General features: G+C 60.0%; 52 protein-coding genes and 2 riboswitches (2 of these 54 only partly in view). Of the genes, 33 read left to right on the top strand and 19 right to left on the bottom strand.

What is annotated here, in order from left to right:
* Both CIC07_RS19395 and sda read left to right on the top strand, forming a co-directional pair.
* Positions 1-437, top strand: the 3' portion of a protein-coding gene (locus CIC07_RS19395) for a YheC/YheD family protein (RefSeq protein ID WP_076356756.1). It extends 214 nt beyond the left edge of the window; 437 of the gene's 651 nt are visible here — the last part of the coding sequence; the start codon falls outside the window, past its left edge; it ends in the stop codon at positions 435-437.
* Between the two features lie 301 nt (positions 438-738).
* The gene (sda, locus tag CIC07_RS19390; RefSeq protein WP_076353749.1) at positions 739-882 is read left to right on the top strand and encodes a sporulation histidine kinase inhibitor Sda; all 144 of its coding nucleotides are present in this window, start codon (positions 739-741) and stop codon (positions 880-882) included.
* 60 nt (positions 883-942) lie between these two features.
* Here the strand turns inward: sda and CIC07_RS19385 are convergent, their stop codons facing one another.
* Positions 943-1,173, bottom strand: a complete 231-nt coding sequence (locus tag CIC07_RS19385) for a hypothetical protein (RefSeq protein WP_076353751.1) — start codon at positions 1,171-1,173, stop codon at positions 943-945.
* A gap of 145 nt (positions 1,174-1,318) precedes the next feature.
* A complete protein-coding gene (locus CIC07_RS19380; RefSeq protein WP_076353753.1) occupies positions 1,319-2,320 on the bottom strand; it encodes an NAD(P)/FAD-dependent oxidoreductase in 1,002 nt (333 codons plus the stop codon).
* 203 nt (positions 2,321-2,523) lie between these two features.
* On the opposite strand from CIC07_RS19380, the gene CIC07_RS19375 reads away from it, so the two are divergent.
* A complete protein-coding gene (locus CIC07_RS19375) occupies positions 2,524-3,717 on the top strand; it encodes an NAD(P)/FAD-dependent oxidoreductase (protein ID WP_076353755.1) in 1,194 nt (397 codons plus the stop codon).
* A complete protein-coding gene (locus CIC07_RS19370; RefSeq protein WP_076353757.1) occupies positions 3,717-3,986 on the top strand; it encodes a hypothetical protein in 270 nt (89 codons plus the stop codon). The genes CIC07_RS19375 and CIC07_RS19370 overlap by 1 nt, the downstream gene beginning before the upstream one ends.
* A gap of 111 nt (positions 3,987-4,097) precedes the next feature.
* Here the strand turns inward: CIC07_RS19370 and hemQ are convergent, their stop codons facing one another.
* Positions 4,098-4,844: a hydrogen peroxide-dependent heme synthase gene (gene hemQ / locus CIC07_RS19365; protein ID WP_076353759.1), complete on the bottom strand. Its 747-nt coding sequence runs from the start codon at positions 4,842-4,844 to the stop codon at positions 4,098-4,100.
* A 186-nt stretch (positions 4,845-5,030) separates the two neighbouring features.
* Here hemQ and CIC07_RS19360 point away from each other — a divergent pair, with 186 nt between their 5' ends.
* The 10 genes from CIC07_RS19360 to CIC07_RS19315 all read left to right on the top strand — a co-directional run bounded on the left by CIC07_RS19360 (position 5,031) and on the right by CIC07_RS19315 (position 14,961).
* Entirely contained in the window at positions 5,031-5,318 is a 288-nt protein-coding gene (locus tag CIC07_RS19360) for a YuiB family protein (protein WP_083436575.1), read from the top strand.
* 267 nt (positions 5,319-5,585) lie between these two features.
* Entirely contained in the window at positions 5,586-7,106 is a 1,521-nt protein-coding gene (locus CIC07_RS19355) for a replication initiation and membrane attachment family protein (protein ID WP_076353761.1), read from the top strand.
* Between the two features lie 64 nt (positions 7,107-7,170).
* The gene (gene dnaI, locus CIC07_RS19350; RefSeq protein ID WP_076353763.1) at positions 7,171-8,151 is read left to right on the top strand and encodes a primosomal protein DnaI; all 981 of its coding nucleotides are present in this window, start codon (positions 7,171-7,173) and stop codon (positions 8,149-8,151) included.
* A gap of 162 nt (positions 8,152-8,313) precedes the next feature.
* Complete coding sequence (locus CIC07_RS19345; RefSeq protein ID WP_076353765.1) at positions 8,314-8,643, top strand: ArsR/SmtB family transcription factor; 330 nt, start codon at positions 8,314-8,316, stop codon at positions 8,641-8,643.
* Positions 8,640-9,062 carry an SRPBCC family protein gene (locus CIC07_RS19340; protein WP_076353767.1) on the top strand — a complete coding sequence of 141 codons (423 nt, stop codon included), beginning with the start codon at positions 8,640-8,642 and terminating at the stop codon, positions 9,060-9,062. Before CIC07_RS19345 ends, CIC07_RS19340 begins: the two co-directional genes overlap by 4 nt.
* Before the next feature lie 233 nt (positions 9,063-9,295).
* Positions 9,296-11,551 carry an ATP-binding cassette domain-containing protein gene (locus tag CIC07_RS19335; protein ID WP_076353769.1) on the top strand — a complete coding sequence of 752 codons (2,256 nt, stop codon included), beginning with the start codon at positions 9,296-9,298 and terminating at the stop codon, positions 11,549-11,551.
* 339 nt (positions 11,552-11,890) lie between these two features.
* Complete coding sequence (locus CIC07_RS19330) at positions 11,891-13,006, top strand: sulfate ABC transporter substrate-binding protein (protein WP_076353771.1); 1,116 nt, start codon at positions 11,891-11,893, stop codon at positions 13,004-13,006.
* A 32-nt stretch (positions 13,007-13,038) separates the two neighbouring features.
* Positions 13,039-13,872 (top strand): sulfate ABC transporter permease subunit CysT, encoded by an 834-nt coding sequence (gene cysT / locus CIC07_RS19325; protein WP_076353773.1) that lies wholly within the window; start codon positions 13,039-13,041, stop codon positions 13,870-13,872.
* Between the two features lie 12 nt (positions 13,873-13,884).
* Positions 13,885-14,769: a sulfate ABC transporter permease subunit CysW gene (cysW, locus tag CIC07_RS19320; protein WP_076353775.1), complete on the top strand. Its 885-nt coding sequence runs from the start codon at positions 13,885-13,887 to the stop codon at positions 14,767-14,769.
* Between the two features lie 3 nt (positions 14,770-14,772).
* Positions 14,773-14,961 (top strand): YezD family protein, encoded by a 189-nt coding sequence (locus CIC07_RS19315; protein WP_021878062.1) that lies wholly within the window; start codon positions 14,773-14,775, stop codon positions 14,959-14,961.
* A 130-nt stretch (positions 14,962-15,091) separates the two neighbouring features.
* Here the strand turns inward: CIC07_RS19315 and CIC07_RS19310 are convergent, their stop codons facing one another.
* From CIC07_RS19310 to CIC07_RS19300, 3 genes are all read right to left on the bottom strand, one after another.
* Positions 15,092-16,324, bottom strand: coding sequence for an MFS transporter (locus tag CIC07_RS19310; protein WP_076353777.1), 1,233 nt, complete (start codon positions 16,322-16,324; stop codon positions 15,092-15,094).
* Between the two features lie 376 nt (positions 16,325-16,700).
* Positions 16,701-16,982, bottom strand: coding sequence for an ArsR/SmtB family transcription factor (locus tag CIC07_RS19305; RefSeq protein WP_076353779.1), 282 nt, complete (start codon positions 16,980-16,982; stop codon positions 16,701-16,703).
* 145 nt (positions 16,983-17,127) lie between these two features.
* A complete protein-coding gene (locus CIC07_RS19300) occupies positions 17,128-17,280 on the bottom strand; it encodes a hypothetical protein (protein WP_021878061.1) in 153 nt (50 codons plus the stop codon).
* A 256-nt stretch (positions 17,281-17,536) separates the two neighbouring features.
* On the opposite strand from CIC07_RS19300, the gene uvrC reads away from it, so the two are divergent.
* Together uvrC and CIC07_RS19290 are read left to right on the top strand one after the other, a co-directional pair.
* A complete protein-coding gene (gene uvrC, locus CIC07_RS19295; RefSeq protein WP_076353781.1) occupies positions 17,537-19,489 on the top strand; it encodes an excinuclease ABC subunit UvrC in 1,953 nt (650 codons plus the stop codon).
* A 247-nt stretch (positions 19,490-19,736) separates the two neighbouring features.
* Positions 19,737-20,255, top strand: coding sequence for a VanZ family protein (locus CIC07_RS19290; RefSeq protein ID WP_076353783.1), 519 nt, complete (start codon positions 19,737-19,739; stop codon positions 20,253-20,255).
* Positions 20,256-20,323: 68 nt separating this feature from the next.
* On the opposite strand, the gene CIC07_RS19285 is transcribed toward CIC07_RS19290, so the two are convergent.
* Entirely contained in the window at positions 20,324-21,961 is a 1,638-nt protein-coding gene (locus CIC07_RS19285; RefSeq protein WP_076353785.1) for a CPBP family intramembrane glutamic endopeptidase, read from the bottom strand.
* A gap of 237 nt (positions 21,962-22,198) precedes the next feature.
* Positions 22,199-22,366, top strand: a riboswitch (cyclic di-AMP (ydaO/yuaA leader).
* Between the two features lie 118 nt (positions 22,367-22,484).
* On the opposite strand from CIC07_RS19285, the gene CIC07_RS19280 reads away from it, so the two are divergent.
* The gene (locus CIC07_RS19280) at positions 22,485-23,837 is read left to right on the top strand and encodes a TrkH family potassium uptake protein (RefSeq protein ID WP_076353787.1); all 1,353 of its coding nucleotides are present in this window, start codon (positions 22,485-22,487) and stop codon (positions 23,835-23,837) included.
* 21 nt (positions 23,838-23,858) lie between these two features.
* Positions 23,859-24,536, top strand: a complete 678-nt coding sequence (locus CIC07_RS19275) for a potassium channel family protein (RefSeq protein WP_076353789.1) — start codon at positions 23,859-23,861, stop codon at positions 24,534-24,536.
* Between the two features lie 87 nt (positions 24,537-24,623).
* Here the strand turns inward: CIC07_RS19275 and CIC07_RS19270 are convergent, their stop codons facing one another.
* The gene (locus tag CIC07_RS19270) at positions 24,624-25,598 is read right to left on the bottom strand and encodes a LysR family transcriptional regulator (RefSeq protein WP_076353791.1); all 975 of its coding nucleotides are present in this window, start codon (positions 25,596-25,598) and stop codon (positions 24,624-24,626) included.
* Between the two features lie 336 nt (positions 25,599-25,934).
* Here CIC07_RS19270 and CIC07_RS19265 point away from each other — a divergent pair, with 336 nt between their 5' ends.
* Genes CIC07_RS19265 through sdhB form a run of 3 tightly spaced genes read left to right on the top strand, consistent with a single transcriptional unit; the run spans position 25,935 to position 29,166 of the window.
* Positions 25,935-26,600, top strand: a complete 666-nt coding sequence (locus tag CIC07_RS19265) for a succinate dehydrogenase cytochrome b558 subunit (RefSeq protein WP_076353793.1) — start codon at positions 25,935-25,937, stop codon at positions 26,598-26,600.
* Positions 26,601-26,628: 28 nt separating this feature from the next.
* Positions 26,629-28,377, top strand: a complete 1,749-nt coding sequence (sdhA, locus tag CIC07_RS19260; protein WP_048744685.1) for a succinate dehydrogenase flavoprotein subunit — start codon at positions 26,629-26,631, stop codon at positions 28,375-28,377.
* A gap of 18 nt (positions 28,378-28,395) precedes the next feature.
* A complete protein-coding gene (gene sdhB / locus CIC07_RS19255) occupies positions 28,396-29,166 on the top strand; it encodes a succinate dehydrogenase iron-sulfur subunit (protein WP_076353795.1) in 771 nt (256 codons plus the stop codon).
* 135 nt (positions 29,167-29,301) lie between these two features.
* Here the strand turns inward: sdhB and CIC07_RS19250 are convergent, their stop codons facing one another.
* From CIC07_RS19250 to CIC07_RS19240, 3 genes are all read right to left on the bottom strand, one after another.
* Positions 29,302-29,796, bottom strand: coding sequence for a glutathione peroxidase (locus tag CIC07_RS19250; protein WP_076353797.1), 495 nt, complete (start codon positions 29,794-29,796; stop codon positions 29,302-29,304).
* Positions 29,797-29,965: 169 nt separating this feature from the next.
* Complete coding sequence (locus CIC07_RS19245) at positions 29,966-30,877, bottom strand: hypothetical protein (protein ID WP_076353799.1); 912 nt, start codon at positions 30,875-30,877, stop codon at positions 29,966-29,968.
* A 150-nt stretch (positions 30,878-31,027) separates the two neighbouring features.
* Positions 31,028-31,336, bottom strand: coding sequence for a winged helix-turn-helix transcriptional regulator (locus CIC07_RS19240; RefSeq protein WP_048744678.1), 309 nt, complete (start codon positions 31,334-31,336; stop codon positions 31,028-31,030).
* Between the two features lie 172 nt (positions 31,337-31,508).
* Here CIC07_RS19240 and CIC07_RS19235 point away from each other — a divergent pair, with 172 nt between their 5' ends.
* Positions 31,509-31,907 (top strand): DoxX family protein, encoded by a 399-nt coding sequence (locus CIC07_RS19235; RefSeq protein WP_076353801.1) that lies wholly within the window; start codon positions 31,509-31,511, stop codon positions 31,905-31,907.
* A gap of 221 nt (positions 31,908-32,128) precedes the next feature.
* Positions 32,129-32,950: a DUF695 domain-containing protein gene (locus tag CIC07_RS19230; RefSeq protein WP_076353803.1), complete on the top strand. Its 822-nt coding sequence runs from the start codon at positions 32,129-32,131 to the stop codon at positions 32,948-32,950.
* A 73-nt stretch (positions 32,951-33,023) separates the two neighbouring features.
* Here CIC07_RS19230 and CIC07_RS19225 read toward each other — a convergent pair whose 3' ends face one another.
* The 3 genes from CIC07_RS19225 to CIC07_RS19215 form a co-directional block, all read right to left on the bottom strand.
* Positions 33,024-33,920 (bottom strand): EamA family transporter, encoded by an 897-nt coding sequence (locus tag CIC07_RS19225; protein WP_076353805.1) that lies wholly within the window; start codon positions 33,918-33,920, stop codon positions 33,024-33,026.
* Between the two features lie 409 nt (positions 33,921-34,329).
* The gene (locus CIC07_RS19220) at positions 34,330-35,139 is read right to left on the bottom strand and encodes a histidinol-phosphatase (RefSeq protein WP_076353809.1); all 810 of its coding nucleotides are present in this window, start codon (positions 35,137-35,139) and stop codon (positions 34,330-34,332) included.
* 63 nt (positions 35,140-35,202) lie between these two features.
* A complete protein-coding gene (locus tag CIC07_RS19215) occupies positions 35,203-36,105 on the bottom strand; it encodes a LysR family transcriptional regulator (RefSeq protein WP_076353811.1) in 903 nt (300 codons plus the stop codon).
* 200 nt (positions 36,106-36,305) lie between these two features.
* Between CIC07_RS19215 and CIC07_RS19210 the strand changes: the two genes are divergently transcribed.
* Positions 36,306-37,625, top strand: coding sequence for an MFS transporter (locus CIC07_RS19210; RefSeq protein ID WP_076353813.1), 1,320 nt, complete (start codon positions 36,306-36,308; stop codon positions 37,623-37,625).
* A gap of 123 nt (positions 37,626-37,748) precedes the next feature.
* Here the strand turns inward: CIC07_RS19210 and corA are convergent, their stop codons facing one another.
* From corA to uraA, 3 genes are all read right to left on the bottom strand, one after another.
* Positions 37,749-38,684, bottom strand: coding sequence for a magnesium/cobalt transporter CorA (gene corA, locus CIC07_RS19205; protein ID WP_076353815.1), 936 nt, complete (start codon positions 38,682-38,684; stop codon positions 37,749-37,751).
* A gap of 551 nt (positions 38,685-39,235) precedes the next feature.
* Positions 39,236-42,409, bottom strand: a complete 3,174-nt coding sequence (locus tag CIC07_RS19200; protein ID WP_076353817.1) for an S-layer homology domain-containing protein — start codon at positions 42,407-42,409, stop codon at positions 39,236-39,238.
* 198 nt (positions 42,410-42,607) lie between these two features.
* The gene (gene uraA / locus CIC07_RS19195) at positions 42,608-43,915 is read right to left on the bottom strand and encodes a uracil permease (protein WP_076356758.1); all 1,308 of its coding nucleotides are present in this window, start codon (positions 43,913-43,915) and stop codon (positions 42,608-42,610) included.
* 280 nt (positions 43,916-44,195) lie between these two features.
* Positions 44,196-44,313: riboswitch (SAM riboswitch) on the top strand.
* 133 nt (positions 44,314-44,446) lie between these two features.
* Here uraA and metA point away from each other — a divergent pair.
* The 4 genes from metA to mqnC all read left to right on the top strand — a co-directional run bounded on the left by metA (position 44,447) and on the right by mqnC (position 49,263).
* Positions 44,447-45,364, top strand: coding sequence for a homoserine O-acetyltransferase MetA (gene metA, locus CIC07_RS19190; RefSeq protein WP_076353819.1), 918 nt, complete (start codon positions 44,447-44,449; stop codon positions 45,362-45,364).
* Positions 45,365-45,427: 63 nt separating this feature from the next.
* Positions 45,428-46,597 (top strand): aminotransferase class I/II-fold pyridoxal phosphate-dependent enzyme, encoded by a 1,170-nt coding sequence (locus CIC07_RS19185; RefSeq protein WP_076353821.1) that lies wholly within the window; start codon positions 45,428-45,430, stop codon positions 46,595-46,597.
* Positions 46,594-47,781: a trans-sulfuration enzyme family protein gene (locus tag CIC07_RS19180; protein WP_076353823.1), complete on the top strand. Its 1,188-nt coding sequence runs from the start codon at positions 46,594-46,596 to the stop codon at positions 47,779-47,781. Before CIC07_RS19185 ends, CIC07_RS19180 begins: the two co-directional genes overlap by 4 nt.
* Positions 47,782-48,129: 348 nt before the next feature.
* Entirely contained in the window at positions 48,130-49,263 is a 1,134-nt protein-coding gene (gene mqnC, locus CIC07_RS19175; RefSeq protein WP_076353825.1) for a cyclic dehypoxanthinyl futalosine synthase, read from the top strand.
* Between the two features lie 212 nt (positions 49,264-49,475).
* On the opposite strand, the gene CIC07_RS19170 is transcribed toward mqnC, so the two are convergent.
* Entirely contained in the window at positions 49,476-50,585 is a 1,110-nt protein-coding gene (locus tag CIC07_RS19170; protein WP_094248194.1) for a GGDEF domain-containing protein, read from the bottom strand.
* Positions 50,586-50,799: 214 nt separating this feature from the next.
* On the opposite strand from CIC07_RS19170, the gene ytxC reads away from it, so the two are divergent.
* From ytxC to CIC07_RS19155, 3 genes are all read left to right on the top strand, one after another.
* Positions 50,800-51,741, top strand: a complete 942-nt coding sequence (gene ytxC, locus CIC07_RS19165) for a putative sporulation protein YtxC (RefSeq protein ID WP_076353829.1) — start codon at positions 50,800-50,802, stop codon at positions 51,739-51,741.
* A gap of 330 nt (positions 51,742-52,071) precedes the next feature.
* A complete protein-coding gene (gene thrS, locus CIC07_RS19160; RefSeq protein WP_076353831.1) occupies positions 52,072-54,009 on the top strand; it encodes a threonine--tRNA ligase in 1,938 nt (645 codons plus the stop codon).
* A 77-nt stretch (positions 54,010-54,086) separates the two neighbouring features.
* On the top strand, positions 54,087-54,809 hold the full coding sequence (locus tag CIC07_RS19155; RefSeq protein ID WP_076353833.1) for a 3D domain-containing protein: 723 nt from the start codon (positions 54,087-54,089) through the stop codon (positions 54,807-54,809).
* Positions 54,810-54,826: 17 nt separating this feature from the next.
* Here CIC07_RS19155 and CIC07_RS19150 read toward each other — a convergent pair whose 3' ends face one another.
* Entirely contained in the window at positions 54,827-55,285 is a 459-nt protein-coding gene (locus CIC07_RS19150; RefSeq protein ID WP_048748710.1) for an Lrp/AsnC family transcriptional regulator, read from the bottom strand.
* Between the two features lie 427 nt (positions 55,286-55,712).
* Between CIC07_RS19150 and liaF the strand changes: the two genes are divergently transcribed.
* Both liaF and CIC07_RS19140 read left to right on the top strand, forming a co-directional pair.
* Positions 55,713-56,825, top strand: a complete 1,113-nt coding sequence (liaF, locus tag CIC07_RS19145) for a cell wall-active antibiotics response protein LiaF (protein WP_076353835.1) — start codon at positions 55,713-55,715, stop codon at positions 56,823-56,825.
* A gap of 9 nt (positions 56,826-56,834) precedes the next feature.
* Positions 56,835-57,154 carry the 5' end (the start) of a sensor histidine kinase gene (locus tag CIC07_RS19140; RefSeq protein WP_076353837.1) on the top strand. It continues 718 nt past the right edge of the window, so the window shows 320 of its 1,038 coding nt (coding positions 1-320); it begins with the start codon at positions 56,835-56,837; its stop codon lies off the right edge, out of view.

Below are 57,154 nucleotides of genomic sequence, written 5' to 3'. Positions count from 1 at the left end.
CGAAGATCCGCTCGGCCGCGTCGGTCCAATCCCTCCACAGGGCTGTCAAGCCGCTGCAGAAAGGGCGCGCCTACATGATCCAGAAAGGCATCCATCTGGCGACTGTAGGAGGAAGGCCGATCGACTATCGGGTCAAATACGTGAAGAACGGAAGCCGCTGGGAATTCCGCTCGATGGTCGGCCGCGTCGCCAGGCCGGGCTTGTTCGTCACGAACCTGTGCCGGGGCGGCAGCCAGCTGACGGCGGCCCAAGGGATCAGCCGCTCGCTGTCCACGAAGCTGGTGAAGAGCAAGAAGCAGGAAATGCGCAGCCTGACCCGAATTTCAGCGGCTGCGCTGGAAGCCCGCTTTCCCGGCATCGGCCAGCTCGGCTTTGATTACGGACTTGATCGAAGCGGGAAGATATGGATTTTCGAGGTCAATACCCGTCCTAAATAAGCCTGCATTCGAGCCTTATCATTACCCCCCTCATCTTCCGCTCAACCTGGATGGAGCCTGCAAATCCTTTATCGGAAATTGGGTATTCATCAAACTTTTTTATCGAAATTCCTCCCCCTCAGGTTGTGTATAACTCTGTCCACAGTAAGCACGAAGAGTTTCCTCAGGATTTTCCAAATACCCACAATTTGTGCACATCTTGTACACCGTTCCATGTGGATAACGGAACGCTTGTTCCTTGAAAACAGCCCATGCTAAGATTGGGAAGAAATAGAAATTCAATCCGAAAGGAGGCTGAAATATGGAGTTGTTGTCTGATGAGCTGCTGATCGAGACTTACTTCAGCGCGGTCCAGTTCAACCTGGATTACGATTTCATCAAGCTTTTGAAGGGTGAGCTGAAGCGCAGACAACTGAGTCCCGAATCCATACGTTTAGGCGCTTGATGACTTCTTGGCCGCGCTTTTTGTTCCACGGCCATCCGGACGGCAATCTTGGATGGACGATCACAGCTCAATGCGGACGCTGACTCCGCAGCTGCTGGAGCAGGCGGGACAATACACCATATGATAACAAGCCTGTTCCAATCCGCTGGACAGATCTTCGGTCTGCACCGGCGAGTACGGCGAATACGGGCCTGCATAATCCGCCGCGGGACCGCAGTCTTCGGCCGGTCCCGCGCAGAGCGGGCATGCCGCATCGAGAAGCCGGATTCCATTGCATACGGGACACAACATAAAATAGGGTACCCTCCCAAGACATCATTTGCTGCCGCTCCATCGGAAGCATGGCGCATGTCGAGGTAGGATACCCTTATTTTTTCGGTTCCAACGGGTCTGATTTGAGGATGATAAGGTTGGGATATGCTAAGTTATGGCGGCGTTACAGCTTGAGATTGCTGCTATGTCCAGGCGAGAGCTTGGCGGAAGGATCGATATAGACTTTGGCGTTGTTGACGGCCGTCGGCGCCTCGCCGAAACCGACGGCGATCAGCTTCAGCTTGCCCGGATAGGTCGTGATGTCGCCGGCAGCGAAGATGCCGGGCACGCTCGTCTCCATCCGGGTGTCGACGACGATGCTGCTTCCCTCGATATCGAGGCCCCACTCGGCGATCGGGCCGAGTGACGATACGAAGCCGAAGTTGACGATGACCGTATCCGCATCCAGCACGGTCTCCTCGCCGGTCTTCACATTGCGCAGCGTGACCCGCTCGATGTAGACCTCGCCCTCCAGCTTGGCGATCTCGGTCGGGACAAGCACGCGGACGGTGGATGCCTGCAGCTTGGCTACGCTGTGTTCGTGTGCGCGGAATTTGTCCCTTCTGTGGATCAGGGTGACGCTCTCGGCGATCGGCTCGAGCATGAGCGCCCAGTCGACGGCGGAATCGCCGCCTCCGCTGATCAGCACCTTCTGGCCCTTGAACTGATGCAGATCGCTGACGAAGTAATGCAGGTTTTTCTTCTCGTACAGCGCCGCCTCCGGCAGCTCGAGCCTGCGGGGCTCGAAGGCGCCGACGCCTGCCGTGACGATGACGGCGCGGGCCCAATGGACGGCTTTGTCGGTACGGATCTCGAACAGCCGCTCCTCGTGTTTGACGAGAGAGGCCACCTTCTCCTCGAGGCACACTTCCGGCGCGAAATGATCCAGCTGCCTCCGCAGCGAATCGACGAGCTCCTGAGCGGTCACTTTGGGAAAGCCGGCTACATCGTAGATGTACTTCTCGGGATACAGGGCGGCGAGCTGGCCGCCCAACTGCGGCATGCTTTCGATGATCTTGACGGATGCCTGGCGCATGCCGCCGTAAAAGGCGGCGAACATGCCCGCCGGCCCGCCTCCGATAATGGCGATGTCGACCGGTTCCGCATTGGATTCCAATCCTGTCATTTCCGCACCTCCAGAACATGGGCTACAGGACCATTATACGCCTGCCCGGGCGTCCAATGGAAACGGCGCAATTGTACGTTCTTCTAATTATTTTCGTAGGAAATGACCTTGATGTGCCAATCCTTATTTTGATATCATGGCAGGAGTATCTTTAGATCATTAGATAGCAGGATGTCAAGAGATGGATTGGAAGGGAACGCCATATGAGCAATATACCGAAGATCGTCATACTGGGAGCAGGCTACGGAGGCATTCTGACCGCGCTGAAGCTCCAGAAGCAGCTGAACTACAACGAAGCGGACGTCACGCTCGTCAACAAGCACGACTACCATTACATTACGACCCATTTGCATATGCCGGCAGCGGGAACGGACAATCCCGAGAATGCCCGCGTCAATATCTCCAAGCTGATCGATGAATTCAAGATCGACTTCGTGAAGTCCACGGTCGTGCAGATCCGGACGCAGGACAAGAAGGTCATTCTGGAGGACGGTACGCTGTCCTACGACTACCTGGTCGTCGGACTCGGAGGAGAGCCGGAAACGTTCGGCATCCCGGGCCTCGCCGAGCATGCGATGAACATCCGCAGCATCAACTCGGTCCGCCTCATCCGCGAGCATATTGAATACCAGTTCGCGAGATACAAGCGGGAGCCGCACCGCACCGATTACCTGACGTTCGTCGTCGGGGGAGCGGGCTTCACCGGCATCGAGTTCGTCGGCGAGCTGGCCGACCGCATCCCGCAGCTATGCCGCGCGTTCGACGTGGACCGCTCGCTCGTGAAGCTCTACAACATCGAGGCGGCGCCGTCCGCGCTGCCGGGCTTCGATCCGGAGCTGGTGAAGTACGGCATGGACGTGCTGGCCAAGAAAGGCGTCATCTTCCGCATCGGGACCGCGATCAAGGAATGCTCGCCCGACGGCGTCATCGTCGGCGACGGCGAGGAGATCCGCTCCAAGACCGTCATCTGGACCGGGGGCATCCGCGGCAACCGGCTGATCGACGAGGCCGGCTTCGAGACGATGCGCGGCCGCGTCAAGGTCGACGACTACCTGCGGGCTCCGAACCAGGAGAACATCTACATCATCGGGGACAACTCCCTGATGTTCAACGAAGAGGGCCGTCCGTATCCGCCGACCGCTCAGATCGCCATGCAGCAGGGCGTCACCTGCGCCCATAACCTGGTCGCGGCGATCCGCAGCCAGCCGCTGAAGACATTCGCCTTCAGCAACAAGGGCACGGTCGCCTCGCTCGGCAAGGGCGAGGGCATCGGCGTCGCCTTCGGCAAGAAATACCAAGGCCGCAAGGCCGCCTGGCTGAAGAAGATGATCGACCTGCGCTACCTGTTCATCATCGGAGGCATCCCGCTCGTCCTGCGCAAAGGAAAGTTCTTCTAATGCGCCACTGCAGCGTGCAGGTGCGCGGCCTGCTGACGAGAGACGAGCTCGACCGGTACAACGCGCTGATGGAAGTGGGCTCCTACCTGGAGTCCCAGAACCGCCACGACTTGGCCTACGCCGTCCAGAAGGAAGTGGACCGGCTGATCGAGCCGGGCATCGAGCGGCTCAAGGAGAAGGGCCGGCAGCGCGACCGGGACACCGAGGAATATCTGAATGCCAAGAGGCTGGCCGCCGAGGCCGGTCTTGAGGATGACGAAGACGATTGAATAGAAAAAGCCGCAGGCTGATGGGGAACCCTTCAGCCTGCGGCTTTGTTTTATGCCGCCCTGCGCCGGTGCGCAGGGCTTGCCTTGAACGGGAAGATCCCGGTCAGGGCATCAAACGGACAGCAGCCGCTCCAGCTTGGCGCCGTCGAGCAGATTGCCGATGAAGAACTCGCCGAAGTCGCCGTAGCGAGCGCTCACCTCGTCGAACCGCATCTCGTAGACGAGCTTCTTGAATTGGAGGGCGTCCTCCGCGAACAGCGTCACGCCCCATTCCCAGTTGTCGAAGCCGACGGAGCCGCTGATGATCTGCTTGACCTTGCCGGCGTACTGGCGGCCGATCATGCCGTGGCTGCGCATCATCGCGCGCCGCTCGTCCATGCCGAGCATATACCAGTTGTCGCCGCCGTCGCGGCGCTTGTTCATCGGATAGAAGCAGATGTGGCGGGCTTTCGGAAGCGTCGGCTTGAGGCGGGCCATGATGTCCGGGTTCTGCATCGGATCCTCGCCCGGCTTGCTCATGTAGTTGCTGAGCTCCACGATGCTGACGTAGGAGTAGGCGGGCTTCGCATAGTCGCCGAGCGGACTCTTGTTGAAGCTCGTCTCCAGCTCGTTCAGCTCTTCGAGCGTCTCGCGAAGATGCATGATGACGAAGTCGGCTTTCTGGCCGACGACGGAATAGAACGCCGTGCTGCCCTTGCGGTCCTGCTCGTCGCGCGTCCATTCGGCCAGCATGGATTGGATGGAGTCCAGCGCGGAAGCGCGGTCTCCGGCGCCTGCCGCTTTCCAGGCCTGCCAGTCGATCGTGCGGAAATCATGGAGAACGTACCAGCCCTCCAGCGTTTGTGCTGCGTCACTCATTTCCGTTGTTTCTCCTTCCTAATGAAGGGGCATGCCTGCACCCCTCCTGCCATGTCTCCCATTGTATCGAATCGCCTCAGGCAGAGCAACCGGAGCGGGAAGCTGCAAATTGACTTGCGGGCAGGCTTGGCATAAACTTAGAAGGAACCGCGTTTGGTATGCGAGAACGGAAGGATGATAGGCGGCATGCTTCAAATCATAATTGCGACGGTGCTCTTTTTTGTGATGATGTTTGGAATCGGATTCATCCTGAACATGCTCATGAAGACGACCTGGTTTCCGATTTATCTGTTCCTGATCGTACTGGTGCCGATCTACATATGGTCCACCTGGGACCACAGCGTCTCGGTGGCCGATAATATAGGAGAGTTCACGTTCATCGATTGGATGCCGGTCATCGGCGCCCTTGTCGGAGCCTACGTAAGCGGGTATGCCATCCGCAAGCTCCGCATCGGCGGCTTCAAGATGTTCTAGGCGTTTTGCCGGGATTTCAAAAAAAGGAAAGCGGCCGACATGCGGCGCTTTCGCGGCCTGCTCGATCCATAGGCTGCGGGCGCTGCCATGTCTTTTTTTTCTCTCCCGCCCAAGGCGATCCCGTCTTGGCTCCTCACGGGACGAGCCGGGAGGGCGGCGCCATAAAATGGTCGGGCAAGAAGGCGGGATCAAGCTTCTCGAATGGTGTCGGATAGGCTCGATTCTATGATACACTAGTAGGACGAAGAAGAAGGAGTGGAAGAAACGATGCGCATAGACAGCCGGCTGCAATTCACCGAACATCACCGGTTCTGTGTGTACCGGAGCTTCTCGCTGAGTCCGCTCGACCAGCGGATGCTGACGCTTATATACCAGCCGATGACGGGAGCGGCCGCCGCTTCCCTCTATCAGTTCCTTTATTATCAGGTCGCGGAGGGATACAGCGGGTATTCCTCTCTCGACAGCCAGCGCAAGCTGTTCCTCGGTCTCGGCCTCGACATGAACGACGCCGGCCGCCGGGAGCTGGCCGCATGCGCCTCCGTCCTGGAGGCGCTCGGCTTGCTGACGACCTGCCGGCTGTTCCTGCCGGGCCAGGAAGACGTCATGTACGAATACGAGCTGACCGCGCCGCTGTCGCCGTCCGAGTTTTTCCAGAACCAGCATCTGAGCATGCTGCTGCGGGACAAGGTCGGCAAGTACGGCGTCGTGAGCCTTCAGGAGTCGCTGTTCCAGCGGGAGCCGGACGAGCTCGCCCAGCATGAGCTGGTCAAGGAGAACATCTCGATGCCGTTCTACGAGCTGTTCCGACTGAACGCCGCCGTCGATCTGGAGCTGGAGCAGGCTCTCGAGGAAACGTCGCCGGTCCGCAAGGCTCCGGTCCAGCCGGAGCAGCCGAGCGCCGGAATCCAGTACGGCGACCTCATCTACCGGTTTCCGCGGGGATCGGCGAACCGCCCTTATGTGGAGAGGCTGCGGGGAGACCAGGACCGGATGGCCCAGTTGAATTACGTCGCCTACAAATACGGTCTCGGGGCTGCCGACCTCAGCAGGCTGCTGGACGAAGAGGATGTATTCGACGGACGCGGCGAGCTGCAGCTCGACGACCTGCAGCTCAAGGCCGCCCAGATGTACCGGCAGGACCGCAAGCGCGAGAGCGACCGGGCGCGCCAGACCTCGCGGATGCAGGAGGAGACGGAAGCCGAGCAGCCGGAGCACGGCGTGCTCGCGGAGCATTATTTGCCGGTTCCGTCCCAGCTGTCCGGGCGATGCGACATCCAGCAGTACAACATGCTGATGCGCAACGAGCCGCACACCCGCTTCCTGCGCAGGTTTTTCCCCGGCGCCGTGCCGGACTGGATCGAGCGGCAATTCGAGAGGATCGACCTTCACTACAAGCTGCCGGGACCGGTCATCAACGTGCTCGTCCATTATGTCTTCGGGATGAAGGGATCCTCGCGCGTCACGAAAACGTTCATCGAAGCGGTCGCTTCCAACATGCTCGTGCAGCAGGTGGACGAATTCGAGAAGGCGGTCGGCTATGTGAGGGAGCAGATCGAAGTGGAGCGCTCCCGCGAAGCCCAGCAGGCCGGCGCCCCGGGCAGGGGACAGGCTGCTTCCCAGCCGCGGAGCGCCCCGGCTGCCGGAGGCAGAGGCGGATACCGCCGGACCGGGGTCTCGCGCAAGCCGGTGCTGCCGGTCGCGGGGGATGACGCCGCCTCCGCTCCGGAGGTATCGCCGGAGGAGCTGGAAGAGATTTTGCAGCTTGCGCGCAAGCTGGACGGCAAGTAGGCTATGGAGCCCATCGGGCTTTTACGATAAGCGGCAAGCATGAGAGAGAAAGGAGGAGACCGACATGGAATCCCTGAAGGATTTGCTCAAAACGATGCCGGGAGGAGCCCAGATCCGCGCCCGGGCCCAAAAGCAGCTGCAGGAGCTGCTTGACGATCCCGGCGTCCGCAAGCTGAGGGAACAGCATCCCGACATCGACGAAGGCGTGGTGAGGCGCAATTCCAACCTCGTCTACCAATACGTCAAGGAGCATCGCAACTGCTCGGCCTGCCCGGGTCTGGATGAGTGTCCCAACGACTTCCAGGGCCATTATACGCTGCTGTCCGCCGACGGCTCCAGCGGCGAAACCCGACTGATCGACCGGAAGACAGCCTGCCGCAAGTTCATTGCCCGCCGCAACGAGGAGCTGATCCGCAGCCGCATCCGCAGCTTCTATGTCAGCGACAAGGTGCTCGCCAAAGCGTATTCCTTCGAAGACATCGCGAGGAAGGACTCGGCCCGCCTGCCGGCGGTCAAGCAAATTCTTCAATATATCGACCGGACCAAAGAGCAGGGCCTGCAGACGGACGGCCTGTACTTGACCGGCCAGTTCGGAACGGGCAAGACGTTCCTGATGGGCTATATGATGGGAGAGCTGGCGAAGCTCGGCTACTCGGGCGTCATTGTCTACATGCCGGATTTCGTCGAGGATCTCAAGGCCATGTTCGGCGAGCCGGGACGTCTCAAGGAGACGATCGATCTCATGAAGGAAGCCGATATTCTGATCTTCGACGATATCGGCGCCGAGAACTTGAGCCCGTGGGTTCGGGACCATGTCATGGGCTCGATCCTGAACTACCGAATGGAGCGCAAGCCGACCTTCTATACCTCGAACCACGCCCTTGACGATTTGGAGCAGCATTTCAGCTTCACGAGCAAGGACGGGGAGGAATACCACAAGGGCCGCCGGATCATGGACCGGATCCGCCCGTTCGTGGAAGTCATCATGGTCAAGGGAACGAACAAGCGCGGCTCCCGCGGCGCCGCTCCCGGAGCGGAAGCCTGACCACTCTCAGGCCGCAGTGTCCCGATCGAGACATCCGTCTCGCATCGGGACTTTTTTTGTGGAAGCGGATCGTTTGACAGACACCTAATGGTGTCGTATGATCGAAAGGCCACCAAAAGGTGTCCGGTTATCGGTTCAATTGAATGCGTAGGAGAGGGTGTTGTGAGCGAGAACAGCCCGCTGCGGGATGTATATGATGCGATTGCGGACCCGACCAGGCGCAGGCTGATCTCTCTGCTGGCAGAGGCGGAGGAGATGCCGCTTCATGAATTGACGGCTCCGTTCGAGATGGGCCGCACAGCCGTATCCAAGCATTTGGGCATTCTCAAGGAAGCTGGACTCGTGCGCGACCGCAAAGTCGGCAGAGAGACGCGGTTCAGGCTGAATGCCGCTCCGCTGCGAGAGATTCAAGACTGGGTCGCTTTCTACAGCAAGTTCTGGAGTTCGAATATGTCGCGCCTGAGCCGACTATTAGAGGAGGAAGAAGAATGAGCCTAACGTTATCCTTGGATTTTCAGTATACGGCGTCGATCGAGAAGCTTTGGTCCGCCATAACCGATTCCAGCAAGCTTGCCAAGTGGGTCGTCGATATCCACAACGGCCAGCCGATGGAAAATGATTTCAAGCCCGTCGTAGGACATCGGTTCCAGTTCCGCACCCAGCCGTCCGAATGGTGGGATGGAATCATCGAGGGCGAAGTGCTTGTCGTGGACGAACCCGGCATACTGTCCTATACTTGGGCAAGCGGCGGAGAGAAGCACACGGTTACGTGGACACTGCAGGATCTAGGGGACGGAAAGGTCAATCTGCATCTCGAGCAAGTCGGATTCACAAATGCCCAAGGACTCGAAGGCGCTAAATACGGCTGGAGCAAATGGTGCGGAGAGCTCGAGAAGGTATTGGCGCCATAAGCAGTCTCATTTCAAACGGCGAGAGCTTATCGGTCCTGAAGGCTGTATGATCGGGTTCGGCAGCGAAACCTGCTCAACCCGGACCGGGCATAAACCGGCTGCATGCAACCTGCGGCCGGTTTATGTCTGCTTCGGTTCATCGGACAAGCTCCTGCCGTTTCTTGTCATGTACGCATGAATTCGTCTGGTAACGCCGGAAGGAAAGAAAAGAACCATTTGGGAGGGTGTCAACCATGAGCGGATCGAATCAGGAGCACATCGTCATTTCGGGTGCGAGGGAGAACAATCTCAAGGGCGTATCCTTGCGCATTCCCAAGCGGAAGATCACGATCTTCACGGGGGTGTCCGGATCCGGCAAGTCCTCGATCGTTTTCGATACCATCGCCGCAGAATCCCAGCGTCTGCTGAATGAGAACTTCAGCATGTTCGTCCGCAACTTCCTGCCGCGGTTTCCGCAGCCGGACGCAGATGCGATCGAGAACCTCAGCATGGCCGTCATCGTGGATCAGAAGCGGCTCGGCGGCGGCTCCCATTCCACGATGGGCACGATTACCGATATCTCTCCCATTCTCCGTCTTCTCTTCTCCCGAGTGGGACAGCCCTATGTTGGAAAAGCGAACATGTTCTCCTTCAACGATCCGCAAGGCATGTGTCCCGAGTGCAGCGGGCTCGGCCGCAGCCTGTGCGTCGACCTGAGCAAGGCGCTGGACAAGTCGAAGTCGCTGAATGAAGGGGCCATCATGCTGCCCGGCTATGCGGTGAACAGCTGGGATTGGAACATGGTCGTCCAGTCGTGGCCCTTCGACACCGACAAGAAGCTGAGCGATTATTCGGATGAGGACCTGGAGCAGCTGCTGTACGGCAAAGCCAGGAAAGTGAAGATGGATTTCGCGGGCAAGGCGACGAACATTACGGTGGAAGGCGTCATCGAGAAGTTCACGAACAAATACATCAAGCAGGATGTGAAGACGAAGTCGGAGCGCACCCAGCAGGCTGTCGCGCCTTACATCACCGAGGGCGCCTGCTCCAGCTGCCACGGCGCGAGGCTCAGCCAAGCCGCGCTCAACTGCAGGATCAACGGGTACAACATCGCGGAGCTGTCTTCCATAGAGGTCGGCCGTCTCATCGCCGTCATCCGGGAGATCGACGATCCTGCCGCCGCGCCGGTAATCAAATCGCTGTCGGACCGGCTGCAGCATCTGGCCGATATCGGGCTCGACTATTTGACGCTGGACCGGGAGACCGATACGTTGTCCGGCGGCGAGTCGCAGCGCGTCAAGATGGTGAAGCATCTGAGCGGCAGCCTGGTGGATGTCACCTACATCTTCGACGAGCCCAGCGTCGGCTTGCATCCCCGTGACGTGCACCGGCTGAACGGGCTGCTCCAGAAGCTTCGCGACAAGGGCAACACCGTGCTTGTCGTCGAGCATGATCCCGATGTGATCAAGGTCGCGGATCATATTGTCGACGTCGGTCCTCACGCCGGCAGCCGCGGCGGCTCCATCGTGTACGAAGGAAGCTTCCAGAAGCTGCTGGAGTCCGGCACGCTGACCGGCACCCATATGAAGCGGCCGCTCCAGCTGAAGCGCGAATGCAGGCAGCCGTCCGGCAAGCTCCCTATCAAGGAAGCCGCGCTGCACAATCTGCGGAACGTGAGCGTGGATATTCCAACCGGGGTGCTGACCGTCGTTGCGGGTGTCGCCGGCTCGGGCAAGAGCACGCTGATCAACGAGGTGTTCCTCGGCCAGCACCCGGATGCGATCGTCATCGACCAATCGGCGATAGGGGTGTCGACGCGCTCGAATCCCGCGACCTATACAGGCATCATGGACGATGTGCGCAAGGCGTTCGCTACCGCGAACAAGGTGAGCCCAAGCCTGTTCAGCTTCAACTCCAAGGGAGCCTGCGAGAACTGCCAAGGGCTCGGAGTCGTGTACACCGACCTCGGCTACCTCGACGGCGTGAAGCTGCCCTGCGAAGTCTGCGGAGGCGGAAGGTTCAAGGAAGAGGTGCTGACCTACAAGCTGAACGGCAAGTCGATCGCAGAGGTTCTGGAGATGACGGTGGAGCAAGCGCTGGATTTCTTTAAGCTGAAGGAAGTTGTTCGCAAGCTCCAGGCGATGAGCGATGTAGGGCTGAACTATGTTACGCTCGGCCAGCCGCTCAGCACGCTCTCGGGCGGAGAATGCCAGCGCATCAAGCTCGCAAGCGAGCTGCACAAGCAGGGCAGCATCTACGTGATGGACGAGCCGACGACCGGGCTTCATATGTCCGATATCGGACATCTACTGGAGATCATGAACCGTCTCGTGGATGCCGGCAATACCGTCATCGTCATCGAGCACAACCTCGAAGTGATCAGCCAAGCGGATTGGATCATCGATATGGGACCGGACGGCGGCAGCAAGGGCGGCCAGGTCGTGTTCGAGGGCACTCCGGCGCAGATCGTCCAGGCGGAGCAGTCGATCACGGGGAAATACTTGAGGTAAGGAAGCAGGGCAGAGCTTGTGCAGCGGAGTTGAGCCAGCCAACGAGGGAGAGCTGGACGGGCGGGGTATACTCGTCGGAATCGCGAACGAAACGGATGCGGTAAAGGCAAGGACAGCAGAGAGCTGATCTCAGCTGTCCTTTTCCGCATGCGGACCCGATCGGAAGGGTATCAGCGGCAGTTATGGACGCCATAAGGGTTGTTGAAAAATCCGTTGACACCAATGGGAATAGGCTGGTATTATTTGATCCATAAACCAACTAAACAACTAGGAATTATCTCACTTGTTACCGGACGACCGGAACAGGCGGACTTATCTTCCATGAAGGGGTGCTCGTCCATGACAAAGAAAAAGCTTCGCACGCTGCCTGTCCTGTTGCTCTCGGCTTCTCTCGCCTTCACCCTTACCGCCTGCGGCTCCGGCAACAACAGCAAGAATGGAAATGCGGCGTCCGGCAATACCGGCGGCGCGGCCAACGCCGCAGCCAACGACGGCGGCGCCAAGGCAGAGCCCAAAGGGCCTGTCGAGCTGCTCAACGTATCCTACGATCCTACCCGCGAGCTCTATGTGGCGTACAATGCGGCGTTCGCGAAATACTGGAAAGACAAGACAGGCCAGGAAGTCACGGTGAAGCAGTCGCATGGCGGCTCCGGCAAGCAGTCGCTCTCCGTCATCGGCGGCCTCAAGGCCGACGTCGTCACCTTGGCTCTCGGCTACGATATCGACGCCATTGCCGACAAAGGGCTGATCAACAAGGATTGGAGCTCGAAGTACGAGGACAACAGCGCTCCATACACGTCCACGATCGTCTTCCTCGTCCGCAAGGGCAATCCGAAGGGCATCAAGGACTGGAACGATCTCGTGAAGCCGGGCGTGGAGGTCATTACGCCGAATCCGAAAACATCCGGCGGCGCGCGCTGGAACTATTTGGCGGCATGGGGCTACGCCTCCAAGCAGGACGGCGGCGACGAAGCCAAGACGAAGGATTTCATGAAGCAGCTGTTCAAGAACGTTCCGGTGCTCGACTCCGGCGCGCGCGGCGCGACGACGACGTTCACGGAGCGCGGCATCGGCGACGTCCTGCTCGCATGGGAGAACGAGGCCTTCCTGTCCCAGAAGGAGCTGGGGGACAAGTTCGAAATCGTCTATCCTTCGCTCAGCGTGCTTGCGGAGCCTCCGGTAGCCGTCGTCGACAAGGTCGTGGACCAGAAGGGCACCCGCGAGGTCGCCGAGGAATATCTGAAGTATCTGTACAGCGACGAAGGCCAGAAGATCGCCGCCGACAATTTCTACCGTCCGATCAACAAGACGATCGCGGAGCAGTACAAGGACAAATTCAAGGAGCTTGACCTGCTCCAGATCGACAAGGACTTCGGCGGCTGGGCCGAAGCGCAGAAGAAGCATTTCGCCGACGGCGGAACGTTTGACGAAATCTACACGCCGGGATCCAAGTAAAAGGTTCTGGACGATACAGGAGCTGACTTCACATGAAAGGTTCCCGCACTCGGAGCATTTTACCCGGATTCGGATTGTCGATGGGCATCACCGTCTTTTACCTGTGCATCATCGTGCTGATTCCGCTGTCTTGCGTCCTGCTCAAGACGGCGGAGCTCAGCTGGGGGGAATTCTGGTCGACGGTGACCGCTCCCCGCGTCATGGCTTCCTACCGCATCAGCCTGCTGACTTCGCTGGCGGCGGCGGTCATCAACGTCGTGTTCGGCTTCATCGTCGCATGGGTGCTGGTACGCTACTCGTTTCCGGGCCGGAAGTTCCTGGACAGCCTCGTCGACCTGCCGTTCGCGCTTCCGACCGCAGTCGCCGGCATCGCCCTGACGGCCATCTACGCGCCTAACGGCTGGGTCGGCAAATGGCTGGAGCCGCTTGGAATCAAGGTGGCCTTCACGCCTCTGGGCATCACGATCGCCTTGATCTTCATCGGCTTGCCGTTCATCGTCCGCACCGTCCAGCCCGTACTGGAGGATCTCGACGCCGAGGTCGAAGAGGCCGCCGTCATGCTGGGAGCCGGAAGATGGCGCACGATCCTGCGCATCGTGCTGCCGGAGCTGACGCCGGCGCTCCTGACCGGCTTCGCGCTTGCGTTCGCCCGGGGCATCGGCGAATACGGCTCCGTCGTCTTCATCTCCGGCAACATGCCGATGCGCACGGAGATCACTCCGCTGCTGATCATGACGAAGCTGGAGTCGTTCGAGCTGGAGCAGGCAACGGCGATCGCGCTCGTGCTGCTCGTCATCTCGTTCGCCATGCTGCTCGTCATCAATTACATCCAGTGGCGGGCCGGCAGGCGCGCGCTGTCGCGATAGGAGGAATGCCCTGTGGCCGGTACCGTAACTTCCCGATCGTCCGCCAAGGCCGTTGTCCGGGCGAAGCCCGTAAGCGAGCCGAGAGCCGTCAAATGGCTGCTCATCGGCATCGCCTTCGTCTTCCTCGCGCTGATCGTCCTGCTGCCGCTTCTCACCGTCTTCATCGAAGGCATGAAGCGGGGCTGGGATGTGTATATCAGCGCCCTGACTGATCCCGACGCCGTGGCTGCCCTCAAGCTGACGCTGCTCGTAGCCGTCATCGCGGTGCCCTTGAACGCGGTCTTCGGCGTTGCGGCCGCCTGGCTCGTAACCAAGTTCAGCTTCCGCGGCAAAAACCTGCTCGTGACGCTGATCGACCTGCCGTTCTCGGTGTCGCCCGTCATCGCGGGCTTCATCTTCCTGCTGCTCTTCGGCGCCCAAGGTTATCTCGGCCCATGGCTGGATGAGCATAATCTGCAAATCGTATTTGCGACTCCAGGCATCGTGCTCGCGACGATGTTCGTGACCTTTCCTTTTGTGGCCAGAGAGCTGATCCCCCTCATGCAGGCCCAGGGCACGCAGGAGGAGGAAGCGGCCGCCACGCTTGGGGCGAAGGGATTCCGCATCTTCTGGAACGTTACGCTTCCCAACATCAAATGGGGCCTTCTGTACGGCATCGTGCTCTGCAACGCGAGGGCCATGGGAGAGTTCGGCGCCGTATCGGTCGTATCCGGACATATCCGCGGGGAAACGAACACCCTGCCTCTGCATGTGGAAATACTATACAACGAGTATCAGTTCTCGGCATCCTTTGCCGTGGCTTCGCTGCTGATGATGCTGGCGCTGGTGACGCTTGGCGCGAAAAGTCTCGTGGAATGGAAAACCGCGCAGCGGAATAAAGAAACCGTGGAGGGATAACGGATGGCGAAACCTGTGGAATTGGATGAAGCCTGGCTGGAGCGCATCGCCGACCAGGTCAACGGGCTGGAGTACGGAGCGGTGGTCATTACGGTGCATGACGGCCGCATCGTGCAGATCGACCGTACGGAGCGCAAGCGGTTCGATGCCGCCGCCCTTCGGCAGCAGGGTGCCGCCGCGGCTCAGGGGTGAATCCGAGGCAAGACCAATAGGGAACCTGTGAAAAGGACGGGATAGGGGCTGCCCCTATCCCGTCCTTTTTGGTTCACCGGCCGGCTTTGCGCTCGGAGTCTTGCGCGGCAAGCCAGGCGATCGATGCGGATCAGTCGGCGTCATCCCATCCGAGATCCTTCATGCCGGCGCCTGCAGCCAGCATGGCTGCCTTCTTGCGCCTAGAGGCCGCCGGGCTGAGGAAGCCGAACGATGCGGCCGCGATCAGCGCCGCAACCGCGACGGCTCCGGCGCCGATCCAGCTGGTGGCGGCCAGAGAGGAACGCTCGACGATCAAGCCGCCGATGCCCGCTCCTGCAGCCATGGCGAGCTGGAGCACAGAGCTGTTGAGGCTCAGCATCATGCTCGTGGCTCCGGGTGCGAGCGTGATGAGGTGGTACTGCTGGGTCGGTCCCGACGACCAGGCGGACAACGACCACAGCATGAGGAGGGGCAAGATGAGAGCCGCCGAATGGGCGAACAGGGAGATGAGCAGGAGGAAGATCGAGTGGAGGATCATGCCTCCGACCAGCGTGCGGGAGAAGCCCCATCGGTCCGTGCCGAAGCCTCCGAGCTTGGAGCCGATCAAGCTGGCGATGCCGAGCGCGAACAACCCGATGCTCACCCATCTTTCGTTCAGTCCCGTTATATCGAGGAGGAAGGGGGAGATGTAGGTATAGGTGATGGAATAACCGCCGATCCAGAAAAACGTAATGAGCAGGCCGACGGCGATTTTCGGGTCGGCGAGCAGTCTGGCCTGATCCCGCAGCGGAATGGGGCGCTCCCCCTCCGTCCGGGGAATCGCGTAGAGGATGAGGAGGATGGCGAGCAGGCCAAGCAGGCCGATCGCGCCGAACACCAGATGCCAGTCATACGCGGAAGCGGCAAGCCTGCCCAAGGGCACCCCGATGATCAGCGCGGTGCTGAAGCCCATGACGAGCGTCGCGATGGCGCTGCCCTGCTTGTCGGACGGAGCGAGCTTGGAGGCGACGGTCAGAGCGGTGACGATGAAGACGCCGCTGCTCAGCGCCAGAATGATGCGGGAGCCGATCAGCGCTCCGTATCCGGTGAAGGCAAGCGCGGCGAAGTTGCCGGCGGCGAATATGGCGAGGGAATAAATCATGAGCTTTTTGCGGTCCGCCTTGGCCGCCGCGGCGAGCAGGAACGGGGTGCCGAATGCATAAGCCAGGGAGTAGACCGTGATCAGCTGGCCGGCTGCGGCAAGCGACACACCGATGTCGTCCGCCACTTGATCCAGAATCCCGGCGATGATGTATTCCGAAGTGCCGACCAGGAAGCTTACGACGGCAAGCATGTATATTTTCCACTTCCAACTCGTTGACATTCTCTCCAGCTCCTTGATTTTCTTTTATATTTCTAAATATATCGAAATAATAAACGCAAAAGCTCTGCTAAACGAGTTGAACCGAAGAGCACTTCCGCTCTGAAGAACGAAAGCTGGGCTGAAAGTGGCCCGGCAAGAGGTTAGCCGGAACGGAAAGCCATCTCGGCAGGGTAGGCAGCCGCAATAATGAAGCTGTTTTTCCCGGGCCTAAAAGAATAGAGCTTATTATTTCTATAATTATCGAAATATAAGCCGAAAAAAACGATGAATACGATGCGAGCGGTCTATGCGATCGGACAAATGGCTTGCCGGACCAGCCGAAATAGAAGCTGAACCGAATTATTTCTATAAATATCGAAATAATAGCCGCGAAAAACTACTCCAGCAAATAAGGAGCATACTTGCGGGCGACTTCCTTGTTGACGCTGTAATAGATGTAGGTTCCGTCCTTCCGCAGCTGCAGCAGGCCGCTTTCCGTGAGCTGCTTGAGATGATGCGAGAGAGTGGAGCCGGCGACGGATTCGAGCTTGGCGCTGATGTCGGAGCAGCAGAGCGTCCTTTCCTCCATAAGCAGCATGGCGATTTTTATGCGGGTCGGTTCTCCGAGCGCCTTGTAGACTTTGACCGCTTGCTTGACTCCCTCGTTGTCCTCGACCATGTCATCCCCGCCTTTCTTCGATAATTCTAAAAAGATAGAAATAAAGTACCATATTCTGCTGCAAAGTGTAAATAGGCCGATAAAAATGAATACCCTCCTAGCCGGGGCCGGAGGGTTGGATTGGATGTGGGGGTGGAACGGATGCCTAGGAAATGATGTATTTGACAACCACCATGATAATATAGGCAACGGTCATAAAGCCAAGCATGCCGCCGAATCCGACCATAAGATCCATCAGGTCGTCACGCGGTTCCTCGTTCAGATGCTCGCGCGGATCTCTTACATTGACGCTCTCCATTGTTCGCCCTCCTCGCTTCAAGACTCAGGTACCGCCGTCCCGGCCCGGAGGCCGTTATGTATCCGGACAAGACGTTATCGCATCAGCTTGTAATAGTATACCCAACCTGGCGGAGTTATGTAAAGGTGAAATTTGGCTTTTGGAACCGCTGCCGAAAGCGGTGTCCGGCAGCGGCTTACGGGCGCCGGCTCCCTGTGCTACAATAGAGAATACGGCAAAAGGCCAGCGGGGCCGAGCCGCGAAAGGTGGATTGTCCATGGATCCCATCAAGGGGAAGCTAGCGCTCCTTCCCGACCAGCCGGGCTGTTATCTGATGAAGAACGGCGAAGGCACCATCATCTATGTCGGCAAGGCCAAAGTGCTGAAAAATCGTGTCCGTTCCTATTTCAACGGAACCCATAACGGCAAGACGCAGCGTCTCGTCTCGGAAATCCGGGACTTCGAATATATCGTGACGGCAAGCAACATGGAAGCGCTCATTCTGGAGTGCAACCTGATCAAGCAGTATCATCCCCGCTACAACGTGCTTCTGAAGGATGACAAATCCTTTCCTTATATCAAGATTACGAATGAGAAGCATCCGAAGCTGGAGGTTACCCGGCGGATCGTGAAGGACAAGGGCAAATATTTCGGCCCGTATCCGAACGCCTACGCGGCGCAGCAGACCAAGAAGCTGCTGGACCGCTTGTATCCGCTTCGCAAATGCAACACGCTGCCCGACAAAGTGTGCTTGTACTATCATCTCGGCCAGTGCCTCGCGCCCTGCGAATTCACGGTCGAGCAGGAGACGTACGATTCCATGGTGCAGGAGATCGCCCGCTTCCTGAATGGCGGCCAGGACGAGGTCAAGGCGGAGCTGCAGCGCAAAATGCTGGAGGCCGCGGAGTCGATGGAGTTCGAGCGCGCCAAGGAATACCGCGATCAGATCACGGCGATCGATGCCGTCATGGAGAAGCAGAAGATCACGCTCGCCGACGCGCTCGACCGCGACGTGTTCGGTTATGCCACCGACAAGGGGTGGATGTGCGTGCAGATCCTGTATATGCGCAGCGGCAAGCTGATCGAGCGCCATACGACGTCCTTCCCTTATTACGGCGAGGCTTATGACGACTTCATGACGTTCGTCACCCAATACTACAGCGACAATCCGGCTCTGCCGAAGGAAATCCTCTTGCCGGTGCCGCCGGGCGAGCTCCATGCCGGAGCGGCTGCGGAAGAAGGTGCCGCCGGGGAAGCGGCTGGCCGCGGGCGGCAGAGCGGCGCAGGAGAAGCGGAGACATCGGTGCCGGAAGTCGCAGGAAGCGTGGAGGCATCGGTGCCGGCAGCGGACGACGGCGGCGAGCCTGCGGCCGGATCCCATGCGGAGGAGATCCGCTCCTCGCTCCAGAGCTGGCTCAAGGTCAAGGTCCATATCCCGCAGCGCGGGCGCAAGCGCGAGGTCGTCGGCATGGCGGAAGGCAACGCCAAGGTGACGCTCGACGAGAAATTCAAGCTGATCGAGCGCGATGAGGAGCGCAGCGTCAAAGCCGCTTCGGGCTTGGCCGCATCCATCGGCTTGACGACGATCCGGCGCATCGAGGCGTTCGACAACTCCAACATCCAGGGAACCAACCCGGTATCGGCCATGGTCGTTTTCATCGACGGCAAGCCCGACAAGAAGGAGTATCGCAAGTACAAGGTCAGGACCGTCCAAGGGCCGGATGATTACGAGACGATGCGGGAGGTCATCCGCCGGCGGTACGAGAGGGTTCTCAAGGAAGGGCTGGAGCTTCCCGATCTCATCGTGGTGGACGGCGGCAAAGGGCAGATCAGCGCGGCGATCGACATTCTCGAGAACGAGCTCGGCCTGCAGGTTCCGGTATGCGGACTCGTGAAGGATGCCAAGCACAAGACGGCGCAGCTTATGGTCGGCGATCCGCCGGAGCCGGTCATGCTGCCGCGCGACAGCCAGGAATTCTATCTGCTGCAGCGCATCCAGGACGAGGTCCATCGCTTCGCGATCACGTTCCACCGCGAGCAGCGGGGCAAGTCCATGGTCCAATCGACGCTGGACTCCATTCCCGGCATCGGGGAGAAGCGCCGCAAGCAGCTGCTGAAGCATTTCGGCTCCCTCAAGAAGATCCGCGAAGCATCTCCCGAGGAATTCAAGCCGCTCGGCATCGGCTCTGCCCTGGCGGAGCGGATCGTGGCGGCGCTCAAGGAAGAATAGCATACGCCTGCCTCGAGACGGGCAGGACGCAGCAAAAAGCCTGCTTGGCAGCGGCGCCGCTATCGGCGGAGGCTGGCCGAGCAGGCTTTTTTTGATGGCTTTTCCTTGATTGCCTCGCCTGGCCTGCCGGCAGGTTCCCGAGCGCAGGTCCCGGAAAAGGCCGGACGAAGGTCCAGTTCATCCGCCGAATGACGTCATGCTATCATGGTGAAGCGGCAATAGGCTTCGGCAAGCATGGAGGGAAATCATGAACAAAAAATTCGTTCCGATCCTGTTATGGAGCATGGCGGCGGTGTATGTGCTGCTGATGGCGGAGCTGCTCTTCCTGAGGGAGGGGGGCAGCCTGAGAAGCTTCAATCTGATTCCATTCCATACGATCCAGGAATACATCAACGTCGACGGCGGCATGCGCAGGAATGCGGTGGACGTCAACATATGGGGCAACATCCTGATCTTTGTTCCCGCTGGGATCTATGCCATGCTGATCGGCAAGTCGGAATCGTTATGGCCCAGGCTCGCGGCGGTCGCGCTGCTCAGCGCAGCCGTGGAGGCCGGTCAGTATGTTCTGGCCGCAGGGGCGGCCGATATCGACGATGTGATCCTCAACGCGACAGGCGGCTTGATCGGGATCACGATCTATTCCGTCCTGAAGCTGGGATTGAGGAAGCAGGAGCGGGTCAAGCTCTTTCTGTCCCTTTTGTCGGCCGGAGTCGGCGTGCCGGTGCTGATCCTGTCCCTCATCCTGTACGCCGTCAACCGGGTGTGAGCCCAAAGAAAAAAGCAGAGAATCCGTAGATTCCCTGCTTTTTGTTCTGCAGCGTCGACAACAGGAGCCTAACCGGGCGCTATCGGGACGGCGCTCCGCCGCGAGCCGTACCCTTTCATCGCCCAGGCGACGCCGGCAGGAGCGACGATATAGACGACGCCCGCAAGGATATTGGCGCCTCCTCCGATCAGGAAGAGCGAGACCGACATCAGCACGGAGTCCATGATGGCATGGGCGAATACCGCCGTGAAAAATCCGAACCGAAGGAAGATGTATCCGAACAGAAGGCCGAGAATCGTCAGTTCGATCAGCCTCGTCGTAGACGGGTAGATCGGATAGGTCACATGTCCGAGCGCCCAGATGACCGTAGGGATGAGACAGGCGACAAACGGGTTTTTCAGCCACTTCATCAGCAGGCCGATGCCGAACAGCCGGTATACGGCTTCCTCCTGGATGGCCGCGCACCACGCCAGCAGCGGCATCAGCAGCGGAGCGGCCAGGTTGTAAGGCGACTGGGTCACGTCGCTGGTCGACCAGGCTCCGGTGAATGCCGACAGGCCGATCAGGATAACGGTCTGCAGGCCGAGAAGGATGAAGCCGAGCACATAGGCAAGCTTCATGCTGCTCCAAGCGGTCTCTCCGAAGCGGGACTCGCGGGAGGTCAGCCACAGCCGCCTGCCCTGCGCGCGCCATAGTCCATCTCCCGCGACGAGGGAGAAGTAGGCGGATAAAGCGAGCAGGAAGGTGAGGCCCATCGTGATGACGAGCTGGACCTGGACGACGGTCTCGGCGTTGGGCCGCGCTCCATACATGGCCCGGAGGCCGTCGAGCATGTTCAGGTTGTTGATGGCATAAAAGCCGAGGAACACGAGGCTGATCGCCCATCCGCGTCGGAAGGAGCTGTACTTCCTCATGACGATGGAATAGATGACGGCGAGAATGAACAGGATGCCGCTCGGCAGCAGATTGCCCAGCAGCGACAGGCTGGAGGCGATCCGGTCCTGATCCGCCGTGTAGGCGAGGTAATCCTTGGGCACTTCATATCGCGGCGTGAACTCCGCCAGGACGGTCTTGCCGCCAGGCTCCGCTGCGGCGGCGGATGGCGGAGCGGCCTCGATGGTGAGGCGGGCTCGGCCGATCTCTCCTCCCTGCACGGCATATACCGTCTTGTAGCCCGCCGATTCTCCGATCCGCTCCAGCTTGCCGTAGCCAAGCTCGGCGGCTTGCTTGACGGCGAGACGGTCCAGCTCTTCGGCGCTGGGGGCAAGGACGTCCGAGGATTTTCCGGCAGAGGGCTTGAACACCTGCTTCCAGCCGATCACCCGGCCGCTGGCCATGCCGACCTCGACGAACATCTGCCCTTCGGGCAAGGAGAGAGACACCTGCCACGTATCGGTCGGGACGATCTTGCCGGGACCTTCATCGAATTTTTTGGCCAGCTTTTCCTTGCTGAGGTAACCGGTGATGTCCCGGTCGGATTGGTGGACCGTATGAGCGGCGAGAGGCTCGGAGCCGGTCAGCTGCCGGGCGAAAGCCATCGCTGCCTGCTGAGCCTCGTCCTTGGGAACAGGCTTTGCGGAGGCTTCCTCTCCCGACAGCCCTCCCGCGAAGGATGGGACAATCTGCAAAATCAGGAAGATGGCGGCTCCAATGATTCCCGTCCAGAAATACTTTCGATAGCTTTTCTCCAACTCGGAGCTGTTCATGATTGTCCTCCTGACGATGCCTGACTGCAGGGCAAGCTTTTATAACCTTACCACAGCGGCTTTCAAATTATCCATGCCGCGGCAGGGAGAGATCGAGATTTCGCGCAAAAGAAAGAGCAAGGGCAGGATTGCGCCTTGCTGCGCTTGTCCCAGCACTCTTTTCCGTCCCATATCGCCCAGCAAGCTTGGATTGGGACATTGGTAACCCGTCCTCTATCCTATATAATCAAATCCGACCATATAGAACAGCCGAATTTCCAAAAGAATACGGGGGAACCATATAGCTGCCTGGCGCAGCTTGGGGTGAATTCCGTTCCGGCGCAGGCGGCAGCCTGCCGGGAGCGGATAGGGCAGCCGTCATGCCCGAATCCGACAGCTAACCTCGGAGGCTGCTTGACCGGACTCGCAGGGCGCACAGGCACTTGGGTTTCCAGTGCTTTTTTTGTGCTTTTTGAAGCGACGGGGAATGATGCCAGGACTTCGCGAACGGCAGGGATATGGAGGCAAAAGGAGAGTCGCGGGCATGCAATCATGGTCTTCAGTATTCAAGCAAGCTTTCAAATTGTCGCCGCCGCGCATTCTCGTCGCCGGTTTCGCCGTCATGATCGCCATCGGCTCGCTGCTGCTGATGCAGCCGTTCGCGACAGCCGGCGGAGAGGGCACGAGGTGGATCGACGCCCTGTTCACCGCTACTTCGGCGGCCTGCGTCACAGGCCTCGTCGTCGTGGATACCGGCACCCATTATTCGGTGGCAGGCCAGATCATCATTCTGATGCTGATTCAGGTCGGCGGCCTCGGCTTCATGACGATGGCGACGCTGTTCGCCCTCGTGCTGCGCAAGCGCATCTCGCTCAAGGACCGGCTGCTGCTGCAGGAAGCGATGAACCAGAGCTCCATGGAGGGAATCGTCCGGCTGATCCGCAAGGTGCTGCTGTATTCCCTCGTCGTCGAGGCGGCGGGAGCGCTGCTGTACGCGATCCGCTTCGCGGCGGACATGCCGCTCGGCCGCGCCGTGTACTTCGGCATCTTCCACGGCATATCCATGTTCAACAACGCCGGCTTCGACATCTTCGGCGACTATCGGAGCCTTACCGGCTATGTGTCGGATCCGCTCGTCAATATCGTGACGATGGTGCTTATCGTTACCGGCGGCCTAGGATTCATCGTGCTGTCCGATCTGATGGAATGGAGGACAAACCGCAGGTTCTCCCTCCATTCCAAAGTGGTCCTGCTGGCCACGGGCAGCCTGATCGTCATCGGAGCGGTCGTCATCTTCATCTTCGAATATTCCAACGCCAAGACTATGGAGCCGCTCGGCTTCGGAGGCAAGGTGCTCTCGGCCTTCTTCCAATCCGTCACGACGCGCACGGCGGGGGCCAACACGCTCGATATCGGGGCCATGCGCCAGGCGAGCCTGTTCTTCATGATCATCCTCATGTTCATCGGGGCCTCGCCGGGCTCGACGGGCGGCGGCATCAAGACGACGACGTTCATGACGCTCGTCGCCGCGATGGGCGCGATGATCCGCGGCAGGGAGGACATCGTCCTCTTCCGCTACCGGCTGGCCAAGGAGCGCATCATGAAGGCTCTGACGATCACGATGCTGTCGCTTGCGCTCGTGCTCGTCGTGACGATGGTGCTCTGCACTGTCGAGGACCGCGATTTCCTGCGGATCCTGTTCGAGACGGTATCGGCATTCGGCACCGTCGGGCTCAGCACGGGCATCACGACCAGCCTCAAGGATGTCAGCAAGCTGCTGCTCAGCCTGACGATGTTCGCCGGCAGGCTCGGGCCGCTGACGATGGCCTACGCGCTGAGACCGAAGCAAGGCAAGGAATTATATAAAAATCCAGAAGGCAAGATTATCATCGGATAGGAAAGGAAATAAAGAGACACAATGGGAAAGGGTTCAAAAGGAGAGCAATACTGCGTCATCGGACTGGGGCGATTCGGCTCCAGCCTGGCCAAGGAGCTCATGCAGCTCGGCTACGAGGTGCTCGGCATCGATCGCAGCGAGGAGCTGGTGGACGATATGAGCGCCGTGCTCACCCATACGCTGTGCGCCGACGCGACGGACGAGGATGCGCTGCGAGCGATCGGGATCCGCAACTTCGACTGCTGCATCGTGGCCATCGGGGGAGACATCCAGTCGAGCATCATGGCGGCGATTCTGGTCAAGGATTCCGGAGTCGGCAAGGTCGTCGTGAAGGCGGTGTCGGAGCTGCACGGCCGGGTGCTGGACAAGCTTGGCGTCGACAGGGTCATCTATCCGGAGCGGGATATGGGCATCAGGGTCGCCCATCAGCTCGTATCGCCCAATCTGCTCGACTATATTGAGCTGTCGTCCGAATACGCCGTCGCGGAGCTGGCTGTTCCGGGCTGCCTCAACGGCAAGGCGCTGTCCGAGATCGACACCCGCCAGCGCTACGGCTGCAGCATCGTTGCCATCAACAAGCCCAAGGGCATCATCATCGCTCCCCAGGCGGATTCCGTCCTGGAAGAGAAGGATGTCATGGTCGTCATCGGAACGAACGAGGGCATCGAGCAGTTTGAAAACGCGGTGAGCCGCGGCTGACAACAGCCGTGGAGGCGATGGGCGGGCCGGCCGGCGTTGGGGCGGCCCGCTCCAGGCATACGCATAGAAAGAAAGGCAGGAGGCGCGTCAGTCGACGCGGACTCCTGCCTGTTTGGTTTCAGCGGCCCTCTGCTGCATGGCCTTCAAGCTTGCCACCGGCGAAGCCGAGCGGCGGAAGTAGTTCGCGGCCGCCTCGCGGATCCAGTCTCTGACCGCAGGCTCGAGCCGGGCCGGATCGCCGTGGATGAGCGAGGTGGTCCGCTTGGTCTGCTCCAGCTCCAGCACAGGGACGACCATGAGGTCGTTGTCCGCCAGCATCTGCTGCCGGATATAGGAATGCGGCAGCAGCGTCGCGGCTCCGCATGTGTGGAGCAGCCTCAGGATAGCTTCGAACGAATCGATTTCCATTTTGACGTCGGGATGCAGCCTGTGGGTGTCAAACAGCTCGTCGGTCAGGTTCCGGTACCAGGTTCCTTTGGAGAAGAGGATCATCGGCAGCCCGCTGAGCGTCCGGATCGCCAGCTTGCCGTTCTCGGTGAGCAGATGGCAGCGGGGAAGCACCAGCTCCAGATGGTCGTCGAACAGAGGGACGCAGTGCAGCTGCGGGTCGTCGATGACGGATGCCACCAGGCCGAGATCGATTTTTTTGTCCCGGACGAACGATACGATCTCATGGGTCTTGCCCGTGACGGCCTTGATGTCGATCTCGGGATGGCTGGCGGTCAGCGCCTGGATGAGATCCGGCAGCGTCGTCTGCAGTGTCGTCAGGCTGGCCCCGATCGTCAGGCTGGAGCGATGAGTCTGCTTGAACTCGCCCAAGGTGCTCATATATTTGCGGTGCAGCTGGCGGGCCTGGAGCGCGTAGTCGTAGGTCAGCTCGCCGATGCGCGTCAGCTCCAGCCTCCGTCCGACGCGGCGGAACAGCTGCGCGCCGAGCTCCTGCTCGAGCTTGGCGATCTTCCGCGACAGCGCCGGCTGGGACAGGTTGAGCAGCGCCGAGGCTTTGTTCATGCTGGACTGCTCGACTACGGCGGCGAATACGTTGAGATCTTCGTTGAGCATTTCCGGCAGCCTCCGTTCCTTCCGAAGAGAATGGTCGAGCAGACAGCAACCGGGATCTTCCGGATGCCGGCAGCTTCCCCAAGGGGAGCTGCCGCCTCATGGCTTCAGCTCTTATGCAAATAGGTTATAACATTGTATAAGGAATAAACAATATCTTTATAAGGAAAAAAAGAGTACGATGGAAACTGTGGCTAAACTGTGACCGGAAAAAGCAGGGGAAAGCTGTCGGGATTTGTTGACGCTCCCATGCACGGGCTGTAAAATGGATAAGGTTTGCACAAAATTCGACCGATGATGACTGGAAATCAAACGGCTGGAAAGGAGAACGCTTTATTTATGAATGGTAACTCGTACTTAACGCGCAAGATTCACTCGCTGCTCGGGGTGATTCCGCTCGGCCTGTTCCTCGTTGAGCATGCCATCACCAACTACTCGGCGTTCGAAGACGGACCTGAGGGCTTTAACGACAGCGTCGGCTTCCTGAACGGACTGCCCCTTGTTCTCTTCCTGGAGATCTTCGGCATATTCCTGCCGCTCCTCTTCCATGGAGTATACGGCTTGTATGTCGCCTACCAATCGAACTGGAACAACTCCCGCTTCAAGTACGGGCGCAACTGGGCGTTCACGGCGCAGCGCGTCACTGGCGTGATCACGTTCATCTTCGTCATCTGGCATGTCTTCGAGACCCGATTCCAGGTCGCCCTCGGCAACCTGACGCATGAGGAGCTCGGCGCACGGATGCACGAGATCTTCACGAATCCGGTCTACATCGTGCTCTATGCCATCGGTGTCCTCTCCGCTGTCTTCCACTTCGCGAACGGCATGTGGTCGTTCCTCGTCAGCTGGGGCATCACGGTCGGCCCGCGCGCGCAACGCGTCTCGGCCTATATCTGGATGGGCGTGTTCGTGATCGTATCGGCTCTGTTCCTGCTTTCCATCGTGGCCTTCACGGGCAGCGACTTCGCCGAATCGGCATCCGCCGTACGTACCTGGATCGGTTAATACGACAGACAAGGAGGACCTCATAGTCATGGCTAAAAACAACATTATCGTCGTCGGCGGCGGACTCGCCGGCCTGATGGCTACAATCAAGGCGGCCGAGGCGGGCGTGCACGTCAACCTGTTCTCGCTCGTGCCGGTCAAGCGCTCCCACTCCGTGTGCGCGCAAGGCGGCATCAACGGGGCCGTCAATACAAAGGGCGAAGGGGACTCCCCTTGGGAGCACTTCGACGACACCGTCTACGGAGGCGACTTCCTCGCCAACCAGCCGCCTGTCAAGGCGATGTGCGAAGCGGCGCCCGGCATCATCCACCTGATGGACCGGATGGGCGTCATGTTCAGCCGCACGCCGGAAGGCCTGCTGGACTTCCGCCGCTTCGGCGGCACGCAGTACCACCGCACGGCGTTCGCCGGCGCGACGACAGGCCAGCAGCTGCTGTACGCGCTGGACGAGCAAGTGCGCCGCTGGGAGGCCGCCGGCCTCGTCAGCAAGCATGAGCATTTCGAGTTCATGGGAGCGGTCGTGGACGAGGACGGCGTCTGCCGCGGCATCACCGGCCAGGACCTGCGCACGATGGAGGTCCATTCCTTCCGCGCCGACGCGGTCATCCTGGCGACAGGCGGCCCCGGCATCATTTTCGGCAAGACGACCAACTCGGTCATCAATACGGGCACGGCAGCCAGCGCGGTGTACCAGCAAGGCGTCCACTACGCCAACGGCGAGATGATCCAGATCCACCCGACGGCCATTCCGGGCGACGACAAAAACCGCCTCATGTCCGAATCGGCGCGCGGCGAAGGCGGCCGCATCTGGACGTACAAGGACGGCAAGCCTTGGTACTTCCTCGAGGAGAAATACCCGGCTTACGGCAACCTCGTGCCGCGCGACATCGCGACCCGCGAGATCTTCTCCGTATGCGTCGACCAGAAGCTCGGCATCAATGGCGAGAACATGGTCTACCTCGATCTCTCCCATAAGGATCCGAAGGAGCTTGACGTCAAGCTCGGCGGCATCATCGAGATCTACGAGAAGTTCGTCGGCGACGATCCGCGCAAGCTGCCGATGAAGATCTTCCCGGCGGTCCACTATTCGATGGGCGGCATGTGGGTCGACTACAACCAGATGACCAACATCCCCGGCCTGTTCGCCTGCGGCGAATGCGAGTACCAGTACCATGGAGCGAACCGTCTCGGCGCGAACTCCCTGCTGTCCGCCATTTTCGGCGGCATGGTGACGGGACCTAAGGCTGTGGAATATATCAAAGGACTTAAGAAGTCCGCGGAAGACGTGTCTTCCAGCATCTTCGACCGCGAAGTGAAGCTGCGCACGGACAAGTACGAGTCCATCCTCAAGATGGACGGCACGGAGAACGCCTACGTGCTGGCCAAGGAGCTCGGCGAGTGGATGACGAACAACATGACCGTCGTCCGCTACAACGACCGTCTGGAGCAGACGATCCAGAAGATCAAGGAGCTCAAGCAGCGCTACACCAACATCAACATCAACGATACGGCCCGCTGGAACAACGCCGGCGTCGCCTTCACCCGCCAGCTGTGGAACATGCTGGAGCTGTCCGAGGCGATGACCAAGGGCGCGCTGCTCCGCGACGAGAGCCGCGGCGCGCACTACAAGCCGGAGTTCCCGGAACGGGACGACGAGAAGTTCCTGAAGACGACCATCGCGAAATTCACGCCGGAAGGCCCGGAAATTTCGTACGAGGAAGTCGACACTTCGCTCATTACGCCGCGTAAGCGCGACTACTCGAGCAACAAGCACTAAGGAGGAGGGAGAACGACAATGGCAACCGAAACAGCTACCAAGACCGGTAAAATGGTCAAGTTCATTATTACCCGTCAGGATTCGCCGGATGCGGCTCCTTATACCGAAGAGTTTGAGGTTCCGTACCGCCCGAACATGAACGTCATCAGCGCCCTGATGGAAATTCAGCGCAATCCGGTGAAAGCCGACGGCGCGTCCACGACTCCGGTATGCTGGGAGTCGAACTGCCTCGAGGAAGTATGCGGAGCCTGCTCCATGGTCATCAACGGCAAGCCGCGCCAGGCGTGCAGCTCCCTGGTCGACAAGCTGGAGCAGCCGGTGCGCGTCGCTCCGATGAGCACGTTCCCGGTCGTACGCGACCTCGTCATCAACCGCGAGCGCATGTTCAACGCCCTCAAGCGCGTCAAGGCATGGATTCCGATCGACGGAACCTACGATCTCGGCCCGGGACCACGGATGGCGGAGACGAAGCGCCAATGGGCTTACGAGCTGTCCAAGTGCATGACTTGCGGCGTCTGCCTTGAGGCTTGCCCGAACGTCAACGACCGCTCCAGCTTCATCGGACCGGCGGCGATTTCCCAGGTTCGCCTGTTCAACGCCCATCCTACGGGCGAGATGAACAAGGCCGAGCGCCTGGAGACGCTGATGGACGACGGCGGCATCGAAGGCTGCGGCAACTCGCAGAACTGCGCGCGCTCCTGTCCGAAGGGCATTCCGCTCACGACGTCGATCGCCGCGATCAACCGCGACACGACGGTGCAGCTGTTCAAAAACTTCCTGGGCGTGTAATCGCCCCGCATTACGAAGACCCCGTACCGGCTCGGTACGGGGTCTTTTTTGTTCCTTTCAGTCTGGTTGGAGCTTCTGGTCTGGCTAGAACCGCTCATTTCGTTCCGGCCGATGCAACATTCCCGTCAGAGGCGCTTATACGGGAGCCGGCGCTCCGAGAAGCTTGGCGACATGGCTCTCGATCTTCTCCGGCTTGTCGGTCGGCGCGAAGCGCTTCACGATGCGGCCTTCCTGGTCGACCAGGAACTTGGTGAAATTCCACTTGATCGCCTTGGACCCGAGGAAACCTCTGGCGTTGTCGGTCAGATAACGGAAGAGAGGATGGGCGCCGCTGCCGTTGACGTCGACTTTGGCGAACAGCGGAAACGTCACGCCGAAGTTGATCTTGCATGCTTCCTGGATCTGGTCGTTGTCGCCGGGCTCCTGGTTGGCGAACTGCCCGCATGGAAAGCCGAGAACGGCAAGCCCCTTGTCCCCGTATGTCTGATGAAGCTTCTCCAGTCCGTCGAACTGAGGCGCCAGGCCGCACTTGGTCGCGGTATTGACGATCAGCAGCACCTGGCCCCGGTACCGCTCCAAGGTTTCTTTGGCGCCGCGCGCCGTCTCGACTTCAATATCATAAATAGACATCGGTTTCGCCTCCATCTTCATCGCTTTAATTAGATTGTATGCAATTTAAATTCTGTTGTCAACATCGCTTTCCCCAATCGCTCCAAGGATGAAACAAGCGGCCCTTTCCTGAAGAGGAAGGGCCGCTTGGCCGAGCCCGCGATCGGATGTGCAGGCGTTGGAGAAATGGCTACGGAGCGGAGGTATCCGACAAGGCCGCCCGGATGAATTGCAAGGAATTGTCCAGCCTGGCCGTGTCGCTGCGGATGCCGGCAATGAAGCGGCCGCCCTCCAGGCCCATGCTTTTGACGAGAGGGCTGTCCGTGACATCGACGCCGTACACATGCTTTTCGTTCGGAGTATCCTGCGCGGCCGCGCTCAAAGCGCGGCTGTCGTTGTATTCGGAGCCAAGCTCGTCCTTATGGGTCTCCAGAGGGAGAAGGGCGTTCTGGGAAGCCAGCTTGTCGAAGCTTGCGCGATCCATCAAGTAAACGTCGTCCTTGTTCGTGATGAGGTCGAGAACGCTCTTCTGGACCATGGCCATGTCCTGCCCGGACATGGGTTCGGCCGGTACGTAGGTGAGATGGACGATCACTCGCTTCCAATCCGGGAACCGGCTCACGAGCTGCTGCTCAGCCGTCTTCACGTCGCTTCCGGCAGGCGAGCCGAATTCGCCGAAATAGGAGAGAGCCAGGGCGGCGGGAGGAAGCTTGGCCAGCTCGGCCTGCTCCTCCTTATGGTTCAGGTAAGCATTGATGCCGTACACGACGGCGGCGATCAGCACGATCGCGCCAAGCAAGTGAAACTTATAATAGCTGAAGAAGTGGTCCACCTTCTGGGCGGATCCAGCCATTCCCTTGTATTTCCCGTACGCCTTCTTGTTGTACTCCTCCCGCGCCGTCGCTTCCTCGTGCTCCAGAATCGCCCGGTACGCCGCATTGATCGTCTCGAGGCTCGGAGATCCGGCCGCTTCGCCGTCCCCGGCGCGGCCTTGCTGGCTGCGCGCCCTGCGCAGCAGCAAGGAGTACTTCTTCTCGACTTCTTCCTTGGAAGCGTTGTCGGGCAGCCCCAAGTCCCGGTATGCCTGCTTGATCGTATCCATGCCTCACCCTCACTGTCCGCTATTGATGTCCCTACTAGTATAAGCCCCTGCAGGTACGGATTTCCACCATCGAGCGGAACTGGAGGAGATCGTCATGGAGCCGGAAACGGCAAAAAAGCCGCCCGTCGGGCGGCCGGATGGCACGGAACGCTACATCCAATGCTCTCCCCAGTCCTGAATGGACTCGATGACAGGCTGCAGATGATGTCCTTTGTCGGTCAGCTCATATTCAATCCGTACAGGCATCTCCGGGTAAACCTTGCGGTTCACGATTTGAGCCTGTTCGAGTTCCTTCATCCGATCGGTCAGCATCTTGTCGCTCATCTCCGGAATCTGTTCCTTGATTTCCTTAAACCGCTTGGGCCCGCCGAGCAGCACCCGGATGATAAGGCCCGTCCACTTTTTCCCAAGCAGCTCGATGGCGGCTTCGTACTTGGGACACATGGTGGAGTAGTCCATTCTTATCACTCCTTCTTGTGCTCCCATTGTACCATATAAACTAAGGAAATGTAAGCGACTGTCCCAAATTAAATTAATTAAATATATTAACTTGACTAAAGTTAGTTAATGATTTATGATAAGTCCAGTAAAGCAACGGACGAATACATTCTATGAAAAGGCGGGATTCATTATGTTCGATACAGGCATTCTTATCTTGAGGGTTGTAGCGGGGCTGCTGTTCGCGGCGCATGGCACGCAGAAGCTGTTCGGCTGGTTCGGAGGCTACGGGATCAAGGGAACGGCAGGCTGGCTGGAGTCGCTCGGCGCCAAGCCCGGCGTGCTGATGGCGGTGCTGGCGGGACTCTCGGAGCTGCTGGGAGGACTGCTGCTGGCGCTTGGACTGTGGGTGTGGATCGCCGCGGCGCTGATCATCATCCCGATGCTTGTCGCGATCGCGAAAGTCCATGGGGCGAACGGCATCTGGGCGACGTCCAACGGCTACGAGTACAATCTGATTCTCATCGCGATCGCGCTTGCTGTCGCGTTCACCGGCGCAGGAGCCTATTCCATCGACGCTGTCTTGAGCTGATCATCATCCGCATGGCCTCTTCTCGCCCGGCAGCCGCTTCGGCTGGCGCTGGCAGGAAGAGGCTTTTTTGTCCTGAAATGCCGGAACGCATCCGCAACTTTTCCAGCCCTGCTGCGTCTTTGGACTAGAACGGACAAAAAAACGATTTGCCGGACCGAAGCGGTCCTGTATAATAGACAGACATTTGACGGGGGTGCCCCGTCAGAAAGCGAGGTGCGGTGATGGCAGACGACTGGGGCTTCTTCGAACGCCAATCCGAGGACAAGGAATTGATGAGGATCCTTGTCAATTGCGCCTGGAAACAGGATGCGCACCCGCCGGGCTTGAACCAGCTGTTGTCGATTACAATCAACCTCTACTCCATCCGCAGCCGGCACAAGAACAAGGAAAGCATGATATCCGAGCTGGAGAGGATGGAGCATGAGCTGGAAGAGGCCGTGCAAGCGGGAGGGAATTCCGTCTATATCGGACGCATCAATACGCCGAGAAGGCTTGAATATTATTATTACATGGAGAGCGGAGCCTCGCTGGAGCCGCTGCAGAAGATATTGTCGTCCAGAAGCGGCAGCAGGCTGATGCATTACGTCAAGCCGGATTCCGACTGGGAGTTTTACCGGTATTTGCTGCCGGACACGCTCGAGGAGCTGTTCATCCACAATGCTCAAATGGTGTACGCGCTGCTGAACCGGGGGGATGATATCCGGAGGCCGCGCAATGTGTATCATTGGCTGCTCTTCCGCGATCATGACGGACGCAAGCTGATGCGCATGAAGCTGGAGACGATGGGGTACCGGATCGAAGAAGGCAAGAGCGGGGAGCCGGAGCCCGAATATCCGTATCCTCTCGTCATCAGCCGCTTCGAGGACGTCAGGCTGGAGACCGTCAACGGACGGGTCGACGAGCTGTACCGAATGATCGGGGCGGGCGGCGGCAAATACGACGGCTGGGGATCGGTCATGAAGCTTACCGCGTCCTACCGGATCAAGGCTTGGTGGAAAAAGTGGCTCGGCTCGTTCTCGGCCGCTTGCCGTCCCAAAAGCTGAAGATGCGGAAGGCGGCGTCAGTTGCCGTCCCAAAAGCTGAAGATGCGGAAGGCGGCGTCAGTTGCCGTCTGGCCTACAGCTTGATCACGACGTGGCCTGCCAGAAGGCAGGCAAAAGCGAGCCATTGCAGCCTTGTCAGGCGTTCCCGGTACAGCAGGATCGAGCCGGCCGCCACGACAAGGCTGTTTGTCGCGAAGATGGGAGCGGCTATGCCGGCTTTGCCCGTTTCGATCGCCCAGGCATAGAGCTGGAGTCCGCCATAGGAGAACAATCCCGCGAGCAGGCCGAGACGGAGGCCGACGCTCCAGCCATCGGCGGAGGATTGCGGGACTGCGCCGCCGATCTTCTGGCCGGAGCGCTCCTTGAGGGCGGCTGCCGCAAACCAGAGCAGCGATAGGAAGTAGCCGGTCAAGAGAACGGAGGAGGAGGGCAAGCCGAGCTCGCTCGTCGCCTTCAAGCCTCCGTTGCGGAAGGTGAACAGGACGACGGCCGCTCCCGTATACAGGAACCAGCGCCGGTCCCCGATCGAGAGCGGCTCCGCGCGGCGCAGGGCGATCAGGACAGCGGCTGCCAGCAGCAGGACGATTCCGGCCGCTTCCCATCCACCAAGCGGCTCGCCGTATATCCATACCGACATCGCCACGACAAGGACGATGTTGAGGTTCGTAATCGGCGAGGTGAGACTGGCCGGTCCGTAGCGCAGCGCCTGCATGAACACGACGTTGCCCCAGGCGGAGCCGGCTCCGACAACCGCTCCTGCGAGCCAGGCCTTCCAGCCGAGCACGGCCGTCCAGCTTCCGTCCGCCAGACATTGGAAGAGAAAGCCGGCCGTTCCTGTCGCGTACAATCCCAATAGGAGGGAGGTATTGCTCCCGCCGCGCATTTGGGACACTTTCATCCACCAGCCGGCGAAGCCGAACACGGCGGCGCTGCCGATCGAGATCAGAAGCCATACAGCAGGGTCTGTCATTAGGGTCGGCGCTCCTTTGCGGCCTGGATTGGAGGGGGATGGGCAATCTGTTACACAAATGAAATATTCCTGTCACGCCTTTATTACAATCAGGGGTTAAGATAGTGACATGACCCCCTTTTAATAAATATACTTGGGACCTTCCTTACGGAGGGTCCACTTTTTTTGCCCATATATAGAATGATGGGGTGAAATGGCATGGAAAAACAACTGCAATCCGCCATGCGGAGCCTCATCGCCGGACTCCTCCTTGCCGCTCCAAAAAAAGAGCCCAGAGGGCTCTCGGATCGAGAGGGGAACATCAATGAAGCTTGACCCCTGCTCAGAAGGCGCTTGGATGCGGTTCCGTTGAAGGCTCTTCGAACGGCTGCACGGCTGAACGGAACGGCTGGCGCTCATCCCCGTCTTCTCAAAGAGGCACCGCCACCGGCTGCTTCTGCCGATAGAAGAACCATTCCCGGAACCCGATCGATCTCAGCAGGGCGCGGACTTCCTCGAAGTCGTCCCCGACCCGCGCGGGCACATGGGAATCCGAGCCGAAGCTGCATGTGACCCCGAAGTAACGGGCTCTTTCCAGGATTTCGTTGGACGGGTACCAGCCGCCGACCGTTTTCGTTTTGCCGGAGGTGTTGATCTCGATCGACGCCCCGCTTCCGGCGATGGCCTGCAGAGCCAAGTCGATGCTCTCGGAAGCCGGGATGTCGGAGAACGCGGGATAATATCCCTTCATCGCGTCGATATGGCCGAGCACCTGGAACATGCCGCTGACGGCCGATTGCCTGATCAGCTCATAATACTCGCGCTTCTGCTCGGCCTGCGCCGATTGCGACAGTCCCTTCCAGCGGGTTTTGTTGAAGATGCTTTTGCCTGACGTGAAATGGACCGAGCCGATGATATAGTCGAACGGATAGGTCTCGTAAGCCTTGCGGTATGTATCGGCATGCTCCGGAAAGAAATCCGACTCCATGCCCAGCAGCACTTCGATCCTGCCTTCGTATTTGGCCTTCAGGGCCAGCACCTCCTCGACGTAGCCCGCCAGAGAGCTGCGGGCCATCGCAATGCCCGGCTGCGGATGGTCTTCTTCGCTGCCGAAGTAGGGGGAATGGTCGGAGATGCCGATCGCGCCGATTCCGGCGTCGATCGCGGCGCGGATATAGTCCTCGATGCTTCCTTCGGCATGGCCGCAGCGGCTGTGGTGGGTGTGCAGGTCGAATTTCATCGGATCGGTTCCTCCTCAGGCTCATTTATGGTTCTAGGCAAATCCTTTTGTACGGAAGGCCGGCTACTCGCTGCTGATGAACTGCGCTTCGGGCATGCCCTTGAGATCGCTCAGGAACTGCTGCATGGCGGAGTTCAAATATCTTCCGGACTTGTAGACGACGCCGATCGGATGGGTGACCTCCAGCTCCGTCACCCGGATCATCCGCAGCGTGCCTGCCCGGAGCTCGTTGGCGATGGACAGGTTGGAGACGATAGCGGCTCCGAGGTTGATTTCGACCATCCGCTTGACCTCCTCGCTGCTGGACAGCTCCATCACGATGTTGGGGTTGATGCCGTTCTTGGAGAAGATGCGGTCGACGAAGCGCCTGCCGAGCGTATCGGGAGACAGCATGATCAGCGGGATATCCTTCAACTTGTCGATGGAGGCATGCTTGAACTCGGCCAACGGATGCGCAGGGGATACGACGAGCTCGAAAGTATCATAGTACAGAGCCGATGTCTGCAGATTCGGATTCTTCTCGGACAGATAGGTGATCCCGAGATCGACGCTGCCCTTCTCGACGCTGGCCATGACCTGCGAGGACGGCATCGAATGGATCGTCGTCTTGATCAGCGGGAACTGGTTCTGGAAGTAGGACAGCACCCGGGGCAGAATCTGGATGGCGATGGAGCTCGTCGTCCCGAGCACGATATGGCCCTGCGGAATATGGTTCAGGTCGGACAGCTTCTGCTTCAGCTCTTCGACGATGGACAGGATGCGCACGGCATGGTCGAGGAACACCTGTCCCCGGTCCGTCAGCGTCACAGGCTGGTTGCGGTCTACCAGCACCGTCTTGAATTCCTCCTCCAGGCTCTTGATCTGGGCCGATACGGCCGGCTGAGTCAAGTTGAGCTGCTCCCCTGCTTTGCGGAAGCTCATCGTCTTAGAGATGGTGAGCAGCGTTTCGAGCTGGCTGATATTCAGAGGTTTCCCTCCTTTTGATAAGAGTTTTTTATCATTTCTTCTTAGTATATAGAAGAGAGCAGGGCGGGTAAAGCTTCCGGAAATTTACAATAAGTAGAAAAACAGCCCTCGCTCCTCCAGCAGGAAAAGGTATCCGGACGGCGAAGCTGTTGCATACGGCCGCCCGCCCGGAGCCGAATCAGAGGAGGATTGCATTCCTTATGGACAAAAAGGCTGTCAGGGGCTGGATCTTGTACGATTGGGCCAACTCCGCGTTCGCTACGACGATGATTGCGGCAGTCATGCCGGTATACTACGACCAGGTCGCGGGAAAAGGCCTTGAAGGCTCGCTGGCCTCCGTCTACTGGGCCAACACCCAGAGCATCGCCATGCTGTTCGTCGCCCTGCTGTCGCCGCTCGCTGGGGCTGCGGCCGACCTGCTCGGCTCCAAGCTGCGGTTCCTTATCGCCTTCACCCTGCTCGGCGCCGTTCCGAGCTCGCTGATGGCTTTTGCCGGGGAAGGAGACTGGTTCCTCGCTTCCTGCCTGCTCATTCTCGGCATCATCGGCTTCACGACCGGCGGCACCTTCTATGACGCTCTTCTGCGCGACGGCATACCGGAAAATGACCGCCACAAGGTAAGCGCTCAAGGCTATGCGATGGGTTACGCGGGCGGAGGGCTGCTGCTCGCCGCCAATATCCTCATGATCCAGAAGCCGGAGTGGTTCGGATTCGCGGATTCGACGGCCGCCACCAAAGCCTCGTTCGTGACGGTCGGCATCTGGTGGCTGCTGTTCTCGCTGCCGCTCTTCCTGAACTGGAAGGAGCCGCGCCCGGATCGGGCGTCCGGTCCGGCGCTGAGGAGGGTAGGCCGGACGGCCTGGCAATCCATGCGGCGCCTCGGCGGAACGCTGCGCTCGCTGAAGAGGTATCCCGAGCTTCTCAAATACATGATCGCCTTCTGGTTTTTCAACGACGGCATCAGCACGGTCATCGTCATGGCGACGATCTACGGCTCCAGCATCGGCATCGAATCGAGCGACCTCATCCTGGCTCTGCTGATTACCCAGTTCACAGGCTTGCCGGCGACGCTGCTGTTCGGGCGGCTGGTATCCCGATTCGGCGCCAAGCGGATGCTGATGTACTCGCTGGCTGTGTATCTGGTCATCGTCGTGCTCGGCTACTTCATGACGAACCAGCTGCATTTCTACATCCTGGCGTTCATGGTCGGCCTTGTCCAGGGCGGCAGCCAGTCGGCCGCGCGCTCGCTGTACGCGGGACTTCTTCCGGCAGGCAGATCCGGCGAATGGTTCGGATTCCTCGCCCTTTCCAGCAAGTTCACCTCCATGCTCGGCCCGCTCGTCTTCTCCATTGTCGGCACGCTGACAGGCTCGACCCGGACGGCGATCCTGTCGGTGGCCGCTTTCTTCCTGATCGGAATGGTCCTGCTGTCGCTGGTCGACTTCGTCAAGGGAGCGCTGCAAGCGGAGCAGGCGGAGCTTCCGGGCGCCGCGGCAGGCGGCAGCGGCTTCGGAGCCTAGTTCTGCGGGGCAGCGGCCGTCCTCCCTCATCATTCCCGAAAACAGCAAACCCCTTGCACCGGCCGCGCTTCGCAGCCGCTCATGCAAGGGGTTTGCTTCGTCTTCGGGGACCGGCCGCTCTCATTACAGCCACTCTTTCTTGCGGAACAGGAACAGCATGCCGCCGCCCAGCATGAGCATGAAGCCCATGATGAGGTAGAAGCCGTAATAGAAATGCTCTCCCGGCAGATGGGAGAAGTTCATGCCGTAGATGCCGGTGATGAACGTCAGAGGCATGAAAATCGTCGTCAGCGCCGTGAACACGCGCATGATCTCGTTGGCGCGGCTGGACAGGCTGGACTGGTAAGCCTCGCGCAAGTTCGCCATGAGGTCGCGGTACGTGTCGAACGTCTCGGTGATCTTGACCGCATTCTCGTAGATGTCGCTGAAGTACTTCTGCAGCTGGTCGTCGATGAGGCGAAGATCCTTTTTGTTCAGCGTGGCGATGACGTCGCGCTGAGGGCCGAGCACCTTCTTGAGCCAGAGAATCTCGCTGCGCAGGCCGATGATCTCGCCGAGATGCGATTTTTTCGTATGCATGAGGATGTCTTCCTCAAGGCTCTCGATGCGCGCCTCGATCCGGTCGCCGACGAGGAAGTAATTGTCCACGACAAGGTCGACGAGATGGTACAGGAAGCGGTCCGGTCGGTTGACGTCCTGCTCCCAGAGAATCGGCTTCAGGGCACGCAGCTCGTTGATCTTCTGCTTCGTGACGGTGATGATGTAATGCCGGCCGAGAAACATGTTGAGCGCCCGGAGGAAGATCTCCTCGTCATCGAACCTGATGCTGTTGATGACGATAAAATAATGGCCTTCGTACAGCTCGATCTTCGGGCGCTGCTCCTCCTCGCTCAGACAGTCCTCGACGGCCAGGTCGTGAAGGCCGAACAGCGGCTGGAGGACGGCAAGGTCCTCGACGTCCGCATCGATCCAGTAGAAGCCCTCGAGGGGCGGGACAAGCGTTGCTTGCAAATCTTCGACGGGGGCGAACACCCCGTTGTTGACCATGCGGATTTTCATGGTTTATTCTCCTCTCGCGGAAGAACGAGCAGGAGCCGGATGCCGCGGCCGTTGGCGGCGGGCGGAGAAGAGCCTGCAGGGCAGGGAGATCAACGTCCACGCAAGGCGGGGTCCGACTTGTCGTCTTCTTGGTGTTGGGTTTGCTGATCGTTGCTAGAGGCTGGCTTAGGCCCTTCGCCTTCCATGGCGTTTCACTCCTTGTTCCCCTCGGGGCAGTATGAAAGTCTTGTCTAGTATACTCTTTAGGACAGGATGGACTCAAGGAAATTCAGACGGGGAAATATCGCCTGCCGCCGCCCTCTCCGCCGGATAGTTCGTGCAGTGTATGCGGAAGGCGGGAAGGGGGTTACCGGGGGCGCGCCGATACGCAGGAATACCGGAAAATAAAGCGGCCGCCGCCTTTTGGGCAGTCGCGGGAAGCCGATATCCAAGGCCGTCCGAGAACGGGAGCGAGCGGAACATGTGGATCCGAGCAGCGGAAAAAAACCGGAACCCGCAAAGATGCGGAATTCCGGTTGTGTGTGGACGCTGTCGCGCCGGCGAAAGCCGGTTCAGCGGCCGAGAAGCCGCAGCAGCAGAACGGCCGCTTGGGCGCGAGTGGCAGGCTGCGCCGGGGCGAGGCTGCCATCCGGCATCCCGGACAGCATGCCGGCCTGAAGGAGGCCTGCGAGGGAGGCCTGGGCATACGGGGCCGTCCTGCCGCCGTCCTTGTAGGCGCCAAGAAGCGAAGGGATATCCGCAGCGTCGGGCGGCTGGAGCTTGCCGAGCAGCTGCAGAGCCCGCATCGCCATGACGGCGAGCTCCTGGCGCGTCAGCGGCCTGGACGGCTCGAAGGCTCCGCTGCCTGTGCCCGAGATCAGGCCTGCTTCCGCCGCGGCCGCAACGGCTTGGCTGTACCAGGCGCCCGGAGGGACGTCCTTGAACGGGCCCGGACCCGCCGCGGCTGCTTCGGGAAGCTTCAGCGCCCGCTGCAGAAGGACGGTGAATTCCGCGCGGGTGACGGCGCGGTTCGGCTCGAAGGCGCCGGCGAGGGAGCCGCGGACGATATCCAGCGCGGCGAGCCTGCCGATGTCGGCGGCGGCCCAAGGCGCATCCGCAAGATCGGTGAACGGGCGGGCGCTGCCGGCCGATCCGTCCGGCGGAGATGCGGATGGCGCGGGAGACGCTGCCGGCGTTGGAGCCGCCGATGGGGCAGGCGAAGCGCTCGGCGTCGGCGTTGGTGTCCAAGCCGGTCCTGGAGCCGGCGTCGCAGAGGGCTCCGTGCCCGGATTCGTCTCCGCGCTCGGAGTCGGCCCGGAGCTCGGGGAAGGGGCCGTGCTCGGAGTCGGCCCGGAGCTCGGGGAAGGGGCTGCGCTCGGAGTCGGCCCGGAGCTCGGCGAAGGCTCCGAGCCCGGATTCGGCTCCTGGGCCTGCCGTTCCCCGACCACGACGCCGAGGCCGTTGGTTCCGACGTAAACGCGGCCGTATACACGTGGATCTCCCGTTATCGTCCGGTTGGCGGCGCCGAACTGATGGGCGTCGTCATTGATGCGCGTCCAGCGGCCGCCTGCGTCGTCGGAGCGGTAGATGCCCCACTTCCCATCGACCTTCGCATAACTGTACACAGCCATGTATGGCTGTCCGGCAGCGGCTTTGCCGAAGCCGACCGAAGCCGACTCCTCGACGCCTTGAACCTGCCGGAAGCTGGCTCCGGAATCCGTGGAGCGGTACAGGCCGAACGCATCCTCGGGATTTTTATTGTCCGATGCCGCGGCAAGCCAGATGTCGCCTTCGACACCCGGAACGGCTTTGAATTTGCTGGTGATCCGCTTCGGAAGCCCCGTCGCCGCCTCTTGATGGAAGGTCGCTCCGCCATCGGCGCTCGTGTAGAAGATGCCGTCGCTGAAGCCGTAGAATTTGTCCGGATTGACGCGGTCGGAGCTGACGGCAGCGCCGGCTGGAATGCCTGCGGACGGCTGCCATGTCTGTCCGTCGTCCGCGGACCGGCTTGCGGGCTGGCCTTCCGGACTCCAGAGGATGGAGCGGCCGTCGGCGGAAGCCGCCACATAACCGCCGCCGACGGACGAGCCGCTTCCCCATGGATTCGTGCCGGGTTTCCAGGTGATGCCGTTGTCCCGGGACACCCCGATGCCGGCATCACTGCCGGAGACATTGCCGACCCGCACGATGAAGTCGGGGTCAAGCTCGGCATAGTCCAGATCCGTGCTTGTTCCGATATAAGGATTCGTGATCATCTCAGGAGCTCTGGACAGATCGGCGTGGCGGAAGCCTCCGATATCGCCCATCGCGCTGAGCAGAGGAGCTCCTGCCGGCGGGCTGATGAGCCCGAGCACGGAGGTCTCCTCGATGCCCCCCGCCTGGACGGACAGATGCACAGGTCCGTAGACGCTGCCTCCCGCTGTGAGCGGCTGGTCGAGCGCGGTCACGTCGGAAGCGCCGTACAGCGTCGCTCCCGTTCCGTACAGAATCGAGCCGGAGTCGAACGGATCGATCTCCAGGCTGCCGATCATCCAGCCCAGCTTGGGCGAAGTTTCGGGCAGGGGCTTGTCCTTCACCCCCCAGTCCAGCCAAGGGGAAAGGGAGGCGTCCAGCTCGTAGCCGTTGTTCCGCTCCGGGTAATTGCCGAACGTCCAGAACGGCTTCCATGTCCGGCCTCCGTCTAGGCTGCGGTAGATCTGCTCGTCCGGCCACCATTTGTTCATCGTTGCGACCATGACGGTGCCGGGATGGCGGGCGTCGACGGCGAGGCCGCCGTACGGGCTGGAGGTGCTGCCTGCGCCTTCCGGACTGATGTCGCTCCATTGTCCGGAAGCCGTATCGAGAACCCAGACCGAGCCTTCGCCGCCGTTATAAGGTCCGATATCCTTGGCGTAGGTCACGTAGAGCCGGCCGTCGGACGAGAGGACGCCGTGATGCGGCAGGAAGCCCTGGCCGGGCTGGCCCGGCACGGCTTCCCATGTCGCGCCGGAATCCCGGCTGCGGTAGATGGAGGCATCCCGGTCCGCCGTTCCCGCATAGATGACCGGCGTCGGGCTTCCCTTCGTTCCGGATGAAGGGTCGAAGGCGACCCAGACGACTCCGATGGGATCCTTCATATAGTCGTCTGCAGCCGAGCCGACGGCGGGGAAGGCAGCGACCCGGCTCCAGGTGGCCCCGGCATCGGCGCTTCTCCAGAGGCCGTTGCCGCTGCGCGCGCCGAGATAGAGGATGTCTCCGTCGTTGGGATCGACGGCCAGCCGCTCGCCCATGGAGCGTCCGGGCATATTGCCTCCGAGCTTGAAGGGAAGCTCCGTCCGCTGCCAGCTGTCCCCCCGGTCGGAGGAGCGGTAGATGTAGCCGTTCATGTCGGTCCAGTCATTGGTATAGGTGCCTAGCGCGGCATAGACCCGGTTCGGATCGGACGGATCGGGAGCGATGCTCTCCACGCCGAGCAGATTCCATTCCTCCATGCCGATTCCCTCCAGCAGCTGCTTCCAGACGCCGCCCGTGGAGGCGTCACGGCGATAGGCGCCGCCCATGTCCGTCCGGACGTAGGCAAGTCCCTGTTCGGCCTTGCTGTAGACGATGCCGGGAATGAACCCTCCGCCGACGACGGCGGCCCGACCCCAGCTGTAGGCTTCGCTCGAGGCTTGGGGAGCTTCATCCGCGGCCGCGGCGGCGGCCGGCAATTGGGCAGGCAGCGACAGAGCGGCTGCGAGCAGGGTGATGCAGATGGATTTGAACACGATAGACCTCCCTTGTCCGATTTAAAATGTAAGCACTTACATTTTAAGGCGCGCCGCAAGAGGCCGGATACCGGCTAAATCGGTCGATTAATCAGATGGAAATCGGAGATGGCGGCGGAAAGCTGCTGCCTCGGCCGGAAAGCGGAAAAGAGTTCCCAAGGCTATTAACAGCCGAGGAAACTCTTCCTGAAGATGATATCAGTGCCCTTCCGTTCCATCCTTTTCGTTGGAGAGGCCGGTCACTTCGAACAGCTTGAACAGCAGGCTGAACACGACGGCGACCACGGTGGCAAGCGCCATGCCGGAGATGGAGAAGTCGCCGAATGTCAGCTTCACGCCGCTGAGGCCGGTCACAAGCACGACTGTCGTCAGGAACAGGTTCGACGGCCGGCCGTAGTCGACCTTCTCCTCGATCAGGATGCGCAACCCGGACGCCGCGATGACTCCGAACAGCAGCAGGGAGACGCCGCCCATGACCGCCGGCGGAATGTTGGCCACGAGCGCGGAGAACTTGCCGAAGAAAGAGAGCAGGATGGCGATGAGTGCCGCGCCGCCGATGACGAAGGTGCTGTAGACGCGGGTGATGGCGAGCACGCCGATGTTCTCGCCGTAGGTCGTATTCGGAGTTGCTCCGACGAAGCCCGATACGATCGTGCTGAGGCCGTTGCCGAGCAGCGAGCGGTGCAGGCCGGGATCCTTGGACAGGTCCTTGTTCACGATGTTGCCGGTGACGACGAGATGGCCGACATGCTCGGCGATGACGACGAAGGCGGCCGGCAGGATGATGGCGACCGCGTTCCAGTCCAGCACCGGCATGGTCGCTTGAGGCGCCTGCAGCCATCCGGCCGCGGCGATCGCATCGCCCGCTTCATGCGTCATTCCCATGAAATAGGCGACGGCATAACCGGTGACGATGCCGATCAGAATCGGAATGATCTTCAGGAAGCCGCGGAAGAGCACGGAGCCGAAGACGGTGACGAGCAGCGTGATGATGGAAAGGGCGATGACTTTCGAATCGGGCGTCCATGAAGCCGCCTTCGCCGCATCCGGGGCGATCCAGCCGGCCATGCGCGCGGCTACCGGCACAAGCTCGAGCCCGATGACGGCGACGATGGCGCCCATAGCCGCCGGCGGAAAGACGATATGGATCCATCCCGTGCCCGCCGCCTGCACGATGAGGGCGACGATGGTGAAGACGATGCCCGCCGCGATGAAGCCGCCGAGCGCCGCCGCGTAGCCTCCGCCGGAAGCGTGGGCCGCGATGACCCCGGACGCCGGTCCGATGAAGGCGAAGCTGGAGCCGAGGTAGGCCGGGATGCGGCCTTTGGTGAGGAGGATGTAGAACAGGGTGCCGATGCCGTTCATAAGAAGGCAGATGGCTGGATCCACGCCCAGGATGTTGGGCACGAGCACGGTGGAGCCGAACATGGCGAACAGATGCTGCAGGCTGAGGAGAAGGCCCGGACCGAGTGGCGGCCTCTCCAATACTCCGATTTCACGCTTCAAATTCATGACGCCCCTTTTTCTCGATTTTTTTAATGAGGGAACAACGGCAGATGCGGTCCATTCTTCCCTCTCTCCGCAATCGCGTCGCCTGCATGGCTGATGTAGAAGCCGTACCGCTGCAAGCGGACAAAACTTCGTTGATTTTATCCGTTTCTGCCGGTTTTAGCAATGGGAAATATTTTGGGGCGGCGCGGCTGGATGCAATTCGCTTCTTGACGGCCCGCCTAGGTATCCAGTATTGTAGGTACAGAAGCCGAACGGCCAATTGAATATCGATACTTTCTTATCAAGAGTAGGCGGAGGGACCAGCCCGATGAAGCCCGGCAACCGGCGTGCGAACGCACGGTGCTAATTCTTGCGGATGCGCGTGCGGCAGCGGCGTGTCTGGGAGATGAGAGAGGCGCATGCGTTTCCGTCCATAGAACCCTGCGACCCTTTCTCAAGCGCGAGAAGGGGTCTTTTTGCATGCATCAGCGCCTGTAGCCCCTCCCCCTGGGATATGATCCAATACATGAAAAAGGAGTGACAGGCATGCCGATCAAAGTACCCGACCATTTGCCCGCCAAGGAGGTTCTGGCGGAAGAGAATATATTCGTCATGGACGAAAGCGTCGCCTACCATCAGGATATCCGCCCGCTGCGGATCGCAATCCTCAACCTGATGCCGAACAAGGAGACGACGGAGACGCAGCTGCTCCGCCTCATCGGCAATACGCCGCTGCAGGTGGAGGCTGTCCTGCTGCATCCGCGCACGCACACGTCGAAAAATACGTCGTCGGATCATCTGCAATCGTTCTACAAGACGTTCGACGAGATCGCCCATCTGTATTTCGACGGCATGGTCATCACCGGCGCCCCGGTGGAGCAGCTGGCTTTCGAGGAAGTGAACTACTGGGAAGAGCTGAAGGACATCATGGACTGGAGCCGCAGCCACGTGACTTCGACCTTCCACATCTGTTGGGCCTCACAGGCCGGCCTGTACCATCACTACGGCGTGCCCAAGTACGATCTCGACCAGAAGATCTTCGGCGTGTATCCGCACACGGTGGAGAAGCGCGGGGTCAACCTGCTGCGCGGCTTCGACGAGATGTTCTTCGTGCCGCAGTCGCGCCACACGGAGGTCCGCCGAGAGGATATCGAGGGCATCGCCGATCTCGACATCCTCTCGGAATCGCCGGATGCCGGCGTATACCTCGTCGCCTCCAAGGATGGGCGCCAGATCTTCGTCACCGGCCATTCCGAATACGATCCGGAGACGCTCAAGTACGAATACGACCGCGACATCGCCAAAGGCATGGATATCGCCCTGCCGATCAACTATTATCCCGGCAACGATCCGTCCCGCAAGCCTCTGTCCACCTGGAGGGCGCATGCCAACCTGCTGTACTCCAACTGGCTGAACTATTACGTCTACCAGCAGACGCCATTTGATCTCGGAGCCCATATATAGTCCGGAATCCGGCCGTTTGAACCCATTCATCCCACTTTATTGAAGCGAAGGAGCCAGCAGCCCATGAAGATCGAAAGCCGCCTTGCCCAAATCGGATCCATCGAAGAGCCCGTCACCGGATCGATCAGCTATCCCATCTACCAGGCGACCGCCTACCGGCATCCTCGCCTCGGCCAGAGCACCGGGTTCGATTACGCCCGCACCAAGAGCCCGACCCGCAGCGTCCTGGAGGAAGCGGCCGCAGAGCTCGAATCCGGCGACGCCGCATTCGCCTGCAGCTCCGGCATGGCCGCCCTGCAGACGATCTTCGCCATGTTCAGCCAGGGCGATCATCTCATCGTCTCCCTCGACCTGTATGGAGGCACCTACCGGCTGCTGGAGCGGATCATGTCGCGCTTCGGCGTCACGACCTCCTACATCGACACGAACGATATCGAGGGGATGGAGAAGCTGCGCCGTCCGGAGACGAAGGCGGTGCTGATCGAGACGCCCACCAATCCGCTCATGATGGTGACGGATATCAAGGCGGCATGCGATTGGGCCAAGGACAAGGGCCTGCTGACGATCGTGGACAATACGCTTCTGACCCCGTTCTTCCAGCGTCCGCTGGAGCTCGGCGCGGACATCGTCATCCATAGCGCGACCAAATATCTGGGCGGACATAACGACGTCCTCGCCGGACTCATCGTCACCAAGGGCGAGGAGCTGTCGAAGGAAATGGGCATTCTGCACAATTCCATCGGAGCGGTGCTCGGGCCCCAGGATTCCTGGCTGCTGATGAGAGGCATGAAAACGCTCGCCCTGCGCATGGAGCGCCATCAATACAACGCCACGCGGCTGGCTGAATATCTCCAAGGACATCCCGCCGTCTCCGAAGTGTTCTATCCCGGTCTCAAGGACCATCCCGGACATGAGATCCAGAACCGACAGTCCTCCGGCAACACCGGCATATTCTCCTTCAAGGTCAAGGATGCCCGCTGCGTCGAGCCGATTCTGCGCCATATCAAGCTCATCGCTTTCGCCGAAAGCCTCGGCGGCGTGGAGTCGCTGATGACGTACCCGGCCGTCCAGACGCATGCGGACATTCCGGAGGAGATCCGCCGCGCCGTGGGCGTGGACGACCGGCTGCTGCGCTTCTCCGTCGGCATCGAGCATGCTGACGATCTCATCGATGATCTCGGGCAGGCTCTGGAAGCCGCGCGGACCGAGATTGAAGGCGGTGTGCAGGCATGAGCGGACAGGGCAGCCAGCCGGAAAACGGGCGCGCCGCGGACAAGCGGCGCTTCGCCACGAAGCTGATCCACTTCGGCTCCGAGGTGGACGAGTTCACGGGCGCCTCCAGCACGCCGATCGTGCAGGCGTCGACGTTCCATCACCACGATATCTACAGCCCGCCGAAGCATGACTACAGCCGCTCGGGCAATCCGACCCGCGCGGCCGTCGAGGAAGCGATCGCCCTGCTGGAGGGAGGGAACCGCGGGTTCGCCTTCGCCTCCGGCATGGCGGCCATCTCGACCTCCTTCCTGCTGTTGTCGGCGGGGGATCATGCGATCGTGACGGAAGACGTCTATGGAGGCACCTACCGCTTCCTGACGACGGTCCTGAGCCGGATGAACATCGAGACGACGTTCGTGGACATGACGGATCTGGATGCGGTGAAGGCGGCGCTGAAGCCGAATACCCGCGTCGTCTTCATGGAGACGCCGTCCAACCCGACGCTCAAGATTACGGATATCGCCGCCGTGGCGTCATGGGCCAGGGAGCACGGCCTGCTGACGATGGTGGACAACACCTTCATGAGTCCGTACCACCAGCGTCCGCTGGAGCTCGGCGTCGACATCGTGCTGCACAGCGCGACGAAGTTCCTGGGCGGCCACAGCGACGTGCTTGCGGGCCTCGCGGTTACGGCGGACGAAGAGCTCGGCAAGCGCCTCTACGCCCTGCAGAACGGCCTTGGAGCGGTTCTGGCTCCGCAAGAGGCCTGGCTGCTCATGCGCGGCATGAAGACGCTGCAGGCGCGCATGGACCAGAGCGAGAGCAGCGCGCGGAGACTGGCGGACTGGCTGTCCCGGCATCACGGCGTCGGCCGCGTGTATTATCCGGGGCTGCCGGACCATCCGGGCCGCGAAGTCCACGAGCGCCAGTCGCTCGGCTACGGCGCCGTCGTGTCCTTCGACACCGGCAGCGCGGCGAGGGCCAAGGAAGTGCTCAGCAAGGTGCGTCTGCCGATCGTCGCCGTCAGCCTAGGCGGAGTCGAGAGCATTCTATCCTATCCGGCGATGATGTCGCATGCGGCCATGCCTCCCGAGGTGCGGGCGCAGCGGGGCATCGGCGACGGCCTGCTGCGCTATTCGGTCGGGCTGGAGCATATCGACGACTTGATCGAGGATCTCGAGGAAGCGCTGCGGGAATCCTGACCGGAGCATTCGGCACCGCCGCATTCGGCGGTGCTCTTTTTTGCGGCGTCCCAATAGCTGGTGACCGATATGCGGATAGGGAGCGGATTTCGGGCTTCATTGGCACAGCCCGGCCGATTTGGGAACGGGCCAAAACGCCCTTGAGAGGCGATATGGAGCGTTCTTGAGGCGGCAAGCCGGATTTTAGCTTCTCCTTCTCACCGTAGCTGGAGATTCGTCGTCTTTTTGGAGAGTGACGATGGGGCCTTGTTCATGTTAGGATTAGGTTGTGAAAATAGGAACGTACTTTGTGAAATCGGGAACAATTACGGCCGGGAACGACCCGGCTCGCATAGAGGAGGCTGCCGGATGCAACAAGTGGACCGCGTGCTGGATAAGGCGCTGCAGGGTGAGAGGATCAGTCTCGAGGACTGCATCGTGCTTCTGGAATCGGACGAGATCGAGAAAATGGGACGAGTCGCAAATGAGCTCATGGTGCGCAGGCATCCCGAGCCGATCGTGACGTTCAACATCGGACGCAACATCAACTACACCAATATTTGCGACGTATACTGCCGCTTCTGCGCCTTCTACCGCCCTCCGGGCTCGAAGGAAGGCTATGTGCTGCCGGACGAGACGATCCTGCAGAAAATCCAGGAGACGGTCGATGTCGGCGGCGACGAGATCCTGATGCAGGGAGGGGTCAATCCCGATTTGCCTTTCCAGTACTATCTCGATATTCTGCGCAAGATCAAGGACCGCTTCCCTGAAGTGACCATGCACAGCTTCTCGCCGGCGGAAATCCAGAAGATGAAGGTGCTCTCCGGCTTGTCGCTGGACGAGACGCTTCGCGAGCTGCACGAGGCGGGACTCGATTCCTTGCCTGGAGGCGGCGGCGAGATTCTGGACGACCGCACCCGCCGCAAGATCAGCCGGCTGAAGGGCTCCTGGACCGACTGGATGGACACGATGAAGGCGGCTTGGCGCAACGGCATGAACACGACGGCGACGATGGTGTACGGATTCGGGGAATCGATGGAGGAGCGCGCCCTGCATATGCTGCGCGTCCGCGAAGCGCAGGATGAATGCAAGGCGCTCGGGTATCCTTCTCCCGGCTTCCTGGCCTTCATCACCTGGCCTTTCCAGCCGGACAACACGAACCTCAAGCGGGAGAAATCCAAGCCGGAGGAATACCTCAAGATGGTGGCCATCAACCGCATCATGCTGGACAATATTCCGAACATGCAAGCGAGCTGGGTGACGATGGGTCCGGAGATCGGCAAGCAGTCGCTCTCGTACGGAGTCAACGACTTCGGCAGCACGATGCTGGAGGAGAACGTCGTGTCCGCGGCGGGCACGACCCACAAGGTCAACATTGAGCTGATTCTCCAGTATATCCGGGAGGCGGGCAAGATTCCCGCACAGCGCAACACGCGCTACGACATTCTTCGTGTCTTCCATGACGGAGAGCATGCCGAACGCGACTTCGTGATGCAGAACTAGACGGTTGGCCTCGACGCGGGTCCCGGCGGATCGCTCCCAGCGATTCCCGGCGGACCCGCGTCTTTTTTTGCATGCGCCGTGGATTCGGAGCTGCCGAGAAGCGGCTCGGGGCACGGATGCACGAAAGGACCTCGGGTGCCGCAAGGCATCCTCTGCTGCTGAAAAAACAGCCCCATTGCCACCTGGAAGGAGGCAATGGGGCTGTATGGCGTTCAGGAGAAGCTTGCCTGGGCCACATCCGCTTCTTCCGCGATGATGATGCGGTTTTTGCCGGAGGACTTGGCGGCATAGAGGGCTTTGTCGGTTCGGGCAAAGAAATTCTCCTTGCCTTCGTCGGCATAAGCGGAGAAACCGATGCTCACCGTTATGCGGCGGGTTCCCAGCTTGTCGTATACGGCTGAAGAAATCTTGGTCTGCATCGCCTCCAAAATATGAAGGGACTTCTCCGCCGCTCGGTCCGTGAAGATGACGGCAAGCTCCTCGCCGCCGTAGCGGGCGACGAAATCGTTCATGCCGGCCTGGGCGCGGACGATCTCCGACACTTTCTTCAGGACGAGATCGCCGGCCCGATGGCCGAACTGATCGTTGACGCTCTTGAAGTTGTCGATGTCGATCAAGGCAAGCTGCAGCGGCATTCCGCTGGCATCATGGTGGTCGATCAGCTTGTCGAGGTATTCATGGAACGTGATATGGTTGTACAGTTCCGTAAGCGCGTCCGTCTTGGCCAGCTTGTCCATGATCGTGTTCTTGACCATCAGCTCCTGATTGAAGCGCGATGTATGGATGTAATACTGGCGCATTTCCTTGCCTCTCGTAATGACTCCCCAAGCCACAAGGCTGAATGCCCCCATCATGGCCGTAATGGAAAGCATGCCGACCAGGGAGATATCGAGGTTGTCGTTGAAGAAGTAGAGGCAGAACAGGGAAAGCAGGCAAAGGACGTCGGCAAAGACGAGCTTTTTGGAGGAGAAATAAAAAATGGAAACCAGCACGGGCAGAAACAGCGCAATGACGATATAGTTCACTTCGATATTGATTTCAACAATGATGAAGGTCATGAGAGCGGAAGCGACCAGAAGCGAATAATCGCGCAGTCTCTCGGACAAATAGCGGATAGCAAATTCCGCCCCGACCAACACGGAAAGATGAAGCAAGGTTGGGAGCAGAATGTATTTCTTGAAGAAGATTCCCGAAGCAAGCGGAGTGATGAAGGCCAGATACAAGAATTCGAATAAGATCATTAAACCGAGCAGGCACCAGAATCCGTTCATCAGCATCCGGTTCCAGCGCGCTCGGGTGAAGTCCAGCAATTGATCGTCCAAATAGAGTCACTCCAGCATGCAAGCTTGGTTACACGTTAATCAATATACCATGAAAAGATCGCCAATCCAATCCTCATTATGAATAGAAAATGTCCGCAGAACCACCTTTTTCCTCCTCCGGAAAATGCTTATTCCAGGGCTCATGCGCTCCTCCCCGCCGAATATCCGACCATGCCGGGCATATACTAAAGGGAAGGAAAGGAGTTGAGCGCGCATGGAGCTGCTTGTTGTGGATCTCATCGCGGAGGAAGAAGACCGCGGCGAGGCCTTGTGCCGCGAGCTGAACGGGGCAGGCTCCGGCTTGGCGGAAGGTGCGGAGCGATTATGGGACTGGTCGCCGGGAGCGTCCGGCCGCAGCCTGATCTGCACGGCCCGGCTTCCCGGATTCTCTCTCTCCGAGCACGGAGGGCTTGTCTATGCGCAGGCTGCAGCCAGGCTGTCGGGCTACATCGTCGAGCGTTGCGAGCCTGTGCTCATCCGCACGATCATCCGCAAGCAATTTCATTATACCGGCGACGAAGAGATCGCTACGATAGAGCAGTGCTGCAGGCTGGTCCTGTCCGGCGAGCAGTGGCAGATCGAGGAGCCGCATCCGCTCGCGGGAGGAGAGGCGAGCAGCCGTGGGCAGCGGGAGGCCAGAGTGGCCGCCGAGCTGGAAAGCTTCCTCGCGGAGAATACGCGCCTCAACCTCCAGGGATTCGTGACGTTCAGGCTGCAGGGCTATTGGCAGGAGCTGCGCGAAGCGGCGGAGTATGCGGTCGAGGAATACGTCATGGATAAGCAGTACCAGGAATTCATTTCCCTGCTCAAATATTTCGTGGCGGTGCAGCCGAGCCGCCGCAGGCTGGTCCATGTCGTCCAGGACGACGGCCAGGAGATCCAGCTTCTGGACGCGGATTTCCTTCCGCTGGACACCCGCTCCGAGGACCGCGCCATCGCCGAGCTGGTGGATGCCGAGCTCAATGTGGAGGATATGGTCCTGAGCAGCCTGATTACGGCGGCGCCGGCCTCGATCCGGATCCATACCCCGACTCCGGACCACCAGGTCATCCGTACGATCCAGGCTATTTTCGAGCAGCGCGCCGAAGTATGTCCAGGCTGCCGCGAATGCGGAATCGGGGGTGCCTCCCAGGCTTCGGGCGCCGGAGAGCCTTGACGGGAAACGTTCCGCTTCTATATAATGTGGTCAAAGCATTGATGAAGACATGCGGCGTTTGACGCGCGTCCCAGAGATAGGAATCCCGGCTGAAAATTCCTAACGCAGGCGCAAGCGGCCGTACCCCTTCGAAGCTGCATGATGGAACCCGGACCTGTCCGGTAAGTAAATGATGCCGGCCTAATCCCCGTTACCGGATCCCAGAGAACGCCTCGGCGTTGAATTAGGGTGGAACCACGGGTCTGAACGTACAGCACTCGTCCCTTTGCGGGACGCAGTGCTTTTTTGCGTCCTTAGGATCCTATTTATAAATCAGGAGGCGTCATGACAATGGCAATCGAAATCAAGCTTCCCGACGGCGCGGTCCGTGCTTACGAGCCGGGAGCGACGATCGAGGACGTAGCGGGATCCATCAGCTCCGGACTGCGGAAAAACGCGGTGGCGGGCAAGCTGGACGGAAAAGTCGTGGATTTGAACACGGAGATCAAGGACGGATCGCTGGTCGAAATCGTCACGCTCGACTCGGCGGACGGACTGGAGGTATACCGTCACAGCACGGCCCATCTGATGGCTCAAGCGATCAAGCGCATCTATGGAGAGAAGACGGTCAAGCTGGGCATCGGTCCGGTCATTGAGGACGGCTTCTATTACGATATCGATCTGGAGCAGTCCATCACCCCTGAGGATCTGGAAAAGATCGAGAAGGAGATGGAGCGGATCATCAAGGAAGATATTCCGATCCGCCGCCGCGAGGTCAGCCGCGAAGAGGCTCTGGCGACATTCGAGAAGATGGAAGACCCGCTCAAGCTGGAGCTGATCCGCGACCTTCCGGAGGGCTCGGTCATCACCATCTACGACCAGGGCGAGTTTTTCGATCTGTGCCGGGGGCCGCATCTGCCGTCCACGGGCAAGATCAAGGCGTTCAAGCTGCTGAGCGTTGCCGGAGCCTACTGGCGCGGCGATTCCAAGAACAAGATGCTGCAGCGGATCTACGGTACCGCATTTCCGAAGAAGGCGCAGCTGGACGAGCATCTCCATCTGCTCGAAGAAGCCAAGAAGCGCGACCACCGCAAGCTCGGCCGCGAGCTGAAGATGTTCACGTTCTCCAAGGAAGTGGGACAAGGCTTGCCGATCTGGCTGCCCAACGGCGCACGCGTCCGCCGCACGCTGGAGCGCTATATCGTCGACCTGGAAGAGAAGCTCGGCTACCAGCATGTCTACACGCCGGTGTTGGCCAATGTCGAGCTGTACAAGACGAGCGGGCACTGGGAGCACTACAGCGAGGACATGTTCCCCAAGATGGTCATGGACAACGAGGAGCTCGTGCTGCGTCCGATGAACTGTCCCCACCACATGATGGTGTTCAAGAGCGACATGCGCAGCTACCGCGACCTGCCGATCCGCGTGGCGGAGCTCGGCACGATGCACCGCTACGAAATGTCCGGCGCCTTGACCGGATTGCATCGCGTCCGGGCCATGACTCTGAACGACGCGCATATCTTCTGCCGTCCCGATCAGATCAAGGAAGAATTCGCGCGTGTCGTCAACCTGATCCGCAAGGTTTACGAGGACTTCGGCATCAAGGAATACCGGTTCCGTCTCAGCTACCGGGATCCGCAGGATACGGAGAAGTACTTCCAGAACGACGAGATGTGGGAAATGTCGCAGCGCATGCTGCGCGAAGTCGTCGAGGAGCTCGGCCTGCCGTTCTTCGAGGCGGAGGGAGAGGCGGCCTTCTACGGTCCCAAGCTCGACGTGCAGATCAAGACGGCTCTCGGCAAGGAAGAGACGCTCTCTACCGCTCAGCTGGACTTCCTGCTTCCGGAACGCTTTGAGCTCGAGTATGTCGGCGAGGACGGCAAGAAGCATCGTCCGGTCGTCATCCACCGCGGCATCATCAGCACGATGGAGCGCATGACCGCATTCCTGCTGGAGAACTTCGCCGGCGCCCTGCCGCTCTGGCTGAGCCCACAGCAAGCGCGCGTCATTCCGGTATCCCAGGTGTACGAAGGTTACGCCCGCCAAGTCGAGGAGCAGCTGCTTGCGGCAGGCATCCGCGCCGAGAGCGACCTGCGCAACGAGAAGCTCGGCTACAAGATCCGCGAAGCCCAGCTGGAGAAGATTCCTTACATGCTGATCGTCGGCGAGAACGAAGCCGGAGCCGGCACGGTCTCGGTGCGCAAGCGCGGAGAAGGGGACATCGGGGCGAAGCCGGTAACCGAGCTTGCAGCGGAGCTTGCAGAGGAAATCGCCCAAAAAACCGTTTAATTGAAGCGATTTTCGACAAAAACTGAATAAGGCCTGCGGGCAGTGGGTAACCTCCGTTTAAAGGGGAGATTACTGACATGCCCACAGGCTTTTTGTTGTACCGAAAATCCATCCATCTTCTCGTTGCCGCCGCGATCGTCGCCCTCGTCCTCGACTCGGGCCGCGTGACGGTCATAGCCGATTCGGAGTCCGAGGCCGCGCCTCGCAAGCTGGAGCAGAAAAAAAATGCTGAAACCGTTCCAAAGCGTACCGGCGTGCGTCGTTCCGATCCGAAAGCGGCGGACAAGCCGGCGCCGCCGCAGCCCGCTGTCGCACAACGGTCGGCGCCGCCTGGAATTACGGATGCGGCCTCGTCCGCGCCGGAGCAGCCGCAGCAGGACGGGCTGGCGCCGGTGAAGAGCATCTCGGTGCTGGCGACAGGGTATACGGCCGGAATCGAATCGACCGGCAAGAGGCCCGGACATCCGCTGTACGGCATTACCCGTTCAGGCGTCAAGGTCATGCGGGGGCAGGTGTCGACGATCGCCGCGGATACGAAGGTGCTTCCGATAGGGACGCTGCTCTTCATACCCGGATACGGGTATGGTGTCGTGGCGGACACGGGCTCCAAGATCAAGGGGAAGCGGATCGACCTTTACTTCGACACGACCCGCCAGGTCTACAAGGAGTGGGGAAAGAAACAGGTTACGGTGCAGGTGATCCGATACGGCTCCGGCAAGCTGGACCAGCGCATGCTGAACCGGCTGAACGAAACGGTGAAAGCCGGCGGCGTGCAGGAGCCGAAGAAAATCAAGCTATAAAAAAACGCCGGCCGGCCTTAAACGTCAAGGCCGCTGGCGGATTTGAATTTGCGGATCATAAGCTGGGTCTGCACATTGACGACCCCTTCCAGCACGTAAAGCTTGTCGTACAAAAACTTCTCGAGCTCGTTCTCGTCCCGCAGCAGGGCGTGGACATGCAGCGTGCTGGAGCCGGTCATCTGATAGATGTTGACGACCTGCATCTCCTCCGACAGCTGCTGCCCGACGGTGTCGACGCAGCGCGGCTCGACCTGGACCTCGAAGAAGGCGGATACCGTACGGCCGAGCTTGGCCACGTTGACCCGGACCGTGAAATGCTCAAGCACGCCGCTCTCCAGCAGGGATTCGACCCGCTTCTGGATGGCGACGCGCGAGAGGCTCAGCGTTTCCCCGATCTTGGCGTAAGGCATCCTTCCGTTCTCTAGGAGCAGCTGCACAATCTGTTGATCGATATCGTCCAAATGGGGGAGTTTCATTGAAGCGGACTCCTTTCGCAACCTTGATCTCGTGTTAATAAACATAACATAATCATTCGGCATTGAATAGTCATTTTTTGATTTCGAACAGCAAGCTTGCCCCACCGATTTGACGCTTTACGTAATTAAATCGCTGCCATTCCGCGGATGTGAAAGCGAAGGAGCCACATTGTAGCCATGCAGGAATGAATGTAATGTTATCTATATGTTAGATTTGGAGCATTAAGAAGGCCGCATTGTTTCCCGCTTGCGCCTTCCTGTCTCTGCCACTCGCGGCAGAGGCTTTTTTTTGTTTCCTATATTTAGTGCTTGCCTCCGCCTGCAGACGGAGAAGGGAATCAACCGGCAGACTCTACCTGCATGTCGGGCGGCACGGTATAATGAGGACACGAAAGCAGATGACAAACGGCAAGGAGATGTCGATAGCATGAAACAAACCCATATATGCCGGGTCCTCGGAGGACTGGCCATAGCGGCAGTCGGCGGCCTGTTCATCCTCCACCAGATGGGGATGCTCGGCTTCCAGCATCTTGACATCGGAGGGTTCATCAGCCGGTATTGGCCGCTTGTTCCGCTCTTGATGGGGTTGTCCACGCTGTTCTCGGGAGGATCGCTCTGGGCCGGCGCGGCGATGGTGCTGTTCGGACTCGTGATGCTGGGGCGCAACATGGGATTTTCGTACTGGTCGTTCGGCGACGCGGCGCAGTTCCTGCTCCCTGTAGTCGCCATTGTGTTCGGACTGCGGATGGTGTTCTCGCGCGGCGGCCGCCGGCAGCGTCATGAAGAACCGGAAGACGACGGCGAATGGACCTCGTACACTTCCTATCAAGGTCCCGTTCCCCCGGCTCCTCCGCTGCATCCCGACCCGCTGCATCCGGATGCGGGACCCGGACGGCCGGGAGAGGGCGGAAGGCCCGGGAAGGACGGACAGCCGCCATATGGCGGCCAGGGTCCGGCCGGCAATGCCGCAGGCGGATACGAGGAGCGGGGGGCCGGCTGGTCTCCGGAGCCGGACCGGCCGATGGACTGGAAGCGGGCCAAGCATGAATTCAAGCAAGCCAGGCGCGAATACCGGGATGCGCATCGCCGCCACCGCCATCACGGCCATGGCCGCGGCAGCCATCATCATGGCCGCACGGAATGGTGGAACACGGATCCGAACGCTCAGACCCGCTCCAACTTCATCGGGGATATCCATCTCGGCCATGATTACTGGGATCTCGTTCCGCTCAACATCTCCCATTTCATCGGAGATACCGTGCTGGATCTGACCCGCGCGAACATTCCGGCGGGAGAGACGAAAATTACGATCAGCTCTTTTATCGGAGATGTGAAAGTATTCCTTCCCGCCGACTCGGATGTCGGCATCCAGGTCGTATCCAGCGCCTTCATCGGCGATTCCAAGGTGCTTGGACGCAAGGAAGGCGGGATGTTCCAGCATTCGGATACGCAGAGTCCGAGCTTCCGCGAATCGGAACGAAAGATCAAGCTGGTGTGCAGCACATTTATCGGAGATGTCCGGGTGACGAAGGTAGGGTGAGGTCGGGACGTGGTCGTAAAGCTGCTTAGAAGCGGCAGGCTGGAGCTGATATCGTTCTTCGTGCTCAGCACGGTCGTGCCATGGTGTGTCATGTACTGGATCAAGCAAGGATGGATGCACGAAGCGTCTTCCGGCCAGCTGTGGCTGACGGGCACGCTTCTGTGCCTGATTGTCAGCGTCGGCCTCGGATATTGGATCGGCAAGCGACAGCAGAACCGCATCGACGCCGTGCATCTGGCGCTCAAGCAGGCTGCGAGCGGCAATCTGGCGGCTCGTCTGCCGGAGGGGGAAGGGTACTCGCTGGCGGGAGCTTACCGCGAGTTCAACCT

It is taken from the genome of Paenibacillus sp. RUD330 (assembly GCF_002243345.2).
GTDB lineage: Bacteria > Bacillota > Bacilli > Paenibacillales > Paenibacillaceae > Paenibacillus_O.
This window is presented reverse-complemented; position numbering and strand designations above follow the sequence as displayed.

Bases quoted from the DNA above. Each gene is read 5' to 3' on its own strand.
- sda (WP_076353749.1), top strand. From the start codon at position 739: ATGGAGTTGTTGTCTGATGAGCTGCTGATCGAGACTTACTTCAGCGCG.
- CIC07_RS19385 (WP_076353751.1), bottom strand. From the start codon at position 1,173: ATGTTGTGTCCCGTATGCAATGGAATCCGGCTTCTCGATGCGGCATGC.
- CIC07_RS19380 (WP_076353753.1), bottom strand. From the start codon at position 2,320: ATGACAGGATTGGAATCCAATGCGGAACCGGTCGACATCGCCATTATC.
- CIC07_RS19375 (WP_076353755.1), top strand. From the start codon at position 2,524: ATGAGCAATATACCGAAGATCGTCATACTGGGAGCAGGCTACGGAGGC.
- CIC07_RS19370 (WP_076353757.1), top strand. From the start codon at position 3,717: ATGCGCCACTGCAGCGTGCAGGTGCGCGGCCTGCTGACGAGAGACGAG.
- hemQ (WP_076353759.1), bottom strand. From the start codon at position 4,844: ATGAGTGACGCAGCACAAACGCTGGAGGGCTGGTACGTTCTCCATGAT.
- CIC07_RS19360 (WP_083436575.1), top strand. From the start codon at position 5,031: ATGCTTCAAATCATAATTGCGACGGTGCTCTTTTTTGTGATGATGTTT.
- CIC07_RS19355 (WP_076353761.1), top strand. From the start codon at position 5,586: ATGCGCATAGACAGCCGGCTGCAATTCACCGAACATCACCGGTTCTGT.
- dnaI (WP_076353763.1), top strand. From the start codon at position 7,171: ATGGAATCCCTGAAGGATTTGCTCAAAACGATGCCGGGAGGAGCCCAG.
- CIC07_RS19340 (WP_076353767.1), top strand. From the start codon at position 8,640: ATGAGCCTAACGTTATCCTTGGATTTTCAGTATACGGCGTCGATCGAG.
- CIC07_RS19335 (WP_076353769.1), top strand. From the start codon at position 9,296: ATGAGCGGATCGAATCAGGAGCACATCGTCATTTCGGGTGCGAGGGAG.
- CIC07_RS19330 (WP_076353771.1), top strand. From the start codon at position 11,891: ATGACAAAGAAAAAGCTTCGCACGCTGCCTGTCCTGTTGCTCTCGGCT.
- cysT (WP_076353773.1), top strand. From the start codon at position 13,039: ATGAAAGGTTCCCGCACTCGGAGCATTTTACCCGGATTCGGATTGTCG.
- CIC07_RS19315 (WP_021878062.1), top strand. From the start codon at position 14,773: ATGGCGAAACCTGTGGAATTGGATGAAGCCTGGCTGGAGCGCATCGCC.
- CIC07_RS19310 (WP_076353777.1), bottom strand. From the start codon at position 16,324: ATGTCAACGAGTTGGAAGTGGAAAATATACATGCTTGCCGTCGTAAGC.
- CIC07_RS19305 (WP_076353779.1), bottom strand. From the start codon at position 16,982: ATGGTCGAGGACAACGAGGGAGTCAAGCAAGCGGTCAAAGTCTACAAG.
- CIC07_RS19300 (WP_021878061.1), bottom strand. From the start codon at position 17,280: ATGGAGAGCGTCAATGTAAGAGATCCGCGCGAGCATCTGAACGAGGAA.
- uvrC (WP_076353781.1), top strand. From the start codon at position 17,537: ATGGATCCCATCAAGGGGAAGCTAGCGCTCCTTCCCGACCAGCCGGGC.
- CIC07_RS19290 (WP_076353783.1), top strand. From the start codon at position 19,737: ATGAACAAAAAATTCGTTCCGATCCTGTTATGGAGCATGGCGGCGGTG.
- CIC07_RS19285 (WP_076353785.1), bottom strand. From the start codon at position 21,961: ATGAACAGCTCCGAGTTGGAGAAAAGCTATCGAAAGTATTTCTGGACG.
- CIC07_RS19280 (WP_076353787.1), top strand. From the start codon at position 22,485: ATGCAATCATGGTCTTCAGTATTCAAGCAAGCTTTCAAATTGTCGCCG.
- CIC07_RS19275 (WP_076353789.1), top strand. From the start codon at position 23,859: ATGGGAAAGGGTTCAAAAGGAGAGCAATACTGCGTCATCGGACTGGGG.
- CIC07_RS19270 (WP_076353791.1), bottom strand. From the start codon at position 25,598: ATGCTCAACGAAGATCTCAACGTATTCGCCGCCGTAGTCGAGCAGTCC.
- CIC07_RS19265 (WP_076353793.1), top strand. From the start codon at position 25,935: ATGAATGGTAACTCGTACTTAACGCGCAAGATTCACTCGCTGCTCGGG.
- sdhA (WP_048744685.1), top strand. From the start codon at position 26,629: ATGGCTAAAAACAACATTATCGTCGTCGGCGGCGGACTCGCCGGCCTG.
- sdhB (WP_076353795.1), top strand. From the start codon at position 28,396: ATGGCAACCGAAACAGCTACCAAGACCGGTAAAATGGTCAAGTTCATT.
- CIC07_RS19250 (WP_076353797.1), bottom strand. From the start codon at position 29,796: ATGTCTATTTATGATATTGAAGTCGAGACGGCGCGCGGCGCCAAAGAA.
- CIC07_RS19245 (WP_076353799.1), bottom strand. From the start codon at position 30,877: ATGGATACGATCAAGCAGGCATACCGGGACTTGGGGCTGCCCGACAAC.
- CIC07_RS19240 (WP_048744678.1), bottom strand. From the start codon at position 31,336: ATGGACTACTCCACCATGTGTCCCAAGTACGAAGCCGCCATCGAGCTG.
- CIC07_RS19235 (WP_076353801.1), top strand. From the start codon at position 31,509: ATGTTCGATACAGGCATTCTTATCTTGAGGGTTGTAGCGGGGCTGCTG.
- CIC07_RS19230 (WP_076353803.1), top strand. From the start codon at position 32,129: ATGGCAGACGACTGGGGCTTCTTCGAACGCCAATCCGAGGACAAGGAA.
- CIC07_RS19225 (WP_076353805.1), bottom strand. From the start codon at position 33,920: ATGACAGACCCTGCTGTATGGCTTCTGATCTCGATCGGCAGCGCCGCC.
- CIC07_RS19220 (WP_076353809.1), bottom strand. From the start codon at position 35,139: ATGAAATTCGACCTGCACACCCACCACAGCCGCTGCGGCCATGCCGAA.
- CIC07_RS19210 (WP_076353813.1), top strand. From the start codon at position 36,306: ATGGACAAAAAGGCTGTCAGGGGCTGGATCTTGTACGATTGGGCCAAC.
- corA (WP_076353815.1), bottom strand. From the start codon at position 38,684: ATGAAAATCCGCATGGTCAACAACGGGGTGTTCGCCCCCGTCGAAGAT.
- metA (WP_076353819.1), top strand. From the start codon at position 44,447: ATGCCGATCAAAGTACCCGACCATTTGCCCGCCAAGGAGGTTCTGGCG.
- CIC07_RS19185 (WP_076353821.1), top strand. From the start codon at position 45,428: ATGAAGATCGAAAGCCGCCTTGCCCAAATCGGATCCATCGAAGAGCCC.
- CIC07_RS19180 (WP_076353823.1), top strand. From the start codon at position 46,594: ATGAGCGGACAGGGCAGCCAGCCGGAAAACGGGCGCGCCGCGGACAAG.
- mqnC (WP_076353825.1), top strand. From the start codon at position 48,130: ATGCAACAAGTGGACCGCGTGCTGGATAAGGCGCTGCAGGGTGAGAGG.
- ytxC (WP_076353829.1), top strand. From the start codon at position 50,800: ATGGAGCTGCTTGTTGTGGATCTCATCGCGGAGGAAGAAGACCGCGGC.
- thrS (WP_076353831.1), top strand. From the start codon at position 52,072: ATGGCAATCGAAATCAAGCTTCCCGACGGCGCGGTCCGTGCTTACGAG.
- CIC07_RS19155 (WP_076353833.1), top strand. From the start codon at position 54,087: ATGCCCACAGGCTTTTTGTTGTACCGAAAATCCATCCATCTTCTCGTT.
- CIC07_RS19150 (WP_048748710.1), bottom strand. From the start codon at position 55,285: ATGAAACTCCCCCATTTGGACGATATCGATCAACAGATTGTGCAGCTG.
- liaF (WP_076353835.1), top strand. From the start codon at position 55,713: ATGAAACAAACCCATATATGCCGGGTCCTCGGAGGACTGGCCATAGCG.